At 46.2% G+C, this 57671-nt stretch carries 45 protein-coding genes, 1 tRNA gene and 1 pseudogene (1 of these 47 running past the window's edge); 19 read left to right on the top strand and 28 right to left on the bottom strand.

Annotation, left to right across the window (positions count from 1 at the left end; all coding sequences use genetic code 11):
- The 6 genes from ctaD to nirB form a co-directional block, all read right to left on the bottom strand.
- A protein-coding gene (gene ctaD, locus FC652_RS17295) for a cytochrome c oxidase subunit I (RefSeq protein ID WP_176299551.1) crosses the window boundary here: on the bottom strand, positions 1–1619 show its 5' portion. The gene continues 13 nt to the left of window position 1, outside the view; 1619 of the gene's 1632 nt are visible here — the first part of the coding sequence; it begins with the start codon at positions 1617–1619; its stop codon lies beyond the left edge, outside the window.
- On the bottom strand, positions 1616–2734 hold the full coding sequence (gene coxB, locus FC652_RS17290; protein WP_176299560.1) for a cytochrome c oxidase subunit II: 1119 nt from the start codon (positions 2732–2734) through the stop codon (positions 1616–1618). Before coxB ends, ctaD begins: the two co-directional genes overlap by 4 nt.
- Before the next feature lie 494 nt (positions 2735–3228).
- Positions 3229–3990: a uroporphyrinogen-III C-methyltransferase gene (gene cobA / locus FC652_RS17285; RefSeq protein ID WP_176299550.1), complete on the bottom strand. Its 762-nt coding sequence runs from the start codon at positions 3988–3990 to the stop codon at positions 3229–3231.
- A 176-nt stretch (positions 3991–4166) separates the two neighbouring features.
- Positions 4167–5024 (bottom strand): formate/nitrite transporter family protein, encoded by an 858-nt coding sequence (locus FC652_RS17280; protein ID WP_176299549.1) that lies wholly within the window; start codon positions 5022–5024, stop codon positions 4167–4169.
- A 152-nt stretch (positions 5025–5176) separates the two neighbouring features.
- Positions 5177–5500 (bottom strand): nitrite reductase small subunit NirD, encoded by a 324-nt coding sequence (nirD, locus tag FC652_RS17275; RefSeq protein WP_011081328.1) that lies wholly within the window; start codon positions 5498–5500, stop codon positions 5177–5179.
- Between the two features lie 14 nt (positions 5501–5514).
- Entirely contained in the window at positions 5515–8076 is a 2562-nt protein-coding gene (nirB, locus tag FC652_RS17270) for a nitrite reductase large subunit NirB (RefSeq protein ID WP_176299548.1), read from the bottom strand.
- Between the two features lie 508 nt (positions 8077–8584).
- On the opposite strand from nirB, the gene FC652_RS17265 reads away from it, so the two are divergent.
- The 3 genes from FC652_RS17265 (at position 8585) to FC652_RS17255 (ending at position 12280) form a co-directional block, all read left to right on the top strand.
- Positions 8585–10129: a PAS domain-containing methyl-accepting chemotaxis protein gene (locus FC652_RS17265; protein ID WP_176299547.1), complete on the top strand. Its 1545-nt coding sequence runs from the start codon at positions 8585–8587 to the stop codon at positions 10127–10129.
- 176 nt (positions 10130–10305) lie between these two features.
- The gene (locus FC652_RS17260; RefSeq protein WP_176299546.1) at positions 10306–11289 is read left to right on the top strand and encodes a GGDEF domain-containing protein; all 984 of its coding nucleotides are present in this window, start codon (positions 10306–10308) and stop codon (positions 11287–11289) included.
- Positions 11216–12280, top strand: coding sequence for an EAL domain-containing protein (locus tag FC652_RS17255; RefSeq protein ID WP_176299545.1), 1065 nt, complete (start codon positions 11216–11218; stop codon positions 12278–12280). The genes FC652_RS17260 and FC652_RS17255 overlap by 74 nt, the downstream gene beginning before the upstream one ends.
- 128 nt (positions 12281–12408) lie before the next feature.
- On the opposite strand, the gene FC652_RS17250 is transcribed toward FC652_RS17255, so the two are convergent.
- The 4 genes from FC652_RS17250 to FC652_RS17235 all read right to left on the bottom strand — a co-directional run bounded on the left by FC652_RS17250 (position 12409) and on the right by FC652_RS17235 (position 16473).
- A tRNA-Gly gene (locus tag FC652_RS17250) sits at positions 12409–12483 on the bottom strand.
- Positions 12484–12705: 222 nt separating this feature from the next.
- The gene (locus FC652_RS17245) at positions 12706–12897 is read right to left on the bottom strand and encodes a hypothetical protein (RefSeq protein ID WP_176299544.1); all 192 of its coding nucleotides are present in this window, start codon (positions 12895–12897) and stop codon (positions 12706–12708) included.
- Positions 12898–13172: 275 nt separating this feature from the next.
- Positions 13173–14195, bottom strand: a complete 1023-nt coding sequence (locus FC652_RS17240) for a TerC/Alx family metal homeostasis membrane protein (protein WP_176299543.1) — start codon at positions 14193–14195, stop codon at positions 13173–13175.
- Positions 14196–14724: 529 nt separating this feature from the next.
- Positions 14725–16473: a bifunctional UDP-sugar hydrolase/5'-nucleotidase gene (locus tag FC652_RS17235; protein ID WP_176299542.1), complete on the bottom strand. Its 1749-nt coding sequence runs from the start codon at positions 16471–16473 to the stop codon at positions 14725–14727.
- Positions 16474–16711: 238 nt separating this feature from the next.
- Between FC652_RS17235 and FC652_RS17230 the strand changes: the two genes are divergently transcribed.
- The gene (locus FC652_RS17230) at positions 16712–18343 is read left to right on the top strand and encodes an ATP-dependent endonuclease (RefSeq protein WP_176299541.1); all 1632 of its coding nucleotides are present in this window, start codon (positions 16712–16714) and stop codon (positions 18341–18343) included.
- Between the two features lie 135 nt (positions 18344–18478).
- On the opposite strand, the gene FC652_RS17225 is transcribed toward FC652_RS17230, so the two are convergent.
- Together FC652_RS17225 and FC652_RS17220 are read right to left on the bottom strand one after the other, a co-directional pair.
- A complete protein-coding gene (locus FC652_RS17225; RefSeq protein WP_176299540.1) occupies positions 18479–18952 on the bottom strand; it encodes a DUF1097 domain-containing protein in 474 nt (157 codons plus the stop codon).
- 223 nt (positions 18953–19175) lie between these two features.
- Positions 19176–20081 carry a LysR substrate-binding domain-containing protein gene (locus tag FC652_RS17220; protein WP_176299539.1) on the bottom strand — a complete coding sequence of 302 codons (906 nt, stop codon included), beginning with the start codon at positions 20079–20081 and terminating at the stop codon, positions 19176–19178.
- Between the two features lie 247 nt (positions 20082–20328).
- On the opposite strand from FC652_RS17220, the gene focA reads away from it, so the two are divergent.
- Positions 20329–21780, top strand: coding sequence for a formate transporter FocA (gene focA, locus FC652_RS17215; RefSeq protein WP_176299538.1), 1452 nt, complete (start codon positions 20329–20331; stop codon positions 21778–21780).
- A 92-nt stretch (positions 21781–21872) separates the two neighbouring features.
- Here the strand turns inward: focA and FC652_RS17210 are convergent, their stop codons facing one another.
- Both FC652_RS17210 and FC652_RS17205 read right to left on the bottom strand, forming a co-directional pair.
- Complete coding sequence (locus FC652_RS17210) at positions 21873–22442, bottom strand: YceI family protein (protein ID WP_072615596.1); 570 nt, start codon at positions 22440–22442, stop codon at positions 21873–21875.
- Positions 22439–22978, bottom strand: coding sequence for a cytochrome b (locus tag FC652_RS17205; protein WP_176299537.1), 540 nt, complete (start codon positions 22976–22978; stop codon positions 22439–22441). The genes FC652_RS17210 and FC652_RS17205 overlap by 4 nt, the downstream gene beginning before the upstream one ends.
- 353 nt (positions 22979–23331) lie before the next feature.
- On the opposite strand from FC652_RS17205, the gene FC652_RS17200 reads away from it, so the two are divergent.
- Together FC652_RS17200 and FC652_RS17195 are read left to right on the top strand one after the other, a co-directional pair.
- The gene (locus FC652_RS17200) at positions 23332–23964 is read left to right on the top strand and encodes a hypothetical protein (protein WP_176299536.1); all 633 of its coding nucleotides are present in this window, start codon (positions 23332–23334) and stop codon (positions 23962–23964) included.
- 287 nt (positions 23965–24251) lie between these two features.
- Positions 24252–25055 (top strand): EAL domain-containing protein, encoded by an 804-nt coding sequence (locus FC652_RS17195; protein WP_176299535.1) that lies wholly within the window; start codon positions 24252–24254, stop codon positions 25053–25055.
- Positions 25056–25063: 8 nt separating this feature from the next.
- Here the strand turns inward: FC652_RS17195 and FC652_RS17190 are convergent, their stop codons facing one another.
- A complete protein-coding gene (locus tag FC652_RS17190; protein ID WP_176299534.1) occupies positions 25064–26320 on the bottom strand; it encodes a DEAD/DEAH box helicase in 1257 nt (418 codons plus the stop codon).
- A gap of 55 nt (positions 26321–26375) precedes the next feature.
- Positions 26376–26969 (bottom strand): ACP phosphodiesterase, encoded by a 594-nt coding sequence (locus FC652_RS17185; protein WP_176299533.1) that lies wholly within the window; start codon positions 26967–26969, stop codon positions 26376–26378.
- A 353-nt stretch (positions 26970–27322) separates the two neighbouring features.
- Here FC652_RS17185 and FC652_RS17180 point away from each other — a divergent pair, with 353 nt between their 5' ends.
- Entirely contained in the window at positions 27323–28756 is a 1434-nt protein-coding gene (locus FC652_RS17180) for a methyl-accepting chemotaxis protein (protein WP_176299532.1), read from the top strand.
- A gap of 272 nt (positions 28757–29028) precedes the next feature.
- A complete protein-coding gene (locus tag FC652_RS17175) occupies positions 29029–29244 on the top strand; it encodes a hypothetical protein (RefSeq protein ID WP_176299531.1) in 216 nt (71 codons plus the stop codon).
- On the opposite strand, the gene FC652_RS17170 is transcribed toward FC652_RS17175, so the two are convergent.
- The 3 genes from FC652_RS17170 to FC652_RS17160 all read right to left on the bottom strand — a co-directional run bounded on the left by FC652_RS17170 (position 29241) and on the right by FC652_RS17160 (position 32396).
- Complete coding sequence (locus FC652_RS17170) at positions 29241–29909, bottom strand: HAD-IA family hydrolase (protein ID WP_176299530.1); 669 nt, start codon at positions 29907–29909, stop codon at positions 29241–29243. The genes FC652_RS17175 and FC652_RS17170 overlap by 4 nt on opposite strands.
- Before the next feature lie 144 nt (positions 29910–30053).
- Positions 30054–31829 carry an HD domain-containing phosphohydrolase gene (locus tag FC652_RS17165; protein WP_176299559.1) on the bottom strand — a complete coding sequence of 592 codons (1776 nt, stop codon included), beginning with the start codon at positions 31827–31829 and terminating at the stop codon, positions 30054–30056.
- Between the two features lie 60 nt (positions 31830–31889).
- Positions 31890–32396: a hypothetical protein gene (locus FC652_RS17160; RefSeq protein WP_176299529.1), complete on the bottom strand. Its 507-nt coding sequence runs from the start codon at positions 32394–32396 to the stop codon at positions 31890–31892.
- A 302-nt stretch (positions 32397–32698) separates the two neighbouring features.
- On the opposite strand from FC652_RS17160, the gene FC652_RS17155 reads away from it, so the two are divergent.
- The 4 genes from FC652_RS17155 to glgC all read left to right on the top strand — a co-directional run bounded on the left by FC652_RS17155 (position 32699) and on the right by glgC (position 38048).
- On the top strand, positions 32699–33184 hold the full coding sequence (locus tag FC652_RS17155) for a CreA family protein (RefSeq protein ID WP_176299528.1): 486 nt from the start codon (positions 32699–32701) through the stop codon (positions 33182–33184).
- 124 nt (positions 33185–33308) lie between these two features.
- Entirely contained in the window at positions 33309–34613 is a 1305-nt protein-coding gene (locus FC652_RS17150; RefSeq protein ID WP_176299527.1) for an inosine/guanosine kinase, read from the top strand.
- A gap of 180 nt (positions 34614–34793) precedes the next feature.
- Positions 34794–36542, top strand: coding sequence for a formate--tetrahydrofolate ligase (locus tag FC652_RS17145; protein ID WP_176299526.1), 1749 nt, complete (start codon positions 34794–34796; stop codon positions 36540–36542).
- 291 nt (positions 36543–36833) lie between these two features.
- Complete coding sequence (gene glgC, locus FC652_RS17140; RefSeq protein WP_176299525.1) at positions 36834–38048, top strand: glucose-1-phosphate adenylyltransferase; 1215 nt, start codon at positions 36834–36836, stop codon at positions 38046–38048.
- 53 nt (positions 38049–38101) lie between these two features.
- Here the strand turns inward: glgC and FC652_RS17135 are convergent, their stop codons facing one another.
- A complete protein-coding gene (locus tag FC652_RS17135) occupies positions 38102–38461 on the bottom strand; it encodes an NADH:ubiquinone oxidoreductase (protein WP_176299524.1) in 360 nt (119 codons plus the stop codon).
- Positions 38462–39036: 575 nt separating this feature from the next.
- Between FC652_RS17135 and FC652_RS17130 the strand changes: the two genes are divergently transcribed.
- Positions 39037–40269, top strand: a complete 1233-nt coding sequence (locus FC652_RS17130; RefSeq protein WP_038969327.1) for an OFA family MFS transporter — start codon at positions 39037–39039, stop codon at positions 40267–40269.
- 67 nt (positions 40270–40336) lie between these two features.
- Positions 40337–41974, top strand: a complete 1638-nt coding sequence (locus tag FC652_RS17125) for a VRR-NUC domain-containing protein (RefSeq protein ID WP_176299523.1) — start codon at positions 40337–40339, stop codon at positions 41972–41974.
- Between the two features lie 77 nt (positions 41975–42051).
- Here FC652_RS17125 and FC652_RS17120 read toward each other — a convergent pair whose 3' ends face one another.
- From FC652_RS17120 to FC652_RS17110, 3 genes are read right to left on the bottom strand one after another with little or no spacing between them, the layout of a single operon-like run.
- A complete protein-coding gene (locus FC652_RS17120; RefSeq protein WP_176299522.1) occupies positions 42052–45114 on the bottom strand; it encodes an efflux RND transporter permease subunit in 3063 nt (1020 codons plus the stop codon).
- Positions 45111–46181 carry an efflux RND transporter periplasmic adaptor subunit gene (locus tag FC652_RS17115; RefSeq protein ID WP_176299521.1) on the bottom strand — a complete coding sequence of 357 codons (1071 nt, stop codon included), beginning with the start codon at positions 46179–46181 and terminating at the stop codon, positions 45111–45113. The genes FC652_RS17120 and FC652_RS17115 overlap by 4 nt, the downstream gene beginning before the upstream one ends.
- Positions 46181–47254, bottom strand: a complete 1074-nt coding sequence (locus FC652_RS17110; protein WP_308699261.1) for an efflux RND transporter periplasmic adaptor subunit — start codon at positions 47252–47254, stop codon at positions 46181–46183. Before FC652_RS17110 ends, FC652_RS17115 begins: the two co-directional genes overlap by 1 nt.
- A gap of 161 nt (positions 47255–47415) precedes the next feature.
- On the opposite strand from FC652_RS17110, the gene FC652_RS17105 reads away from it, so the two are divergent.
- Entirely contained in the window at positions 47416–48141 is a 726-nt protein-coding gene (locus tag FC652_RS17105; protein WP_176299520.1) for a TetR/AcrR family transcriptional regulator, read from the top strand.
- On the opposite strand, the gene FC652_RS17100 is transcribed toward FC652_RS17105, so the two are convergent.
- The 3 genes from FC652_RS17100 to FC652_RS17090 all read right to left on the bottom strand — a co-directional run bounded on the left by FC652_RS17100 (position 48131) and on the right by FC652_RS17090 (position 51365).
- Positions 48131–49231 (bottom strand): trypsin-like serine protease, encoded by a 1101-nt coding sequence (locus tag FC652_RS17100; RefSeq protein WP_176299519.1) that lies wholly within the window; start codon positions 49229–49231, stop codon positions 48131–48133. The genes FC652_RS17105 and FC652_RS17100 overlap by 11 nt on opposite strands.
- Positions 49232–49317: 86 nt before the next feature.
- On the bottom strand, positions 49318–50451 hold the full coding sequence (gene gcvT / locus FC652_RS17095; RefSeq protein ID WP_130191599.1) for a glycine cleavage system aminomethyltransferase GcvT: 1134 nt from the start codon (positions 50449–50451) through the stop codon (positions 49318–49320).
- A 290-nt stretch (positions 50452–50741) separates the two neighbouring features.
- Positions 50742–51365, bottom strand: coding sequence for a helix-turn-helix domain-containing protein (locus FC652_RS17090; protein ID WP_011081169.1), 624 nt, complete (start codon positions 51363–51365; stop codon positions 50742–50744).
- 383 nt (positions 51366–51748) lie between these two features.
- On the opposite strand from FC652_RS17090, the gene FC652_RS17085 reads away from it, so the two are divergent.
- From FC652_RS17085 to gcvP, 3 genes are all read left to right on the top strand, one after another.
- Positions 51749–53044, top strand: a complete 1296-nt coding sequence (locus tag FC652_RS17085) for a serine hydroxymethyltransferase (RefSeq protein ID WP_043877501.1) — start codon at positions 51749–51751, stop codon at positions 53042–53044.
- A 42-nt stretch (positions 53045–53086) separates the two neighbouring features.
- Positions 53087–53467, top strand: a complete 381-nt coding sequence (gcvH, locus tag FC652_RS17080; RefSeq protein ID WP_011081167.1) for a glycine cleavage system protein GcvH — start codon at positions 53087–53089, stop codon at positions 53465–53467.
- A gap of 104 nt (positions 53468–53571) precedes the next feature.
- Positions 53572–56436: an aminomethyl-transferring glycine dehydrogenase gene (gene gcvP, locus FC652_RS17075; protein WP_176299518.1), complete on the top strand. Its 2865-nt coding sequence runs from the start codon at positions 53572–53574 to the stop codon at positions 56434–56436.
- Between the two features lie 325 nt (positions 56437–56761).
- Here gcvP and FC652_RS17070 read toward each other — a convergent pair whose 3' ends face one another.
- Together FC652_RS17070 and FC652_RS17065 are read right to left on the bottom strand one after the other, a co-directional pair.
- Entirely contained in the window at positions 56762–57421 is a 660-nt protein-coding gene (locus FC652_RS17070) for a hypothetical protein (RefSeq protein ID WP_040111191.1), read from the bottom strand.
- 106 nt (positions 57422–57527) lie between these two features.
- Positions 57528–57671: pseudogene (locus FC652_RS17065) on the bottom strand (ISAs1 family transposase); the annotation flags it as partial.

The following is a 57671-nucleotide window of genomic DNA, read 5'->3' as shown; positions in this document are numbered from 1 at the left end:
GGTGGTGTCGAGAAGGTGTGATGTGGGGCTGGGCTAGGTACTGTCCACTCCAACCCTTCCGCTCTTTCCCACGGTTTGGCTGCGGCTTTGTCGCCTCCTTTGACGCATTTAATCACCAGCCAGAGGAAGATAAGCTGCGATAAGCCAAAGGCAAATCCGCCAATCGAGACAATCTGATTCACATCAGCAAACTGAATCGCGTAGTCTGGAATACGTCGTGGCATCCCCGCCAAGCCAAGGAAATGCATTGGGAAGAAAAGGATATTGACCGAAATCACCGAGCACCAAAAATGCCACAAACTAAGCCGCTGGTCGTACATATGCCCCGTCCACTTGGGCAGCCAATAATAGGCCGCCGCCATGATGGAGAACACCGCACCAGAAACCAGCACATAGTGGAAATGGGCCACTACAAAATAGGTATCGTGATATTGAAAATCCGCAGGAACAATCGCCAACATCAGGCCGGAGAAACCACCAATGGTGAACAACACAATAAAGGCGATCGCAAACAACATCGGCGTTTCAAACGTCAACGAGCCACGCCACATAGTCGCAACCCAGTTAAACACTTTAACCCCAGTCGGAACCGCAATCAGCATGGTGCAATACATAAAGAACAGCTCGGCAAATACCGGCATGCCAGTGGTGAACATATGGTGTGCCCACACCACAAACGAGAGCAGTGCAATACTGCAAGTGGCGTAAACCATTGAGTGATAGCCAAAAAGCTTTTTGCCACTAAAAGCAGGGATGATGGCGGAGACAATACCGAAGGACGGCAAAATCATGATGTAAACTTCAGGGTGGCCGAAAAACCAAAAGATGTGTTGGAACATCACAGGGTCACCACCACCTGCCGCGTCAAAGAAACTGGTGCCGAAATACTTATCTGTCAGCACCATGGTCACAGCCCCTGCCAACACGGGCATCACAGCAATCAACAAGAACGCCGTAATCAACCAAGTCCAAACGAACATCGGTAGCTTAAACCAGGTCATACCCGGTGCACGCATATTAACGATGGTCACTATCACATTGATCGCGCCCATGATGGAACTGATCCCCATAATGTGCACAGAGAACACAAACAGTGCCGTGCTATCGGGGCCATACTTGGTCGAAAGCGGCGCATAGAAAGTCCAACCAAAATCAGGGCCGCCGCCGGGCAAAAACAGCGAACCGATGAGGATTAAAAAGGCAAAAGGCAAAATCCAAAAGCTCAAGTTATTCATTCTTGGCAACGCCATATCCGGCGCACCAATCATCATCGGGATCATCCAGTTGGCGAGGCCAGTGAAGGCTGGCATGACCGCACCAAACACCATCACCAAACCGTGAACTGTGGTCATTTGATTAAAGAATTGCGGATCCACCAATTGCAAACCCGGTTGAAAGAGTTCCGCGCGAATAACCATCGCCATCGCACCACCGGTTAAAAACATGATGAAGCTAAACCAAAGGTAGAGCGTGCCAATGTCTTTGTGATTGGTGGAGTAGATCCAACGGCCTATGCCAGAAGGTTGATGATGTTCATGAGCGTCGCTTTCCACCGCCACCGCACTAGACAGTTCACTTTCTGCCGACGCAGATTTGACCGGTTTTTCAAATTGACTCATTGTCCCTCCCCGCGACTCTGCGCTTTATGGGCGTTGATGTCAGCCGCTTGCACCGCATCACCTGTGTCATTACCAAAGGCATTGCGTTGATACGTGACCACCGAAGCAATCTCTTGCTCGGAAAGCTGATTGGCAAAAGCTTGCATTGCGGTTCCTGCTTTACCATTAAGAACAATGTCGATGTGCTTGTCGCGATCCCCAGTGGCAATCGCACTGCCTTTAATGGCGGGAAAGGCTCCAGGGATCCCCATGCCATTGGCTTGATGGCAAACCGCGCATCGCGCGCTGTAAATCGCTTCACCTTGAGCCATCAACTCATCCAGCGACAGTGTTTGCGTTAGTGCCGATGCTGCCGCTTGCTTCGCTTCGGCTAACTCGGTTTTCTTATTGGCAAGCCATTGTTCAAAATCGTTCTCCTCCATGGCATGCACCACCACGGGCATAAAACCATGCGCTCGACCACACAACTCAGCACACTGGCCACGGTATACCCCGGGCTGGTCGATGCGTGTCCATGCTTCATTGATGAAACCGGGAATGGTATCTTTCTTCACCGCAAAATCGGGCACCCACCACGAGTGAATGACATCATCAGAAGTGAGAAGAAAACGGATCTTACGATTGATGGGGACAACCAGAGGATTATCCACTTCCAACAAATAATTGGCCCCTTTGACTTCAAGACCATCGATCTGCTTTTGCGAGGTCGCCAGTAAACTGAAGAACTCAACATCTTCCCCGAAATAGCTGTAGTGCCATTTCCACTGAGAACCGGTAATTTTAACCGTCAGATCAGATTGAGATGTGTCCTCCATCGCCACCAACGTTTTGGTGGCTGGAATCGCCATCGCGACGAGGATCAAAATCGGAATCACCGTCCATATCACCTCCACTTTGGTGCTTTCATGAAAATGCGCAGCGACGGCCCCTTTCGATTTTCGGTGTTTAAAAATGGCATAGAACATGGCCCCAAACACAATCAGTGCTATGGCACAGCAGATATAAAAAATCAGCATGTGCAACTCATACACCTGCTGACTGATCTGTGTGACCCCTTGGGTCATATTGAAGTCTGTTTGCGATGCAATGGCTGGCGCACCGAAGCCGACTAGCATCAGGTCAAACAGCCCCATCAGTGTGAGAAATCGTTTCTTCAAAAGCTATCTCCTCTGACTCACCGCGCCAACGTTGAGATTGATAAAGTCGAATCTAAACGACACATGCTTTTGTTATATTTATGTTAAAAAGCTAGACTCGGTTATGACTTTGTTCAAGAAAATATCTGAAAACAACGAACAATATTGTCAGCAGCATGACGCTAAACAGAGCGGTGTGTCGTCATTAAAACCTTGCTAGCAGGGGTTGAAGCGGTGCTGAGGATCCGCATTAGTGAGGCTGTTTGGCTTAATATACAGGCACAGCTGTCGCTCTTTGAGGAGTCTCACCGAGTAACAGATGACAACGAAGCGCCTTCGTTTACCCGAAGACAATTGGTAGGGGTAGATTCTTAGTCAAAGGTAGAAGCATCCCAAACAGATGACTAGCCAAAAGCCATCTGTAGGTTGGGATTTCAACTGGCCACAGCGATGACCACTTATGGCCCAAAGAGCTAATTAAACCACTTGAGTTTGTCATGCAGCGAGGTCACGCTGCCGACCACGATCAAAGCGGGACTGATTGCTTGAGTGGCCAATTCAGGGAGTTGTGTCAAACTGCCCGTCAATACGCGCTGCTCGCGACGGGTGCCATTTTCAATAATCGCGCACGACGTTGACGCATCCAACCCGTTTTCAAGCAATTTCTCCGCGATATAGCGGCACTGCTTTAACCCCATATAAAACACCAAAGTGTTGTTAGCCTGCGCCAATGATGGCCACTCTATCTCTTTGCCATCTTTTTGAATGTGCCCAGTAATAAACTGCACGCTTTGCGCGTGATCTCTGTGGGTAAGTGGAATACCTGCATAGGCCGTTGCCCCCGCCGCCGCGGTGATGCCCGGCACCACTTCGAAACGCACATCATGTTCCGCTAACTCTTCAAGCTCTTCTCCACCACGGCCGAAGATGAACGAGTCGCCCCCTTTCAAGCGAACCACACGTTTTCCTTCCAATGCTTTTCTCACCAGAATTTGGTTGATCTCTTCTTGCGGAACACAATGAAAATCAAGCTTCTTACCCACGTAGATCATTTCCGCCTTTTCGTTGGCTAACGCGAGAATTTCCGGTGAAACCAAACGGTCGTATACCACCACTTCCGCTTGTTGAATCACTCGGTAGCCCTTGACCGTGAGCAAATCCGGATCGCCAGGGCCCGCACCGACAAGAGAAACAAAACCTTGATTTTGCAATGAGGATAAAGAAGTTAGCGTCATGGTTGAGCCTATTGAATAAATTTGATGATAAAGAGTACCACTCTGCGCCTCTCTGTGAGGGAAATGTTTACTTTTTATCAGCAAAACGAGTGAATGGTGGTTGCTGTGTTGGCGATTTTCTCAGTGTTGAATCAGTTGAATCGTCGCCCTGAGGGAACACCTCAGGGCGATCTGGTTTATTTGATGCTCAGCGCAGGCTCTGCCTTGATTTCAGATTGCTTTTCAGTCACATCAATTGCTGGTGCCGTTTTCGCGTGAGTCAGATACAGAGGAATACAGGTGAACAGCAAGCCGCCTACGATGTTACCAAGAATGGTTGGGATCAGGTTGAAGTTCAACCAAGTCGCGATACCAAAATCCGCACCCAGCATCATACCTAGCGGGAATAGGAACATGTTCACCACCGCGTGTTCGAAAACCAACGCAAAGAAGATAAAGATAGGTAGCCACATTGCCGCAATTTTACCTGCAACGGTACGCGCAGACAGGTTACCAATCACGCCTAGACACACCATCAAGTTACACAGAATACCGCGCACGAAACAGGTGATCCAACCGTCAGCACCTAGGTTTTCAAAACCAACAGTACGAGCAGTCGCTGCCTTGATAAAGGTTTGACCGACAGCATTTGGTTCAACACTGAAGTTCATGGTTAGCGAAAGCGCAATCAAAAACGCCACAAGCAGTGAACCAATCAAGTTACCCAGACCAACAAGGCCCCAACAACGTAAGATACGGCCCCAAGTAATGCCAGGACGATTTTCAAATTTCGCTAACGGTGCCAAACCAAAAACACCTGTCACCAAGTCGTAACCCATTAGGCTGAGGATACAAAAACCCACAGGGAACACTAACGCACCCACAATGCCAATGCCTGTTTGCGTAATGGTGGTAATCGCCACCACAACCGCCAACGACAGAATGATACCTGCCATCATACCGCGCAGTAACAAATCACGCGTCGAGGTTTTTACTTTCGCTTCACCAACATCAATCATGGTTTGTACGAACTCTGCAGGTCTTAAGTCAGACATAATGCGTCCCTTTATAAAAGTTAAAATTAAAAGTGAAAGATTGAATAGAGAAAGGCTTCCTGTTCATTTTCGTCTTTTCCCTACAAAAATCCGTTAAGGGAACAAGAAACCTTTGTGCTATTGAATCTCTTACCAGCTTAGCTAACGCTTAGTTAAGCAGAGATTTCGACAATGCCGTTATTGACGCGCGCTTGGTATGCTTTGATGTTAAAACGTTCATCTTCCATACACGCACCCGTTGCCAAGTTAAAGCGCTGCTTTTTCAGTGGACTCGCAACCCAAAGCTCGCCTTTGTGCTCGGCGATCAAACCGCGAGATAACACGTTTGAGCGCGCAAATGGGTCCATGTTACTGATAGCAAATACCTGCTCTTCTTCACTTGGTCTAAACAGCGCAATTTGCTGCCCATTGACCAAGGCACAAACACCCGTACCTGGAATAATGTCGTTAATGTCGCATACTTGTTCGAAAGCCATGTTTGCTTCTCCTATTATTCCGTTACCGCTACGTGCAAGATGTCACCTTTCAACTCCGGGTGTTTCTCTGCAAACGTTGCTGGGCGATGTTGTTGACGCTCTGAAACAAACACAACGTTTTCATCACGCTTGTCTGAGTTAATAAAGTGCGCAAAGCGTGTTAGCTGAGCTTCATCGTTAATGGTTTCATTCCATTCACAGCGATACGCTTCCACCAATTTCGCGATGTCCGCTTCCAACTGTTCATTGATGCCTAATTTGTCTTCAACAATCACTTGGCGTAGGTAGTCCACCCCCCCTTCCATGTTGCCTAGCCACACAGAGGTGCGCTGCAGTGGCGCAGAAGTGCGGATGTAGAACATCATGAAACGGTCGATGTATTTGATCAGCGTTTCTTGGTCTAAGTCGCTAGCCAGCAAATCAGCGTGGCGAGGCTTCATACCGCCATTACCACACACGTACATGTTCCAGCCTGCGTCTGTGGCGATAATGCCGAGGTCTTTACCCTGCGCTTCAGCACATTCACGCGTACAGCCTGACACACCAAATTTCATCTTGTGCGGAGTGCGGATGCCTTTGTAGCGGTTCTCGATAAACACGCCAAGACCTACCGAATCCTGAACACCGTAACGACACCAGGTTGAACCCACACAGGTCTTCGCCATGCGCAGTGCTTTGGCATACGCTTGGCCAGTCTCATAGCCAGCGGCAATCAGTTTTTTCCAGATGGCTGGAAGATCGTCTTTTTGTGCACCAAACAGACCAATACGCTGAGCACCCGTTACTTTGGTGTAGAGGTTGTACTCAGCCGCGACTTCCGCCAACACTTTCAGTGCTTGCGGTGTCACTTCACCACCTGCCATACGTGGGATCACAGAATAAGTGCCGTCTTTTTGCATGTTGCCGAGGAAGTTGTCGTTGGTGTCGTGCAACTTCACTAACTGAGGCTTCAGGATGTGCTCACCCCAGCATGACGCCAAAATTGAACCCACCGCTGGCTTACACACTTCACAGCCATAGCCTTTGCCGTGTTTTGCCAACAGTTCGTCGAAGGTTTTGATCTCTTCGATACGAATAAGGTGGAACAGCTCTTGGCGAGAGTACGCGAAGTGCTCACAGATATCGCTTTTCACTTCCACACCCGCTTTTGCAAGCTCAGCGTTTAGTACCGAAGTAACCAGTGGAATACAACCACCACAGCCAGTGCCTGCACCGGTAACCGCTTTGATATCGCCGATGGTGTGATGACCGTCAGCCACCGCTTGTGCGATTTTGCCTTTAGTCACATCGAAACACGAACAGATCACCGCAGAATCTGGCAGTGAATCTGCGCCGAGTTTTGGCTTCTCAGCACCAGCGTGCGCCGGCAGGATCAAGGTATCTGGATGCTGTGGCAGCTCAATTTCATTCAACATCAGTTGCAGTAAGTCACCGTAATCCGACGTGTCACCTACCATTACTGCGCCGAGTAATTTCTTGTTGTCTGCTGAAACGATCAAACGCTTGTAGACTTCAAGCTCTTCGTTTTGATAAACGTAGCTCTTACAACCAGGAGTGCGACCATTAGCGTCGCCAATCGAGCCTACTTTGACACCCAGCAGTTTGAGCTTGGCAGACATATCCGCCCCTTCAAACTTACTGTCAACGTTGCCGAGTAGGTGATCCACGGCAACGGTGGCCATTTTGTAACCCGGCGCAACCAGCCCATAGAACATCTTATTCCATGACGCACATTCACCAATGGCGTAGATATTGCTGTCTGTGGTTTGACAGTGGTCGTTAATTTCAATACCGCCACGAGGTGCGATACCAAGGCCCATTTGGCGAGCCAGTTTGTCTTGAGGACGGATACCCGCAGAGAACACGATGAAGTCAGTCTCAAGCTCAGTGCCATCGGCAAAGCGCATCACATTGCGTGCTTGTTTGCCTTCTGCTGCGATTTCCAAGGTGTTTTTGCTGGTATGAACTTTCACGCCCATACGTTCGATTTTTTGACGAAGTTGGTCACCACCCGCTTGATCCAGCTGTTCAGCCATCAGTTTAGGGGCAAACTCGACCACGTGTGTTTCCATACCAAGGGCTTTTAGTGCACCCGCCGCTTCCAAACCAAGCAAACCACCGCCAATCACTACACCGCTTTTACTCTTCTTCGCGCAGAGCTCGATAGCTTTAAGATCTTCTATGGTGCGGTAAACAAAACAATCTTTGCTCTCATTACCTTTGATTGGTGGAACAAATGGGTAAGAACCTGTCGCAAGAATCAGCTTATCGTATTGAATTTCACGGCCCGAACTCGAATACACCGTTTGTTTTTCACGGTTGATATTGATCGCGCGTTCACCTAGCAGCACTTTGATCGCGTGCTTTTCATAAAAGCCCGTTTTAACCAGTGAAAGTTCATCTGCGGTGTGATGTGAAAAGTATGAAGAAAGGTGAACACGATCGTACGCGACGCGTGGTTCTTCACAAAATACGGTGATGTCGTACTGAGAAACATCCGTTTTATCAACCAGATCTTCGATATAACGGTGGCCGACCATCCCGTTACCGACAATCACTAGCTTCAACTTGCTCATAATACTTCCTAAGGGTTAGGTTCTTATCTGAGCGCATTGTTAATTATGAAAGAAAATGAAAATATGATGTAAATCAATTACGAAATTAAACTACCCTAAAGGGGTAGACACTTTAGGGTTAGATGGATAAACCCTTAAAAATGTGGGGTTGGACACTTTCCATACCAACATGAACAGCGACATTTGGAAAAGAAGATCGTTCTAAAGCAAAATTGTTGTAATATTTTTTCACACTTTATCCCATCTTAACGACCGTCAATGATCGAAAACGAACAATTGATACGATCGATGTCACGATACCAATGTAACAATTTGTTTTAAGTGTTTTATTTTCCACACCAAGTTGAAGCGAATCACCTTTTAATAACCAGTTTATTAATATCCCTAAAGCTTTGATTCAGGTCATAAATGTGATGATTATTCAAGCTGTATCATAGCCACCGGTGTACTCAAAAGCACCTTTCCGCGACTTGCTCTATCACACATTCTAAGAGAAATAATATTCAAAATGACCACCCAATCTACGCTCAACAAAGACTATTCAGAACGTGCCAATCTAATCTCAACCACTAACCCAGACAGCATCATTACTTACGCGAACAACGAGTTTTGTGATATTGCCGGGTTCTCACAGCAGGAGTTAGTTGGCAATCCTCATAACATGGTTCGTCACCCTGATATGCCAAAGCAAGCTTTTGCTCAGCTGTGGCAATACTTACGCTCAGGAAAAAGCTGGATGGGGTTAGTAAAAAACCGATGCAGCGATGGGAAACATTACTGGGTGTCGGCGTTCGTTACACCGATCAAAAGTGCTGATGGAGACATCATTGAATTTCAATCCGTCCGTTCTAGACCAAGCGCAGAACAAGTAGCACGAGCACAGGCGCTTTACGATCAGCTGCGAGCGAATAAATATCGTGCAAAACCAAGGCTCACTTTCCACCACCTTTCTACTCTTGGTTCTTTTGCAACTGCGGGCTTAATTTTGGCTGGCACATTCACCGCTTCTAGCGCCTTACTCACTCTTAGCAGTGGTTGCGCTTTGCTTTTGGGGGTTAACGCTCTCTACCAAGCGAAACGATTTGGCAATCTTCGAACCCTAGCTCATGATGCCTACCATAATCCCCTCATGGAGAAGCCTTATACCAATCATTTTGACGATTACTCACAAATCGAGTTGGCGTTAATGATGAAAAAGGCGGAATTGCGCGCGGTGACGGCTCGTGCCACTGAAACTACCGGCGGAATTCTGATCTCAGCAGAAGAGGAATTTGCCACCATTCAGTCCATCGGTGCCAGCTTAGATCAACAATGCCACGAAACGCAGCAAGTGGCCGCCGCCGTTGAGGAGCTGACTCACTCAATCAATGAGGTGGCGAATGCGGCGTCTGCCGCGTCCATGCTAACAGAAGAAGCCAATGAGGCGTCTCAAACCGGCTTGGAGAGCATTGGAACCACCATACGAGTGGTGGATGCCATGGCCAAAGAGCTGGCACACTCTAAAGCCGTGATTGAGCAGTTATCGAACCATACTCAGAAAATCGACAGTATTTTAGAAGTGATCACCACCATCTCTGAACAGACCAATCTATTGGCGTTAAACGCTGCAATTGAAGCCGCGCGTGCTGGGGAGGCGGGCCGTGGCTTTGCCGTGGTGGCCGATGAAGTCCGGAATTTGGCCTCAAAAACGGGCAGCAGTGCCAATGAGATCCATGCGATGATCAGTCAGCTTCAAACAACGGCCAAACAAGCGGTGGAAGCAATGAACACGGGGGTGGGTTTGTCTCAGGATTGTAAGAAACAAGCCGATGCAACAGGCGATGTTCTTTCCGTTATTCGCAATAAGCTGGATGCGGTAACAGACAGCAGCCATCAAATCGCCACTGCGGTAGAGCAACAAGCCAGTGTAACGCAAGAGATCAATCGCAACATCGTCAACATTAAGCAGCTCGCCGATGAGACATCTCAGTCGTCTCAAAGCTCTGTGCAACGTACCAGCCACTTAGTGGACAGTATTGAAGACTTACAGCGACTAATGAAGCAGTTTGTTTAACGCCAGAAATTATCTATCGACCAACATATTCTCCCAATAATCAACGGAAGTATTTTTCATATTGAGTTTTCTCAGCGCCTTACCACAGGCGCTGATTGTTTCTCTCGATACTTTTCTATTCGCAGGTTTCCTTTCCTATACTTGAGAAAAGCGGCTCCTGAAGGAAATCATATCGTATGAATGAAAAAGTACTGGAATCCATTATCGAAATCACCGAGCAAAAAAATTCTCTTGCCCTCAGTTACAGCATTTTGGTGACTTTATCAGAGCTTTTACCGATTTCTTCCGCCCTCTTGCTGCATCACAAAGGCCCTTCAACCCTTTTGGTCGCACGGTTGGACATCACGCTTGACTCTAAAGGCACAAAGAAATATCAGTGGGTATATAACGAAGCCTATCCCAACAAGGAATATCAGTACGCTCAAACCGAGATCGTTTTTAGCCAGCAACAGGATGGTCAGTACCAATGCCGTTGCCCTATTCCCATTGAAGAAAACTTCTCAGCAGAACTCTGTTTGATTTTACGTGAACCCGCTGAACCTTATCGTTTGCTGATTAGTGGCTTTGCGCGAATTTATCGTAATTACACCGCCATTTTGCATGAAAGTGAACGCGATAAACTCACTGGCTTACTCAATCGCCGCACGTTAGAAGATAGACTTCACCAAACCTTATCTTTACATCCATCGGCAAAAGAGGAAGAGAGCAAACTGTGGATTGCGATGCTCGATATTGACCATTTTAAATCAATCAACGATCGCTTTGGGCACATGATTGGTGATGAAGTCCTACTGATGTTTGCTCAACAAATGCAGCACTATTTCGGGCCCTCTTCTCTGTTGTTTCGCTTTGGTGGTGAAGAGTTTGTGATTGTTTTCTCGACCGGAGATGAACAACACGTTTACGAGCAATTAGAGGCCTTTAGGGTTGCAATTCAAAACCGTCATTTCCCTCAAGTGGGCGCTCTCACTTTTAGTGCAGGTTTTTGCTCACTCAGCCTAGGAGATTATTTCCCCACCATGCTCGACAACGCAGATAAAGCACTCTACTTCGCCAAAGAACATGGCCGCAATCAAGTGCATTGCTATGAGCATTTATGTCGAGAAGGAAGAATTGCCTCGCCTCTGCGTCCATTCATCGATGATGTTGAACTGTTTTAATCTCGATGTCATTCTACTTTCAATGCACCAAATCCAGCTCTTAAATGGCGAAACGCTAAGTTGTGGATATACTTTTAAAGTAGCCCAAAGAGGATTCAAGGAGCTCAGTTTGGTTCATATTTTAACGTCACAAGCGGATTTTGAATCACACCTGCAGACTTGCGAAAATGGTGTTACTTGCGCTTACTATGGAAACTTATTCCTCTGCACGGCCTACCACCCACTTTTCGACAAAAGATTCAACATAATGGGCTTAGAAGCTCTGTTGAGAGTACGAACCATTGACGGAGAATGGGTTAACCCTGGCGATTTGTTTGCAAAGAGAGCCTTTGGCACTGATGAGTACTATCACCAAATTAATCTTGATCGCCTCGCACGCGTTTTACATTTTCGGAATTTTTCTTTACTCCATCTCTCTATCAATTTGTTCGTCAACCTACTACCCGCGACGGCGTTATCGAACTTAAAGTCACATGGACAAGCCTTGGTTTTGAATAGATTAAAAGAACTTGGCATCAAGAGAGAACAAATCGTCAATGAGATACTTGAGCACGAGGTAGACAGCACCCAAGAAATCATCGAATTGCGAAAGGCCATTATTGAATGTCGCCAAAATGGATTGCGTGTGGCCGTTGATGACTATGGAGCTGATGGTTCGGATGATTTTAGAGTTCAGAGCTTGCAGCCCGATATCATCAAGATAGACAGAAACATACTTTTGCAATATTTAAGCGGCCAACAAAATAGCTTGTTGCGGGGCATTGAACTGGCAAAACAGTTGAAATGCATGGTCGTCATTGAGGGTATAGAAACAAGAGAACAGCTATTGGCGATGCAGGCATTGGACACGCATTTCTATCAAGGTTTCTATTTGGCCAAACCTAAATTGTTAGATAAGAGTACAGACATCGATAACTTCTACTCGCAACTCCAATCACACCCTAATGTTCGACTGGCAACGACTCTTCTGACAAAACTCAACACTCGGTAAGACAGACCGATGAGAGCTCTTTTTACTAACGTTCAAACAACCCAATACAATATCGCTTGATGGAGACACTGAGCAATGAAATAGAGATAGTGTTAGGGTTTAGTTTTAGAAAATAATGAGGGAAGAATTGGAGCGGGCAGCGGGAATCGAACCCGCATCATCAGCTTGGAAGGCTGAGGTAATAGCCATTATACGATGCCCGCGCATCGTGAAGACGAAGCTACTATGCCACAACTTAAGTAAAAGAAAAGCCCCAACAAGTTCAATTGGTTACTTTACCAACAACATCCCGTTCAAACGTCTTATTTCTGTGCAACTTATCAAATAACAGAGAGATGTAGGCTTACTCTAGTGCCACAACGTACCTCAGCTAGAGATGAAAAAAAAACCGACGAGAACGTCGGCTTTTAAATAACTGATTAGACTTAACGGTACATACCGATGTCTTTTTGTAGATGGACTGGCAGTTCATCCGCGTAGTAGTTGCTCTGAGTTGAGCTGTCTACAAAAAGAATATCCAATAGGTGAGCAATCAATCCTTTGAAGTTAACCGAATAGGTTTTTTTATCCATAGAGGTTGGTAAAGCGATTGTATTCATTTGCATTGCTTGAGCCATGATTGCCTCTCTTAAATTTTTTCAACGTACTTCGTTTCGATAGTTGAATATTAGTGCTTTTTTTTGTGCTCAAAAAATGACGTTTTTTCCATATTCGGATTACATTTTCTAATGACACAAGGCCATAACAAATTAAAATAGTAAACAATACGCAATGATGAATAATTATGCACAATCAACCCATTCTGTCTGCATACTCATCATTTCAAAGCACTCAGTCAAGACCTTTGCTCACAATTCGTTTACATTATTTATTTTCATTGGCGGTAGTGGCTTTATAAATCCGCATTATTTGTATTAGATATTTTCAGGCTTTTCTCATTCATTTCGATGTCCTTTTTGTTGGCAATAACAGAGGCAACAACGGCCGTTGTCATCACAACAAGTAAGAATGAGAGCGACCAGATGGTCGGAATTTCATACGCCGTGCCCACCAGCAGCATCTTGACCCCAATAAACATCATAATCACAGCCAAAGCTGGCTTTAAATAGATGAACTTATCGATCATTGCTTGCAGTACAAAATAGAGTGAACGTAAGCCCAACAGCGCAAATACATTGGCAGCTAACACCAAAAACGGCTCACGAGTGACCGCAAAAATTGCGGGAATGGAGTCTAGCGCAAACATCACATCCATAACGGCTATCACTCCGATTACAATCAACATCGGGGTTGCCCACCACTGACCGTTTTCCCGGGCGAATAGCGCGTTGCCGTGGTAATCGTTTGTGACGTTGAAAAAGCGTCTGATCAGCTTTTCTGGCATTGGACTTAGTTCGTCTTCTTCCTCTTTATCTCGTGCAAGCTGAATCCCTGTCCAGATGAGGAAAGCAGCAAACAAGTAAAGAATCCAATGGTATTGAGCCAGCAACTGTGCGCCGACCGCAATCATTATCGCACGCAACACTAACGCGCCAATCACCCCCCAGAGCAAAGCGCGAGGTCTAAGTGATTCGGGGACTTTGTATTGGGCAAAGATGATGGCAAACACGAACAAGTTATCAACACTCAGCGATTTTTCGAGCAAATAACCAGTAATGAACGCCGTCGTTGCTTCTTGGTGGGTGTACAAACTGTCTGGCGCGTAGAAATCCCAGAAATGGAAGATGGTGGCCGCAAACAGAAACGCGAGCAAAAACCAGAATAGGCTCCAGCCCACCGCTTTTTTCATTGAAATGGCACCACCACGCGTTTGCCAAATATCGAGGCAAACCATCGCAATGGTGAGCAGCGCAAAACTGCCATACATGAGATCAGTATTGGACATTAAAGATGACGAGGTGTCGAATAGGGACATAATTTCCTCCAATGCGGAAGAAAACCCAATCGTCCGAGCCCTTCCGCATACATGACAAATCGGCACAGAATCGTTCCTAATTCTGTACTGTGTATGAATGCGTTGGTCTCGTTGAAGTGAACTGGAATGCTTTCTCTGTTTCTGTTGATGACAAAGAAACAAAGAGAGGATAACTCACCTTTATTTGCCGGAAAGGCTTTGGCCTAACGAGATGACGACAAATAAACTTACGCTAACTACTCCCCAAACGTTCGATATTGTAATCCCATATAACTTTCAAGGCTAATGCCAAGCACAAGTTTGGGTAATTTTGACATTATCCTGACAAAAGAAAGGAGCGCAAAAGCGCTCCTTGATTCTTTCTTAGGCGGCTCACACACCATTTAGCGGCACGAGATAAACAAGTGTTGACCAAATTGCGATCCACCCAACCACCACCGCTGTATCCATCCAATCTTTCCACATAAGCGCTCCCCCGCTGTTAAGCCAAAGAAGCTGAGCAAACTTTATACCAAGTTTGCTTTTATCATCAGCAACCCAGTGCAACTGTGCGATTAGGGTTCAGTACATAGGGGATCTCAGACAGATATTCGATAAAGCAGTCGGCCATAGAGAGATTACTCACCCAACCTTCACCTTTCATCTGGCGGATGGCTTCATAGCCTTCTTTGCCTTTCATCGTATACGCAGATGAAGCGCCACGATACCAGCGTTCTTCTTCTATGGGATGCCACTCATCTGCCAACTGTATTTCAAGTTGCTCAATGCGTTCCCCTTTTGGCTTTTCCGCACAATAATGAAATCGTAGCCCATAGGTATACGGATAGCTTCCAGAACCAGTCCCTTCCACGCCATTATTGGTCGCGTTGTTGATCGCCCCTTCCAACGCAGCGGCAATGGTTTTCCCTTGAACGTCATAACATCCGATCGGCACGGCAAAAGGCAGTAACTTGCCAGCGACATCGGCCACGGAGACATTACCTGGGTTCAGCGAATTTCGAACGCCACCAGCGTTATGAATAGCAAACTGAACCTGACGTTGACGTTTGTTTAACGCGTGAACAAATGACGCCGCGACCATTGGCGCCAGTTCACTGGGACCGACTTCATCGGGAATACGAACGTGGCGAAGTGCGCGATCGGTATGCGCGATAATCGTCTTTTGCAGTTCGCGCACTCTCGGAATGTACTTATTTTGCATGATGTGTTGAATGCCTGGGTCTTTCTTGCATACCACCACATTCACTTGGCTATCAATGAAGTCTGCAGCCTGCAGATACCAATCTTCATCACTTTGTTGATTTAAGCCTGGGTCTAAAAACATACGACGCCCAATAAGCAGCTCATTACGGCCACTAAAGTGTGTAACTAACCCGTCTGCTGCAAACCTAATCTCACAGTGGCCCATGGTCAGAGCATGGAAGCCCGCTTGGACGATGTAAGTATCCCTCACACGCAGGCCATAATCATCGTCTTTCCCAAGACCAACCGCGCTAAAGTCCCCCTGTAATCGGTGGCTGTGCCCGCCGATAATTAGCGCAATGCCGGAAACTTCGTTAGCCAATTCAATATCACCGTCATAACCTAAATGGCTAAGCAAAATAATCTTATTAATGCCTTCTTGGTTTAATCGCGCCACCGTTGCTTTTGCTGTTTCGATGGCGTTTTCAAATGGCGTATCCAGATCTGGGTTGGCAATATCCGCCATTTTGTCTAAAGACAAACCAAAAATGGCAACAGGTTCTCCGTCGATGAGTTTAACAATGTACTGTGCAGTACTCGTTTGAACATCGAAACTGCGGATATTTTTGCATCCTTTTATCGTTAACGACTTATTTGGGTTCTCATTGCTGAGGTTCCAGTTTCCTGCCAATAGAGGAAACTGAATACGGCGGACAAACTGGGCAACAGGTTCATTGCCCATATCGAGCTCATGATTTCCCAAAGCCATAGCATCAATGCCCATGGTATTAAGCAGATCGGCGTTTGCCTTGCCTTTGAACAGCGAAAAATAAAGCGTACCTTGGAAACAGTCGCCAGCATGCAAGAATAGAAACCCTTTTTTCTGTCTTTCAGCCTCTTGTTGAATTTGCTGAGCGCGTGTTGCGATGCGCGCAAATCCACCCGCACTCACGTAAGGTTCAATCTGGTTCCCTGATAAGGAAATTCTTAGTTGTAATGACGTTGGCTCAAAGTAGGAATGAGTGTCATTGATGTGCGCCAGTTTCAAAGTGACTGGCTTATTTGTTTTTATCATCGTCATCTTCTCTCTCTTCATCCCTTTATACTTAGAGCAGAATGATGACAGAATCGTGAATTTTATGAAACCATTCTGCAAATAAACACCACTTACTGACGATAAAATCACATCTATTTCGCTCTATTTGTTCAACAAACCATCAACACAATGAAAACTGTGACACCATAACAAACAGCCAGTTCGAATTTGTCATATGCTTTGTAGAAGCGCCTTTCACTTTACATTCAAATAATTAGGGTGCACATGGAGGAGAGTTATGCTTTTAGAACGAATTGAAATCTCCGGTTTTCGAGGAATAAGACGGTTATCGCTTTCTTTTGATGAACTCACCACCTTAATTGGTGAAAACACGTGGGGAAAATCCTCGCTTTTAGATGCCTTGTCTGTTGCTCTTCCTCCGGGCGCTGAGCTTTATCAATTTTTGATGTCAGATTTTCATGTCGATTACTCCATTTCGCACCCACAGACTCAACACCTACAAATCATTTTGTGTTTCCGCTCGAGCGACAAGCATGAAATCAAAGCAGGGCGTTATCGACGCCTTAAGCCGATTTGGTGTAAAGACGAAAATGGTGATCATCGAATCTTCTATCGCATTAGTGCGACACGAGACGGTTACGACATCACCACGCATTATGCATTTCTGAACGATGATGGCTCCACCAAATCTCTCCATCATTCAGAGAAAATTGCTCAAGAGCTCATGTCTTTGCATCCCGTGATTCGCCTGCGAGATTCACGTCGCTTCCCCGAAATTATTAATGGCGTGAACGGCAAAAATGCCCGTATTGAAAAGCGTATTGATAATACCTGTCGTCGCTTGTTAGCGATTCCGGGTCATGTAAATAAAGGCGAGATGCGCAGCAGTTTAAACTCCATGCATTCGTTGGTAGATCACTACTTTTCTTTCAAAAGTCCTAACCGAAATGACCCACGTAAGCCGCGCGATGGTCTGTTTTATAACGCGACGTCTGCAGACAAAAATCTTAGCCAGTTCATTAAAGAAACCAACAACAAGCAAACACGTCTGCTGCTAATGGGGTTACTCAATGCCTATTTACAAGCCAAAGGGCCTGCCGACCTCAGACGTTGCGCACGCCCTATCTTGATCATCGAAGATCCCGAAGGCCGCCTTCATCCAACACACTTGGCCCGCGCATGGAGCTTGTTGCAAATGTTACCCATGCAAAAAATCCTCACCACCAACAGTGGCGCATTGCTGGGTTCTGTTCCACTCTACTCCATTCGCCGGCTTATCCGACAGTCCGATAAAACGGTTGCCAAAAGTATCCAACCACAACGTTTCAGCGTGGATGAACTACGTCGAATCGGCTTCCATATTCGTTTCCATCGTTCTGGAGCACTTTTCGCTCGTTGCTGGCTGTTGGTTGAGGGTGAAACAGAAGTTTGGCTCTTCAACGAACTGGCCAATCAATGTGGATACAACTTGGCTGCAGAAGGTGTGCAAATTATCGAATTTGCTCAATCCGGTTTACGTTCACTGATCAAAGTGGCGAAAGCGATGGGAATTGATTGGCACGTAGTGACGGATGGCGATGCTGCGGGTAAGAAATACGCAGCAACGGTAAAAAGTATGCTCGGGCACGATCAAGAACGTCACCGGCTCACCGAGTTGCCCGATCATGACATCGAACACTTTCTATACAATCATGGCTTCGATAAATTCTTTAAGGATCTCATCAAAATTCCTTATGAACATCCTATTCCTGCCAAAAAGGTAGTGAACAAGGTACTTAAGAAACACGCTAAACCCGATCTCGCTCTCTCAATCGTCTCACATTGTGAAGAACACGGCATTGAGTGCATTCCTGTGTTACTTCGTTGGACGTTAAAACGTATTGTCACCATGGCCAATGGCAATACCTAGGAGCCATTGACAAAACAACAAATAGAAAAAAGCGCATCAAAAGATGCGCTTGTACCAAATATCATAAATATTGATGTTGTATACAAAGCGGGATTCAGACTCTGTATACCGGATACAAAAAGATCGGGGATTACTTTATGCTTGACGTGCAAGCTGAGCAGCGGCTGATTTCTGATGCAACCAAAGGCCCGTTGTTTTCATGAGATACCCAAACACTCCACCTAACAGGAGAGATGGCACAACAAGCTGCCAATTACCGTCCGCGGCAAAAGTGGCGCAGGAACCAATAAAAGTACCAGGGATATATGCCAACCAAGTTTGTTTCGCTTGAATACACATGACAAATGCGACGATTGCAGTAATCACGTAACCTAGAATGTCTAGACCCGCATACGTCGAACCGTGAATGATCACCATGGCCCAAAAAACACCAGACATATTTGTCAGCAAACTCTCAGCTAACCCTTTCAACCCCGAGTTGGGTGAAGCGAAATAGCTTGTACAGCCAAGAAATCCCGCCCACGAAAGTAGGCCTAGTGAGATGGCAATCCATCCCCATATTCCTGACAAAATACCTGTTGTTAAAGAAATAGCGACCAATGTACTCATAGTGCGACTCATACTCATTTGGAGCGGCGAATGCCAACTCGCATATCAATCAAGCAATGAATACTAAGAGAAAAACCACCAAACAAACGTGCACAAGATCACACCGAAAAATTTCATTTTCATTTGTTTACACAAAAAGTATGAGGTAAACGATAAATCAACAGATTTCGAAAATAACCCTGCGCACGTTGTTCTCTCATCTGCGCGAGTGAAGTTGAGATGGTTATAACACCGATGGTTTTCCTTTCATCATTCGTAGGCCTTCTCGCTTGATACATTCGACCAATGGATTTTCTGACATATCCGCGCGCCATATAAAAGAGAGTGTTCTTTCCATATGTAAATCAGGCACATTCAATGCAACCAAACGACCGGCTTCGATATGTCGCTCTACATCTAAATAAGGCAAACAAGTCAGGTAAGAACCGTTTTCGACCAAGCTTCTTAACACCGGAACATGCTCATACTCACGCCACACATCAAGATCTTCGACGAGATGATGAATCGAACTATCAAAAATTTTGCGCGTACCCGAACCATGTTCACGTAATACCCACCTCGCCTGCTCAAGCTGCGCCAAACTAACGGTATCTCGACGAGCGAAAGGATGGTTTGCAGAAGCAACCACCGTAAGGTGATCACGGCACCACACCTCTTGATGTAGACGGTTATCATCACATCGACCTTCGATAATCCCAAGGTCATACCGGTAATCCAGCACCCCTTCAATGACGCCACTGGTACTTTTGACGCCAAGTGATATCCGCATCTCTGGAAAGTCATTATCAATGATACTGATAAGCTCTGGTACGAGATGCTCTGCTGGAGTTTGGCTTGCCCCTAAGCGGATCTCACCACTCAGTAAATGTTGCTCATAGAAGCCCATCTCAATTTGCTGTGCATCTTGAAGCAGGCGCTTTGCTTTTGGCCTCAACCACATCCCCCAGTGGGTTAAAGCCATCTGTTTCCCTTGGCGCTCAAACAACGGCCTACCAAGCATTTTCTCCAGTTGAGCTAGTGACATGCTTGTGGCTGATTGAGTTAACGCCAATTTGTCAGCCGCTTGGCTAACACTCCCTGTATCAGCGACCGCATCAAAAACGGCCAACTGTTTTAACGAATAACGCAAGATTTCACCCTCTACTTACGGCAGCAATAGATCAAATTGATCAGCAATGGGTTTCATTTTACGCCTCTGTTTTTGCATATCAAATAATTTGATGAGGATTCTAAAAATTATCAATTTTACCTGTAGTTGCTCCGCCCCTTAATCTGTTGGTGCGGTTTGGGAACACCGCAATCACTAACAACGTCAGCGCTAATGCGAATAACCATAAATTAAGGAGTATCAATGAATTCAGATAAAAGGAGTCAACATGTCAGTGGCTGCCTCTGAAAACACTCAGTACTTTTCTCCTAAGGAGATGATGGCCGAAGCCGAAAAGTTTGCACTGAGTAAGGCAAACAAAACCAGCGCGATGACATTAGGTCTTGCGATTATGGCCGGGGCATTTATTGGGCTTGCTTTCTTGTTCTACATCACGGTGACAACCGGTAGCGCAAATGCAGGTTGGGGATTGAGCCGATTTGCAGGCGGTTTAGCCTTCAGTATGGGATTAATCCTCATCGTCATCTGTGGAGGAGAACTGTTTACCAGTTCTGTGCTTTCCAGCATTTCTTGGGCAAACAAACAGATCAGCTTTACCAAAATGCTGTCGATTTGGGGAAAAGTCTACATCGGTAACTTTATCGGTGCCATGTTCTTGCTTTTGTTGGTCACTGGTGCGGGTTTGTACCAGATGGACGGTGGGCAATGGGGATTGAATGCACTCAACATTGCCCAACACAAATTACACCATACGGCGATTCAAGCATTTTCGTTGGGTGTTCTTTGTAACTTACTGGTTTGTTTGGCAATTTGGCTAACTTTCAGTTCTGCCAATGCGATGACTAAAGCCGTAATGACCATGTTGCCTGTCGCCATGTTTGTTAGCAGCGGGTTTGAGCACTGTGTGGCCAACATGTTTATGGTGCCACTCGGGATCGTGATTGCCAACTTTGCACCAGACACGTTTTGGGTACAAGTCGGTGCCAATGCAAGCCAATATGCAGATCTCAATGTCGGTCACTTTATTACTGCCAACCTTATACCCGTGACCCTGGGCAATATCGTCGGCGGCGCTGTGTTAGTCGGCTTAGCGAACTGGTGTATCTACCGTCGCCCAGAATTAAAAGCAGCAAAAATCAGCACAATTACACAAACAACGCAAATTACGTCAGTTAAGGAATTTACTATGAAAAACGCAGCAGTTGTAAAAGAAATCATGAATCCAAAACCAATCGTTCTTGGTGTGGAAATGCCAATTGCCACAGCACTGGATACTCTTCTAGATAACCACATTGTCAGTGCACCCGTTGTGGATATTGAAGGTCGCTTGGTCGGTTTTCTTTCAGCGCACGATGTGATGGTTGATCTTTGGTGTCAAGATTACCTACCAAGCTCAGGTCAAAAAGTCGTGGATTTGATGAGCCGTGATGTGGTAGCGATTGATGTCAATGATCGTTTGGTCGATGTGGTTGAGTTCCTTTGCATCGACAAAGAGCAGTTATACCCAACCTCTAGTATGGGCATCGCTACACGTATGACGTCACTGTCACTTGAAGAACGTGCGAAAAGCATGAAAGTGAACAAGCCTCATGTTCTGCCTGTTCTAGAAAATGGCAAGTTTGCCGGTGTTGTGTCGCGTCAAGAAGTGCTGAACGCGTTGCGTCCAATTTATGGTGAGCGTTTGAATCTCGTAGAAACGCGTCAGTTAGAAACGGCGTAACGAAAACAGTAAACAACATGGCTTAAATAAGCAGAAAGCCTCCATTGGAGGCTTTCTTATTGTGCACAGCAACGTAATCTCATGCGAAGAAATTACTTCTTAATGCCTTCTACGTGCAATTCCATATCAACGTAGCTTGAAGTACCCATCACTGGAATGTTGAAATCAGCAAGCTCAAGACGAGTCATACCAACAAAGCCTACACGTTGGCCACCCCATGGGTCTTGACCTGCACCAACAAACTCAGCAGCAATAGTAATAGGCTTTGTTACGCCGTGCAGCGTCAAATCACCCATCACATCCAGTTTACCATCGCCCTTGTCCATCACTTTGGTGCTAGTAAACGTGGCGGTATTGAATTTGCCTGCATCAATAAAATCGCCGCTACGAATGTGCTTATCACGCTCTGCATGGTTAGAATCTAAGCTACGGGTATCAACGACTACGTTTACTTTAGACGCAGCAATGTTGCTTTGATCGTAAGAAAAATCACCAGAGAAGGTATTGAAACGACCTTTAATAAAGCTATAACCAAGATGGCTCACTTTAAAGTTAATAGACGCGTGTGCCCCTTTGGTATCAATAACGTAATCGGCAGCGTTTGCAGCAAACGGCACTGCCATCATCAACGCTAAACCTGTCGCAATAACTGACTTTCTCATGTTCGAGCTCCTATCATTTTTCTTAATGTATTGTCCTTGTCGACAAAGTGATGTTTTAAAGCGGCAAGTGCATGGAGTGCAGCAAGGCCGATTAATGCCCAAGCAACATAAAAGTGAATCGCTCCCGCTATATCAGACTGATTAGCAAACAACTCACCGGCTGCTGGAACAGTAAACCAATTAAGTACTTCTATTCCGCGTCCATCAGACGTCGAAATTAAATAACCCGAGATAAACAGCACCATCAGTAATAAATAGATTGTATGGTGCGCTGCTTTTGCGGCTGCTACTTCGGTTTTTGTGCCTTCGATGTTTGGTGACGGCTTCACCAATTTCCAAACCAAACGAAATAGAGTCAGAGCAAGTAGCAAGACACCGACAGACTTATGCCAGTTTGGCGCAATACGATACCACTCGCTGTAATAAGACAAATCAACCATCCACAAACCGACGGCAAACATACCAACAATGACCGCAGCCGATACCCAATGAATCAGCCGAGCAATGGCGTTGTAGTGCGTCACATGATTTTCCATCGTGTTATCCAACCTTATAGAGAATGAGAATAGGTAGCAGTACGCAATATAACCTTTCCCCTACAATGTGAGTGAGATTATTTACCAAGTTTTACAAACGGGCTACCTGTGGCGGTGGAACAACTTGTTCGAAAAAACTGAAGGAACTTTTAATACGCGCGCTAGCCCTGTCTTCTTAGGTCGCAGTTTGTTCAAACCTAGCTCAAGTTGTCCAAATCACCTAGTGGAGCAAACCATCAAAACTGAAAATATGATGTTTTGATCAAGAACTTGTAAGCGAATATTAGTTGGCCTTTTTTAAACATGCTAACCTCAATCGGCTTAGTATGTTTTGCATTTCATAAGGACACCTCTTGCTACTCGACCTTGTCATAAAAAGTGTTAACAATTTTCAGGATGATTGCCTAAAACTGTGTGAAAAACACTATCCCGCGGTTCACAACCAAGGGATGAGTGAGCACCACCTCGCGCTCGCTTTTGCCCGACGAATGCAGAATACCTTCAAACAATTTCAACATGAGAGCGTGATTGAACCTTTGGAGACATTAGAAGCAAGCGAACTGCCCCATCAGTATAGGGTGACCTCGGATGTTGGGACTGTTTGGGTGTTATCTCATCATATGGTAAGCCCTGGCAAAACGTGTCGTGATAACTTACTCACCGATGTCACCGAATGGCAAAGTGAATATGGCTTTGCCATCCAACCCAATGACTTGCTGTTTTTGATTGGCGATCATTGGATAAGTCGCAGCAAAACCAGCCGTGAGCTACTTCATTGGTGGATGGGTGAGTTACCTGACCAAATCAACGCGTACAGTGAACAGGGAATCTCTCTGTATACATGTGATACCCAACTCACCCAGGCGCTTGAAAGCCGCTTCAACATTTCCCCTTGTTACTTGAAATATGGCCATCCACTGAGACGTACCAGCACGAAACAGATGGTTCGTAAGTACATTCAGTTTTATGCCGTACTCCAATGGTAAAGCTGGACCTTACATCCGCTATTCACCTAACAAAAAAGCTAACTTCTCTACAAAGTTTGAGCTGCTTCGACAATTCACAATATTATAATTATCTTTACTTGCTCACTAATCTCTACGTGGGTTAGATAGTGACTCTGGTAATAGATTTTTTATGGTTCTATGAACCAAAGTCGGTGACTGTGCACTGATTAGAAAGTTGAGCAAATAAGACTTAACCCCGCACAGTACACATTTTTTCGCATGGGCTTGAGCATAGAGTCGCTCTGGTCATAATTTCGAGCCGTAAGATGAACACGTTAACTGCAGAGAAGCTGAACGAGTATATTTATTCTGAACGAGGCGAACAGTTTATCGCCCAATACAAAAGCATGACTCTTCGCAGTGTTTTTCAACCTATCTATAAAAAGGATTTTTCTTTAGTGGGCTTGGAAGCACTGGTGAGAATCCAATGCGCTGATGGGACTTTTGTCCGTCCAGATCATTTTTTTCACTCTGAGGAAATATCACCCATCGATCAACTTAACGTAGAACGTTTAAGTCGCATTATGCACATTCGCAATTTTGCTCGTTCTAGTTATCGCAACAAGAAGCTTTTTCTAAATGTGCTGCCCCATGCCGTTGAACGACTGGCCTTAGAGGAACTCAGTTACCACTTCCTGTTAAAAACGATCCGTGAAGCCAATCTTTCTCCAGAGCAGATTGTGATGGAACTTATCGAAGTTAAAGTGAACTGTGAACAAGAATTGAGAACCGCAACTCATTCTTTGAGACGAAATGGATTTTGGTGGGCAATTGATGATTTTGGTATTGCCGCGTCCACACAAGAACGAACACGTAACGTACTACCCAATATCATCAAGTTAGACCGTTCATTGCTTCAGCAGTATGAGCAGGGCGACACACAGCCCTTGATCTCAGCATTGGCGTTTGCGCGAGAGATGCAATCATTGACCGTGATCGAAGGCATTGAGACCGAACAACAACTCGCACAGATGAAGTTGCTCAATCTCGACATGTACCAAGGTTATTTTTTATCGATGCCTCACTCATTAGAGCAAGAACACACCTTTGCTTCGGTCTCTATTGCCTAAACGCGAGTTCAGCGCTTCTTGCCACGACCTTGGTGAATTTTCAGCTTTTGCTTTAGTTTGCGCTTTTCTGCAGAACGACTAGTGCGTTTTGCAGGATTATCGTCCAAACGAGTTTCATTTTCACTCGGTTCGAATCCTGCGAGCCATTCTTGCGGCAATCGTTTATCCAGCAAGTTTTCGATTGCTTTTAGCAAGTACTCCTCGTCACGAGACATAAACGATACCGCTAAGCCAGATTGACCAGCACGCCCTGTTCGGCCAATACGGTGTACATAGTCTTCTGCTTTGTACGGCATGTCGTAGTTCACCACTTGCTCTAACTGGGCAATATCAAGGCCACGAGCAGCAACGTCCGTTGCGATCAACGCGCGCACCTTGCCCGATTTAAAATCATCCAATGCTTTTTGCCGAGCGCCTTGAGATTTATCACCATTGATCGAAGCCGCTTTGATGCCGTCTAGCTTGAGCTCGCTCACCAGCGCATCACTGCCCTGCTTGGTTTTGGTAAACACCAATACTTGCTGCCAATTACGAGAACCAATCAAATAGGCCAAAAGTTCACTTTTGCGCTTTTTATCAACCGGATAGACCATTTGCTCAACATTGTCTGCCGTGCTATTGGCTGGTGCCACTTGCACTTCAATCGGCTCGTTCATTAAGCGATACGCCAGTGCTTTGATGCGCGTATCAAACGTGGCAGAGAATAGCAGAGTTTGACGCTGCTCAGGCATTCGTTTCATCAAACGCTGAATATCAGGTAGGAATCCCATATCCAACATGCGATCGGCTTCATCCAACACCAGCATTTGTAAATGGTTCAGTGATGTCTTCTTAGTAAACAGATGATCCAATAAACGGCCGGGGGTTGCGATAAGAATATCCACCCCTTTTGCCAGCTGTTCTTGTTGAACGCGAATGCTGGTTCCACCGTATACGGTAACGATATCAAGGCCACTTTCCTGAGCATATTGCTGCATGTTATCAAACACTTGCTGAGCGAGTTCACGCGTTGGTGTCAAAACCAGTGCGCGTGGCAATTTGCGTTCTGCTTCTAGGCGAGGCAACTGCATTAATAACTGGATGATAGGCAAACCATATGCTGCGGTTTTTCCAGTACCGGTTTGAGCTGCGGCAAGTAAATCTTTGCCATCGAGTACATGTGGAATCGCTTGCTGCTGGATAGGTGTTGGTGTCGTAAAACCCAGCGCCGACACGTGCTCACTTAATGATTTGTCTAATCCAAGTTGCGTAAAGTGGTTTGTCATCATTGCCCCCAAAAAATGAGCGCGGATTGTAGCAGAGCCAGATAAATATCTCTATCTACAAGCCAAACTCTTTCTGTTGGTTGCAGCTAAATTGCAATGTGTCGGCATAAAGCGTTTCGAAGGCGCTAGAAAAATGCTCATATTCGTCTTGCAATGTGGCGTGACATTCAGACAGTGGCGACAATCTGGGTCGACGCTGTGACATTCTGTGCAGCGCAAACTCGATATTGTCCATCTCACGATATGACTGCAACCACTTGCCTTGCCACATGCGTTGATTCAACAGTAAAAAAGAGGGAGGCAGATCTTTGGTGTCGTGTTTTGCCACTTCTCGTTGCGCGTGATGCACAAATGAATCTAAAGAGATATCGCTGTATCGATGCCAATGCATCGCAAGGCAATGATCCCAAAACATGTCTAAAGCGATTAACGCAAAACGTCGCTGCTGTTCTGGGAAACGTTTTTTGCACGCTTGCACGATACCGTGTGTATCAACAAACTTATCGACGGCGCGATGCAAACGAATCCCTTGCACGATTTCCAGTGAATATTGTTTGCTTGGGTCACCCTTGGCGAAGTCGCCCAGTAAGTTACCTAACATGTCACTGTTGGCAACATCCGCTAAATGTAGGTGGGCAAGGTAGTTCATGATTGTGTGTCAGGGGTGAATCAACAGACATCGCTGTCTGCGTCATTCTCTTCATTTGGGTATTGCGACAAATCGATTCCAATTTCCATCGCGTCCAGCCACTCCAGTGTCTCATCATTTTTCAGTTCAAATTCTGACATGACCACTCCTTAGTATGTGTGGGGAAATAGTGTGTAACAGGTTGCATCACACAAACCTTCTTTATACATCCTGTTATATGTGGTTATACAGCAGCGATCACAATATTAAAATGTTACATATCATTAATTGCATACAACCTTGAGCTTCCTCTCATAAAATCTTTCGGTATCACTATAACTTTAGCGACGAATTGATCTCAATATGGAGCAGATATGAGAGAAGTTGAATTTAGGACCATCGACCGCTTGTTTATCAAAATGTCGATCAATGACAAAATCTGGGTCATCGTCACCCTGTTTATCCTCGCCCTATCCTGTGTTTCAGGTGCCCGTTATGTTAACCAACTCGAGCAGATAGAGGTGCAGGCTAAAATCGCCGCGCAAAATCGCTTACAAGGGATCGTCAGCCATCCTAACAGTGACGCCATTTTGGCCATCAGTGGCGTATCTAAAGCCGCAAGTGCAACTGAAGCAAAGTACAAAGATGGCATGACTACCGTGTCATTAAAAGGAGCCGATGGCCAGTTTTATCAGCTCACTGCGAACACGAAACAATCTGATGAGAAAGCAAGATCCTCTGCCCTCACTACCTTTTTGCTTAGCTATTTGTGGCTCGCTCCTTTTGGTTTGTTTTGTTATTGGGTCGCAACTTTCCTTGGTGGCGCACTGTGGGTCCTCTACACCACAACACAGAAGATTGGTGAAGGCGATTTAACTTCTCGTCTCGGCTTCCATCCTGGTCGTGATGAATTTGGTACCATAGGCTGTGCGCTAGACAAAGCCATGGACACTCTGACCGATCTAGTAAAAAGTGTAAAAGAGAATGCAAACACGATGGGCGAAACCAGTGCTTCGTTTGAAAAAGAGATGAAGCTCAGCGAAACGCAAATCCAAAATCAGTATTCCTCATTAGACTCCGTGGCGACCGCTATGGAGCAAATGACTGCTTCAGCAAAAGAAGTCTCTTCGATTTCTCAGCAAGCGACGCATCAAACAGAGCGCGATACCCATCATATTGAAGGCAGTCATAAACGTGTTGTATCCGCGATTGCAGAGATTGATAAGCTTTCTAGCTACATTGAGCGAGCATCGACATCAGTATCCACGTTGAATGACAACACGACACAAATCAATGATGTGATCACCACCATCAATGCCATCTCTGAACAAACAAACCTGCTGGCACTTAACGCAGCGATTGAAGCGGCGAGAGCGGGTGAACAAGGGCGTGGTTTCGCCGTAGTTGCCGACGAAGTTCGAACCTTGGCAAGCCGCACTCAGGCGGCCACCGTTGAAATTCAAGCCATGATAGAGAAGCTACAAACAGAGAGTCAAAACATCGCTTCGATTACCGCTCAAACGGTCAGTCAAGCGAAAACCAGCAGTGATTTGATTGCAGAAATCGGCACAGACGTCAAATCGATTGCCGACTCAGCGAAAGTACTGATGGACATGAGTATTCAAATTTCCACCTCTGCTGAAGAGCAAAGTGCGGTCGCTAACGACATTGCCTCAGAGCTCAGCGATATTCGCAGCCAATCAAATACGATACGCAACGTCGCACAGCAGTCGTCATCGGGAGTAGCGAATCTCACCAAGGCCACCTTCTCACTGTCACAAATCCTTAAACAATATCGAACTCAATAAGCGAAGTCTCGACATCAACATAAAAGCTCCCAAAGGAGCTTTTATGTTGTGTTAAGTTTGATCACAACTCTATCCAGCGACGAGCAATCGAAATAGGCGGGTATGCGATCGTCACCTTTTCGGTCTACAGAGCAATCTGATATGAAAACAGGTTAGTTCTCACCTAATACTGAGATGTTACTCTCAATAACTTGTTTATCGGAGTGAAAGAATGCACCAAAAGTAAACATTTCGCTATTCTAACTGAGTCTACTTTGCTGCTGGTGATAAACATGAATATTTATAAAAAAATTGAACTGAACGAAGACACTCGATGCCCACTTTGCCAACATGATGAATATTTTATTTCATCCGATGGTGAAAAGTTCACTTGCGCTTCATGCGGCTTCCATACTAAGAGCCTTAGCGCAATTCGTTGTTTACAGATGGCACCGATCTATAAAAGCCGTCCGGTTTATGTCCATTCCGCAACCAATGCCTATCACTAAAATGTGCGTTTGCGCAAAATATCAACCAACTCTTCAAGGTGCCCGATTTGAGTCACTCGGGCATCTGAGCACTGCGTTATCTCGTATCCGTTGAAAAGCTGAAAGGTTTCAATATCGGCATTAAGCCCTGCTTCGACTCCTTTTGGGGTGTCATCAATATAAACACACTCATCAGATGAGAATCCCATGTGGAAAGCGCAGTACATAAGGAGATCGGGATCAGGTTTCCAGCTGTTGGCATCAAAGGCCGAATAAATTCGTCCCTTAAATCGTTCTAATAAGCCTGTCAGTTCCAGCGACATTTCAATTTTGTCTCTCGGACCATTAGAGACCACACAATACTCAATGCCATTCTCTTCCAAATAATTGAGCAGCAGTTCTACTCCAGGCATCACCTCCAACTGCTCACTAAACAGCCGACGGACTTCATCACGATAGGCGGGTTCTAACAAATCCAGCGAAATATTGAGCTTCGCCAACACCATCGCATCCGTCAATACATCAGCTAGCTTGCCGCCTTTGAATTGAGCTAGACACTGTTCTAGTGAAATATGAGCACCAAATTGTTCAAACACATTCACTAAGGCATGACAACAGAGCGTCTCGCTATTTACCAAGGTTCCATCACAGTCGAAAATCACACACTTTACAGTTTTGGTAATCATGGCTAACCCCGGATTCAAACGAAAAATAAAAGAATTGCGAACCAAGCAACTATAAGAAGCAAAGTTGTCAGAAAACCGGAGTTCATCGGCAAAAATGGCAATTTAACTTAACCAATGATCATAATTGCGCAGGAAGTAGCGCTTTTATATAGCCTGACGAAGTGATTCGTTGACGTCTGGATAGCAAAGACGAATCGCAACAAAATCTTCAATGTTCTTTAAAAGCAAATCCGTCAACTGAGGATCAAACTGTTTCCCTTTTTGTTGCTCAAAGAAAGCGACCACACGCAACAGCTCCCAAGGCGCTTTATAGCAGCGTTCACTTAGTAAAGCGTCAAATACATCAGCAATGGCGGTGATGCGTGAGAAAATATGAATCTGCTCACCTCGTATGCCGTTGGGGTAACCATTACCATCCCAGTGTTCATGGTGTTCGTAGGCAACAATAGCGGCCAGTTTCATCACTTTCGCCTTATTGTTGTTGAGTAAACGATGTCCCGCGTCACAGTGGGTTTGCATAATCGCTCTTTCATCTTGAGTTAGCCTTCCTGGTTTATCGAGGATGGCTTCTGGAACAGCGATTTTACCCACATCATGCATAGGGCTAACGATTTCAAGCATTTCAAGTTCTCGATGGCTTAGACCACATAGACGCCCAATCGCTACGGAAAGCTGTGCTACTCGTTTTACGTGATTTCCAGTTTCACCAGATCGTGTTTCAATGGCCTCTCCCAACACGTGTATCATCTCTTTTTGTACGGATAGCGTACGTTTTTGTAGCATGACAATTTTCCGATTTTTGAGGTTCAGTAACTTCTTCTGCTGAATTGTCATGAACTGCATGGCGATAACCAGTGACAATGAAACAATGATCACACCAGAAATCAAGAGAACATGAAGATGACGGCTGATATACGAGACAGGTTGGTTAACTATGACAGCGTTTTTGGGTAGTTGCCTCACTTCAATGCCATATTTTTCTAAAGCATCGTACTGAAATATCGGCGTTTGAGCAGCATTCATCGATTGAGAATTCGTTACATCAAACCCCATTTTTTTTGCTAGGAGAAGCATGCCATTTAAACCAAATTTTTCGGAGCGGTTAACGTAGCCTCCCACGATACCGGTTTGCCCCAAATAGAGTTCCCAAAGGACAAAAACAGGAGCCTGACTGTGACTACCCACCGTATTGGCGATCTTTTTGTATGAGTGGAAGATTCCTTGCTCCAATTCTGTGTTGTAGTGTGTCAGCAATACGCCATCATCTCGCTCAACCGTAGTAAGAAACTCCGCTGCCTGGTCGAGTGTTTTGTCAGAAATGTCCACCAACTCGATATCGGGATACTTTTCCATCGCTTTTCGCACATCTAGACGAATGAAATCCGAGGTAATGCTTTTGTCCGCCAGATAGTAGAGTTTTTTAATGTTAGGGCGCAGCTGGTGAATCACATCAAGGTTTTCGTCAAGGAGATCACGTTCGTAAGTGACACTGATGTTGTCGAAGGGCAGACGATGTTGCAAGTCCAAGTCATTAATAGCAACCGCAACAATCGGGTATTTCACTAACTCTGCAGGGAAGTAAGATTGAACAAACCGAAAGGCATTGTCATCAGTAACTAGAATTCCATCCCAATGATAATTCTTATATTTTTCGCTCAGATAAGCGGCCGTTTTTTGCAAGTATTCAGGTGAAGAAATTCGCTTTGTGTCGAGGTATTCCACGGATAAGCGAACGTCACCATCAAGGTTATCAATCGCTTTCTCGACACCTCTTTGCATATCTTGAGTCCATTGATAGGACGCATCGTAAGAGTGCAATATGAGAACTTGCCGTGTTTGCCACTGTGTCTCAGCCAAGGCGGAATTGAACCCTACCCCAATCAGCGATACCCAAAAAAGCACAAAAGTTCTCATATGAATCCCACACTCCAAATCGTGGGGATATGATAGTGGTTCAATAATAGAAAATTACGACATTGATCAAATTTCGATTAAAATTTTCTCAACATTTTGCATTTCTGACGTCAACTTACCAATTAGTGCGGATAAATAAACTTCTAGACCTGGAAGTTCGAAGTGTTGATTAAAGACGACATCGGAAAGCAGTAACTGCTCATCGCGATGGGTGACGATAGCAGCCCCAACAGGCTCGCCTGCAACAAAGCTAACGTACAGATCGTGCTCAGCAGAAAGGATAATTTGTGTTAGAAACTCGATCAACAAAGCTTGATCCGCTTCACAATGCCAGCGCTTACTTTGCAGAATGGCGAACATGATGGTTAGGCGATGGAAGTCAACCAGATAATGCTCCATCGTTACTTCCTCGGTTGCCAACGCTTTCACATCAAGCTCAATGGTGGATCTCTTCTCTACGGAGTCGCGGTAGAGTTTTAATCCAGCAAGGCTTTCCTTGGTGGGAAACTCACAATCTACCTGACTGTATAGCCACTGATTTTTCTTACTCACCATCGGCAATTGATTTGACATGTTTAATTCCAGATATCACAAATTTTGGGCGTACAGATCGTCGACTTAGGGGGTGCAGCGCACCCTGCAAGCAGGCCTAACGAAATCAGCAGCACAACGAATGTCTTTTTCATACTGTTAACCTCTTTTTTCTCATTTTCCTGCAAGGCTCATACCATACCATGTGGTTACGTTTGGTTCTAATCAATTTGCTAATCAGAAACTTGCGTGACGTGAGAATAACCAATCTAGCTAGAGACATTCAACATAGAAAGCTGGTAAGGTAACTTCCATCGTTCGCGAGGGTTATCAAGGATAAGGTCATGAAAACAAAAATTCTTACAGCGGTTTTGTCGACCACTGCGCTGCTGTCTGGCTGTGGTGGCAACGAAGTAGGCGACGTAGGTTTAGGCTGGTTTACTTTAAAAGACATCAAAATCACCTCTTTACAAGATGAAGTGGTCACCGGGGTCACTTGCCATATTGCGTCTATCGAAGCCAATTTGAGCCTGTCCGACCCAAGTGACAGCTCTATTTCTTGCCGCCAAACTGGCAGTATTACGCCAGAGATGATCGCTAAGATCGATAAAAGCTCATCGGGAGAAGTGGTTTTCAAACAATCAAAAAGTATCTTCTTTAAAACGATGAAGGTGCGTCGTATTTACGATCAAAAAAACCAAACGCTTCTCTATCTCTCCTACACCACCAAAGAGACAGAAGGCAGTTTCAAACACAGTCTGTCGTCTGTTCCTTTGTGGGGCACAGAAGCCTATCAGCAGGGTGAGACGAATCTCGCGACAACACAGTAGTTTCCTTTTGAACTTCGCTTGGCCGAGCAAAACTTACTCGGCCAGCTTTTGAAGCAACAAAATAGCCTTGTTTCAAAAAATCTGTGATATCATGCGCCTCCTTTTTCCTCAAGCAATCACTAGTATGAAGTTTCCTGGTCAGCGAAAATCTAAACATTACTTCCCTACCAACACTCGAGATCCACTTGTTTCTGAGCTCAAAGTAGCACCAAAACTTTACCGTCCAACCATTGTTGGCGTAGGCCAGACCATTGTCGATATCGAAGCTCGTGTGGACGATGAATTCTTAGCAAAATATGATTTAAGCAAAGGACACTCGCTAGTTCTTGAAGAAAGCAAAGCGGACGCATTATATGAAGAACTCGTAGAACGCGGTTTGATCACTCACCAATACCCAGGTGATACGATTGGTAATACGCTTCACAATTACTCGGTACTTGCCGACAGCAAATCCGTGTTGCTGGGTGTGATGTCGAAAAACATCCAAGTTGGTTCATACGCCTACCGTTATTTATGCCGCACATCTTCGCGTATGAATCTCAACCACCTGCAAACCGTTGATGGGCCAATTGGTCGCTGTTACACACTGATTTCAGAAGATGGTGAGCGTACCTTCGCCATCAACGAAGGTCACATGAATAAACTGGCACCAGAGAGCATTCCGGAGGAAGTCTTCGAGAAAGCCGCCGCTCTGGTTGTTTCATCGTACTTAATGCGTGGAAAGCCAGAAGATCCGATGCCTCAAGCGGTGCAACGCGCCATTGAATATGCCAAAAAGCATCAAGTCCCTGTTGTGTTGACCTTAGGCACAAAGTACGTCATTGAAGGGAATCCTGAGTGGTGGCAAGAGTACATTCGTGAAAACATCACGGTTGTGGCAATGAATGAAGAGGAAGGTCAAGCACTGACAGGTGAATCAGATCCTCTCAAAGCCGCTGATAAAGCATTGGATTGGGTTGATTTAGTACTGTGTACTGCCGGCCCTGATGGCCTTTACATGGCAGGCTATACAGACGAAGATGCAAAACGCGAAACCACTCACGATCTTTATCAAGGCGAGATTGAAGGGTTTAACTTGTATGAGTTTAGCCGTGCGATGCGTCGTAGCGATTGCAAAGACCCAATTCGAGTGTATTCACACATCGGCCCTTACCTTGGTGGCCCTGCAGAAATTAAAAATACCAATGGCGCTGGCGATGGTGCGCTTTCAGCCCTACTGCATGATATGGCCTCAAACGCATTCCATATTAAAAATGTACCTAACTCAGAAAAGCACCAGCATATTTGCCTTACTTATTCGTCCTTGTCGCAAATTTGTAAATATGCAAACCGAGTGAGCTATGAAGTCTTGACCCAGCACTCCCCTCGCCTATCTCGTGCATTACCTGAGCGCGAAGACAGCTTGGAAGAAGCTTACTGGGATAGATAATTCCGTACTAAATACTATTAAGGCTGCAAATTTGCAGCCTTTTCTTTTTGATCTAAACCAATATTTATCAAATTAGACTACGTTGTAGCACAGCTCGGACTATATAATACTTTACTCAGTTAAGCATTTGAGTATCATGCCAGCGCAAACGTTTGCGTGATTGTTTAATAAGGGTTTTGCATGCTTTCCGATATCGATATTTGCCGTACAACACCACTTCAAGCCATAGCAGAAATAGCGACAAAAGCGGGGCTTCGTGCTGAAGAGTTCGAAACCCACGGTTTATATAAAGCAAAAGTATCAGCGAAGTGCGTACAACGTCTAAGAGACAAAGCAGATGGCAAGCTGGTTTTAGTCACCGCGATCACCCCAACCCCATTAGGGGAAGGAAAAACCGTTACCACGATAGGACTTGCTCAAGGACTGCATGCACTGAATCAGTCAGTCATGGCTTGTATTCGTCAACCATCAATGGGTCCTGTATTCGGTGTGAAAGGGGGTGCTGCTGGTGGTGGCTACTCGCAAGTTGCACCGATGGACGAACTCAATTTGCACCTTACCGGGGACATTCATGCGGTCACCGCAGCTCATAACTTGGCTGCTGCGGCCATTGACGCTCGTATTTATCATGAGCAACGCGCAGGTTACGAAGCCTTTGAAGCTCGCACTGGCCTAAAAGCACTCAAAATAGATCCTAGTCGCGTAGTTTGGAAACGCGTGATGGACCATAACGACCGAGCTCTGCGTAAAGTTATGGTGGGTTTGAATGAGGCAGGCAAGACCATCAATGGCTTTGAGCGTGAAGAAGGTTTCGATATTTCAGCGGCCTCCGAACTGATGGCGATTTTAGCGCTTTCGAAAAATCTGCAGGATATGCGCTTACGCATTGGCCAAGTCGTGCTGGCTTACAATGTTCAAGGTGAGCCTGTCACCGCAGAGCAGTTGCAGGTCGCTGGGGCGATGACGGTAACGTTAAAAGACGCAATTAAACCCACGTTAATGCAAACACTTGAAGGTGTCCCAACCCTTATCCATGCTGGTCCGTTTGCTAACATCGCGCATGGAAACTCCTCAATTATCGCCGATGAAATCGCGCTAAAACTATCCAGTTACGTTGTCACCGAAGCGGGTTTCGGATCTGACATGGGGCTAGAGAAAGCGTGTAACATAAAATCCTCCACATCGGGCAAGTCTCCAGATTGTGTGGTGCTTGTTGCAACACTAAGAGGGTTAAAAGCCAATTCTGGCCTTTATGACCTCAAACCAGGCATGCCTCTGCCCGACGCTCTGTTTTCTGTTGACTCTCCAGCCCTGGTTGCCGGTTTTAGTAATTTGCAGTGGCACATTGAAAACGCAAAAAAATATGGCTTGCCTGTCGTGGTAGCCATTAACCGTTTCCCACAGGACTCGAATGAAGAATTGATGCAACTCGAATCGATGATTCATCAGTTTGACACCACCGTGCGTGTCGCCATTAGCGAAGGCTTCGCCAAAGGCGGAAAAGGGATGGAAGCAGTTGCCAGAGAAGTGATCGAAGCGTGCGCTGAGCCTGTGAACTTTATGCCGCTGTATCAACCCGAGCAAACTCTACGCGAAAAAATTAACGCGGTTTGTAAAAAGGGCTATGGTTGTGGCGAAGTTGAGTTCACTACCGAAGCAGAACAGCAACTGGACCTTTATCAGCAATTAGGGTTTGGGCATTTGGCAGTTTGTATGGCCAAAACACCATTGTCTATCTCATCCGACTCTTCACTCAAAGGGGCACCAAAAGGATTCTCTATCACAGTACGAGAAGTGCGTTTATGCGCCGGCGCAGGGTTTGTCTATGCCCTGACAGGAAGTGTGATGACCATGCCTGGCTTACCGGATAAGCCGGCGTTCATGGCCTTAGATATCGATAAAGACGGCAATATCATCGGTCTAAGCTAACCACTTTCCGGATTAAGCAGCCCATCAATCCTTCACAAATGATGGGCTACTATTTACAGTGTAAAAATCTCAAAGTTTTATTATTTTTAACCTGCATTCCACTTCTCGCTTAATGTAAACTCCAACCACCTTTTATGCACTTTACTGGTGCAAAACCCATACCTAATTGCGTATTTTTTGTGCACACCAATCAATTCTCCAATGAAATGTGCTGAATTTCTCAAGATTTAACTCTTGGCTTAATTCTTGTACTAATCTCAATGAGATTGCACATTGTCAGGGAGAACATAAATGCAGGACATCTTAACGGTGATACTCGCCGGAGGCATGGGATCACGGCTCAGCCCATTGACCGATGATCGCGCGAAGCCAGCAGTTCCATTTGGCGGTAAATATAGAATCATTGATTTTACGTTAACGAACTGTCTTCACTCAGGCTTACGAAAAATACTCGTTTTAACGCAATACAAGTCCCACTCCCTACAAAAACATCTTCGTGATGGTTGGTCGATATTTAATCCGGAACTGGGGGAATACATCACCTCTGTACCGCCTCAGATGCGCAAAGGTGGAAAATGGTATGAAGGTACTGCCGATGCTATTTTTCACAACCTTTGGCTACTTGAACGGAGTGAAGCGAAATATGTGGTTGTTCTTTCTGGTGACCATATTTATCGCATGGATTACGCTCCTATGCTTGAAGAGCACATAGCAAACAATGCAACCTTGACCGTGGCATGTATGGATGTCAACTGCAAGGAAGCGAAAGCATTCGGCGTGATGGGTATTGAGGAAAACAATCGCGTCCACTCGTTTATCGAGAAACCGGAGAACCCGCCACACATACCCAATAACCCTGAGCGCAGCCTCGTCTCGATGGGTATTTATATCTTTAGTATGGATGTATTGAAAAATGCCTTGGTAAAAGATGCAGACGACAACGACTCTTCGCATGATTTTGGCAAAGACATCATTCCGAAACTCATTGATGGTGGCTCGGTATACGCCTACAAGTTTTGTGGCAGCAAAGGCCGTGTCGATAGAGATTGCTATTGGCGTGACGTAGGTACTATTGATTCATTTTATCAGGCCAACATGGATCTTTTGGAACCAGTCCCCCCAATGAATTTATATCAAAAAGATTGGGGTATCCGCACCTACGAACCACAATATCCCCCGGCACGAACGGTTTCATCGGGAGCGGGAAATGAAGGGATCTTCATTAACTCTATGATTGCTAACGGGGTTATCAATTCTGGAGGTTCTGTGCAACATTCCATTATTTCTTCCAATGTCAGAATCAACGACAGTGCTACGATCGTTGATAGCATCATTTTTGATGATGTTGAAATTGGCGAAGGGTGTCAGCTAGTGAACTGCATTATCGACAAGCATGTGAAAGTACCTCCGTACACCCAGATTGGTTTGAATCGATTAGAGGACGCACAACGCTTCAAAATCTCTGATAATGGTGTTGTGGTTGTTCCAGAAAGTTACCAGTTCTGAAAATGTAAAATGCCAGCGAAAATCGCTGGCATTTTTGTATAAATTATTCAGCCTTACGCAGCTACGTGTCGTTGCCCTGGCGCTTTGGTTTTTTTCTGGCGGTAACTGAACCAAAGGTATGTCACCACAATTGAGAAGAACAAATACGAAAGCGAGAAGATGAATGGCGAACCGATCAAATCTTGCGACAATCCCCAAAATACGCCGATAACCGTCACTGCTAACTTAGACAGCATGCCGCAAAGCAACAGGAAAACCGCCAGTTGAGGGAAACGCGAGCTGCGGAATGCGAACCAGTAACAGCTGCCTACCGCCAGAGATGAAATATAGAGACCAAACAAGAAAGAGTGGATGTGGTCAGCAGAGGCATAACCCGCCGTAACAGATATCAGTAGAATCAGGAAAATCTTCATATACACCTCGCTATAAAAGCCTAAAAAGCATCCTTTCAATATTGCAATCTCAGTTTCCGCTATATTTTGCCAAACTAGTTTCAGAGATCAAGAGGTCAAAACTGTACAAAATGTGTACAAATATTAATTGAACAGACTGATTTTACATATGGTTAACACAATGAATTTTAAGAATCCTTTGTCTACGGCATTTCGAGAGTAAAGTGTAAATTTAGAAAAGCATTGTTACATTCACTTAACATTGGAAAATATTTTGTCTTTTTTTTAGCAATGTGAACTCAGTACCATATCGGTTCTCTTCTGCATATCTAAGCCCCGTCAGATAAGCGCCCAACAAGCAAAGATCACAGAATTTTCACAAATAAGCGTTAATTCGGAAAACTCTGTAACAACACTTTTTTAACGTATCAAAATATTTTCAAATCTGACCTTAAAAAGAGATTCCAATCACAAAAGGATTGGTTATAATCCGCGCTCATTGCGTTATCTGTTGAAAAACGCAAACTAATTTTGAGTTTAATCACCTTTTTATTCGCCCCCTTTTGGTACGACCAGAAGCAACACTGAGAACAAAAATGAGCAAGATTGATAAAGCAATGCGCATCCTGCTTGCAGGATTCTGTATCAACCTTTGTCTTGGCATCCTGTATGCTTGGAGTGTATTCAACAAAGCACTAGTGACTGAGTCAGGCTGGAGCGCTGCAGAAGCGTCTGCCCCTTACGCAACCGCAACGATCACGTTCTCTATTTGTCTTCTTGTTGCAGGAATTCTTCAAGACCGTATGGGTCCACGTATGATCCTTATCCTAGGGACTGTTCTTACAGGTCTAGGTATGATTGCATCTGGTTTTGTTGACTCTCCACTGATGCTCAACATCACGTTTGGTGTGATCACTGGTGCGGGTATCGGTTTTGGTTATGCTTGTCTATCTCCATCGGCGATGAAGTGGTTCCACGCATCGAAGAAAGGCATGGTTAACGGCATCATCGCAGCAGGTTTTGGTCTTGCAGCCATCTACCTAGCGCCACTGACTTCTGCATTGATTACCAACATGGGCATTCAGACCAGCTTTATGATTCTTGGTGTTGGTGTTCTTGCTATCGCGGTACCTCTAGCGGCAACCATCAATAACCCGCCAGCAGATTACACCCCAGCAGAGCCGAAAGTAAAAGAAGGCCAAGCACCTAAGGCGGTGAAGAAATCTGAAGACCTAACGTGGAAAGCAATGCTAAAAACGCCACAGTTTTATTCTCTTTGGATCATGTACGCGTTTGCAGCGTCAGTTGGCCTGATGATCATCGGTAACATCACCACCATCGCAAGCGTTCAAGCAAACCTACCTAACGCGGTTTACTTAGCGTCCATCCTTGCCATATTTAACTCTGGCGGCCGTGTCGCTGCGGGTATGCTTGCAGATAAGATCGGTGGCGTTCGTACGCTTCTTCTAGCGTGTGTTCTGCAAGGTATCAACATGGCATTGTTCGCTACCTTCAAATCGGAATTCACGCTGATCATTGGTACGGCTATCGCAGCAGTTGGTTACGGCACTCTTCTTGCGGTATTCCCTACCCTAACCGCAGAATTCTACGGTCTGAAAAACTACGGCACTAACTATGGCGTGCTTTACACAGCATGGGGTATTGGTGGCGCGATTGGTGCAGCAGTGGTTGGTTTCTCTATGACCAACGGCACAGGCTACACCTTGGCTTACACAATTTCAGCGGTGATGATGGGCGTTTGTATTGTGCTTGCACTGGTAACGAAACCACTTTCAGAAGCGAAAGTCGCAGAGCTGAAAAAGGCGTAATTACGCGTTGATTTGAACATGAAAAGGCTTAACCTACGGGTTAAGCCTTTTTTATGGTCGGTCGTTTATGGAAAACAACGCAGAACTCGCCCCGGATTACTATCTCGAGAACTTTTTGAAGCTTACGCGCCACGCACTGCAGTGGTATCAGGACTTGCTGACAACAGACGAACAGCAATGGCTTTTGGCGTTCACTGAGCTTGATAAGCGTGCGCAATGCCTGTTGGTGCGTTTGTACAGTCGCAAAGGCTGTTGGTTTCGCAGTGATAAACTGCATTACGCTGAAATTCCCCAAATTGATCACGCCCTAGACATACTCAGCCAAGGCGAGTTTGTCGAACTCTCTCCTGTACTTTCTCATCAAGAGCTTGCTCTCTACTTACTGACAAAGCCAGAGCTGCTTTCGCTCTACCCTCATCTCACCAAAACGCAAAAGAAAGAGGTACTGGTCAGTTGTCTAAGTGACGACACCTTCACTCAGTTTGAGGAGCTGTCATTCACCGTCATCAAGCTTAACTCCGCTCACATGATCGACCTGCTACTGACGTTGTTTTTCGCAAACACCCATCAAGATCTGAGCCAATTCGTTTTGGATGATCTTGGTCTGCATCAATTCGAGTCTTACCAGTTAAGTAAAGAGCGGCGATTCTTCGATAGTCGAGAACAGATTGACCGCTTAATCGACCTTAGCGGACTTTCGAAGCGTTACTGGCTTTGTGATAGAAAACAAAAGGAGAATCTGGAACAACTGCTGGCAGCACTGCCTGGCCCTGTGGCACATCCCTATGTCGACCGTAAACGCGGACACCTGCTTAATGACCTTGCCCGAGATTTTGAACGCCTTGGCGAGTTCACCACGGCGCTCAAACTGTTTGAACAAACCACGCTGACGCCGAGCCGAGAACGCCGTGCGCGCATCTACGATAAGCTTGGCCAAGATGATCGATTCTCTGAAATCATCAACCAAATGCTCACGCTTCCAATCGATGTTTCAGAACTCGAAGTGGCACAAAAACTCGATCAACGGCTCAAAAGAAAGCTAGGAGTGAAAACAACCAGAACGGCTAAACCAAAATGTCGGGAGCATTATGTTGAGCTGGACTTATCACAACAGCGGGTTGAACTCGCCACGAAATCCTACTTTGAATCGTTAGGCTGGTACGTCTACTACACCGAGAATGCGCTACTTAATGGCCTACTCGGCTTGACACTATGGGACGCAATTTTTGCCCCCATCGAAGGTGCCTTTATCAACGCTTACCAACAACGCCCATTGGATCTCTATCATCACGATTTTGTTAAACAGCGAGCGGACTTGGTGTCTGATGCTATCGACAAAATAAAGCGTGGGCAGACCGAAATCCTTATCACCACCTACCGGGCAAAACAAGGCATCAGTAATCCCTTTGTACATTGGCCCAGTTTGGATGAAACATTAATCCAGCTTGCTCTTAGCCATATACCTAGCGAGACTCTGGCCTCTCTATTTACGGTTCAGTTGAGCGACCTAAAGCTTTATCGAAATGGTATGCCCGACTTGATTGCGTTTAAAGATGGAAAGTTTGAATGGATTGAGGTTAAAGGCCCTGGAGATAAACTCCAAGACAACCAGTGGCGCTGGATAAATCAGTTTCATCGACTCAACGTTCCGTTCTCGGTTTGCTATGTCAATGCATCAAACTCAGGTGTCCAGTCTCCGAGCTAATTCGATTCGCCGAAACAGCAACAACAAGGGGCAGAAGACTGCCCCTTGTCATCGATAAAATATGTCACTTGAAAGGCTTATAGCGGCCTTGCCGGCTTAATGCCAAACAAAATAGCAAACATAACGGGCACGACGACTAAGGTTAGTACCGTCGCGAAACCCAAGCCTGCCATGATGGTAATGGCCATAGAGCCAAAGAACGCATCAAACACCAACGGAATCATGCCAAGTATGGTAGTCAATGCCGCCATGCTGACAGGGCGAACACGGCTCACCGCGCTATCGATGATGGCAAGATACGGATCTTTCCCTGAATCGAGTTCCAGATTGATCTGATCCAGCAACACAATGCCATTTTTCAGAATCATACCGCTAAGGCTCAACAGGCCAAGAAAAGCGGTGAAACTGAACGGCATGTTGGTGACCAACAATCCAAGTGCCACACCAATGATAGAAAGCGGCACCGTGAACCAAATCACCAGCGGCTTTTTGAACGAATTGAAAAGCAACATGGTGATAATGAACATCGATAAGTAACCCATCGGCAAGGAACCAAACAACGCGTCCTGTGCATCTTTCGATGATTCGTATTCCCCACCCCATGTGATTTCATAGCCATTTGGAATAGGCAGCGCCATCACTTTAGGTTGCACGCGGGCAAATAAACTTGCTGCCGTGTCCTCGCTTAGCACGTCGTGGTCAGCCAACACGGTCAACGTGCGTTTACGGTCGCGGCGTTGTATTAACGGCTCTTCCCAATCTAAAGTCACACCATCGATGATTTGATCAACCGGAATGTAGCTTTGCAACGATGGGCTCCAGATGCTGACGTTTTGTAGCGATTCAAAGTCCACTCGTTCTGTTTCTGGCAATCGCACCATAATCGGCAAAATATGTGTGCCATCTCTGAGTAGACCCAATGTGCTGCCACCAAAGCTCATCTGCAAGGTGCTCGACAAATCTTCTTTTGAGATACCTAAACGGCGCGCTTTCGATTCGTTGAAAATTGGCACGATTTGCTTCGTTCGCTCACGCCAATCGTGGCGTATATTACGAGCACCCGGATCGGTATGGAGAATGTCTTCCACTTGAACCGCCAACGCTCTAAGCACTTGTGGATCTGGGCCAGTAATGCGCGCTTCAATCTTAGATGCCGGCGATGGGCCAAACTCCATCAGCTTTAATTGGAAGGTTGGCTTATCAAAAGTTTTGGCTAAGCGGCTATCCAGTTCGTTAAGCAGCACAAACATGGTGTCGCGATCCGTTGTTCGCACTTGAAATTGCGCATACGCTTCGTAGTTCTTGGCCGGCTCATAGGTTAATGCAAATCGCTGCAAGCCCTGACCAATCGATGCTGATACAAAGTCGATGTTTGCTTGTTGGCGAATGTAACTTTCCACTTCACTGGCTTGCTTCATGGTTTCACGAATGTCCGTCCCTTCTGGCATCCACATATCCACGTAAAACATCGGCGTGTTCGATGGCGGGAAGAACTGCTGCTTAACATGACCAAACGCCACTACCGCGCCAACGAGCAAGGCCACCATGCCTGCGACCGTCAGCCAACGAAAACGTAACGCCCACTTTAGCGACGCACCAAATGCGACAAACAACCAACCTTTGTATGGGTCTTCTTCATCGGCAGCGAGCGTCTTGTCTTGCTCTTTCAAGAGCAGATCCGCCAGAAACGGGGTCAGCGTGATGGCGGTGATCCAGCTTAAGAACAGCGAGAAACATAAAACCCAGAACAGCGACCCCATGAACTCGCCGGTTGCGTCCTGTGATAAGCCAATCGGCGCAAACGCAGTGATGGCAATCACGGTCGCCCCCAACAATGGCCACTGAGTTTGTTTCACAATGTCGGTCGCGGCTTGGATTTTTGTGCGCCCTTTCTTTAGGCCCACCAAGATCCCTTCCACCACCACAATGGCGTTATCCACCAGCATACCTAGGGCGATAATCAACGCCCCTAGCGAGATTCGGTGCAGTTCAATGTCGTAATGATTCATCAAGATAAAGGTGCCGAATACCGTCAGCAGCAACACCAAGCCGATGATCACCCCACTACGAAGCCCCATAGTGAACAGCAAAACTATAATCACGATTGCCACCGCTTCCGCTAGGCTAATCACAAAGGCTTTCACTGAATCATCCACTTCTTGTGCCTGATTGTAGAAGTAGCTCATGTCGATGCCTGCTGGTTTGATGCTTTCTAGGCTGGCCAGTTCCGTTTCAATACGCTGGCCCACTTCCACCACATTCACGCCTGAAGCAAATGAAACGCCGATATTGATCGCTTTCTTGCCGTTAAACAACAGCACATTGTCGGGCTTTTCTTGAATGCCACGAGTAATGGTCGCCACATCTTTTAAGCGAATAAGATTCCCGGTATCGCGGCCATGAATGATCAGATTTTCAAGCGCGTCGACGGTGTTCAACGTGCCGCTTGGGCGAATCATCAAACTCTCGCCATTAACCATCACTTCACCGGCAGAAACCACGTTGTTCTGCTTATTGAGTAAACCGGAAATGACGTTCATATCAAGGTTGAGCGCGGCAAGACGATCGAGGGAGATTTCAACAAAGAGTTGCTCTTGTTGATCGCCTGCGATGTCCACTTTGCCCACACCATCAATCAGTTCAAGCTCACGAGTCAGTTGGTCTGCGTAGCGTTTCAGTTCCACATAATCGTAATCGTCGCCCGTGAGCATCAGCATCACGCCGTATACGTCACCAAAATCATCAATAATTTGCAGAGATTGAACACCTTGCGGTAACGAGGGTTGCAGATCATTGATTTTACGGCGCATCTCATCCCAGATTTGTGGTAGCTCGTCTGGGCCGTAATCCATCTTCATGCTCACCATGATTTGCGACAAACCATTCGATGAGGTGGACGTGATCTTATCGATGTAAGGCAGCTTGCGGATCTCTTTCTCGAGTGGATAAGTCAGCTCTTCTTCAACCTCTTTCGACGTCGCGCCCGGGTACGTAGCAATGACCATCGCATCTTTAATGGTGAACGCAGGGTCTTCCAAACGCCCCAATTCTAAGAATGACGTGACCCCGCCAATGGCGAGAATAACGATAAACAGCCAGCTGATGACTTTGTTCTTGATAGAATATTCCGCAATGCTCATTCTTGTTCCTTCTCTACCACATCCACGTGTTTGCCTTCGCGCAACTTGCGTAAATTCGAATTCACCAACACATCACCTTGTGCCACTCCCGATGAGACAATCGCCCCATCGCCGTGGATTTGTTCAATGACCACGGGCACTTTAGTGACCGCGTCACCATTTAATTTCCAAACAAAGAACTCCCCTTCCTGACTTCCCGCTTGCAGTGCTGTCATCGGAATGGTGTAGCCATCAATGGCTGTAATGCCCGCTGCCGCCATATCAACCAGCACGCTGACACTGGTACCAGGCAGGATCTCACTTTGCTGCAACGGCTGTGGCATCGATAAGTACATTTGGTAAGTTTGGGTTTGCGCATTCGGTTCACTGGTGTGTTCCAAATAATTGAGTGCGAACGTTTTCTGCACGCCAGAAAACGTCGCTTGGGGCTGGTAATCCATACTTTGTGTGTTCGGGTTGACCAAAGCTAACACGTTGTCGGACAACTCAATTCGCACGTACACCTTGTCGTTTTGATACAAACTGACGATCGGTTCACCAATCGCGACGCGCTCAAAACGTTCTTTGTACACGTCCGAGATCTTACCGGTGAACGGGGCAAACAATCGGGTGTAGTTGAGTTGGTTTGTTGCGTTGTAAAAATTGGCTTCAGCCAACTCTTTGCTCGCCGTGAGCGCATCTAACTCCGCGTTAGAAATCATCCGTTTGGCGTAGAGCTCGTTACCACGTTTCAGCTGACGAATCGCCAAGTTGTATTGCGCTTGTGCATCGTTCACTGCTTGTTTTTCTTTGCTGTCATCAAGCTTAGCGATCATCTGACCTTGCTTGACGAGATCGCCCGCGTTGACCAAAACATGCTGAATTTCTCCTGCGCGGCGAAAGGCGATCGGTGTTTGCTCTGCGGGCACAACTTGGCCCTTAAAGGTGCGATACTGGCTCTTCACAGGCGCATCAACAGAAACGGTTGAAACGTACAATGGCGGCTCATTAAACGACTGTGGCTGGGAATCACACCCTGTCAGCACGGCCAGCGCTATTGCTGAAAGTAGTAATAAAGGACGTTTCATTAAATACCCTCCTCGCGTACCCACGCTTTGACGACTTGGCCTTCCACCAAACGCTCGACACCCGCAATGACCACGTAGTCATTGCTGTCGAGGCCAGATTCCACGCCACCATGATCATTTAAAGAGAGCGTCACTTTGTTGACTTGCTGCGTCTCACTGTCCATCACCCACACCTCTCCTTGCGAGGCTTGTTTTGTCACCCACGCGGTGTTTGGCAGCATCACCGCGTTGGAGAGGTTTTGCTTAGCAATGTGGACTTGCCCCGTCATCCCCGTTAACAAATTGCGATCTTCCGGTCTATCGATGGTGACGATCACTTGGTAGCTATTGGTGTCTGGGTTTGGTCGAGTTGAGATCTCTTTAAACTGACCAGAAATGCGCTTATTGGGTTCGCTGTCCATCGTCACCCACATCTCAGCATGTTTGAGCGCCGCCAGAGAAAGCGATTCAACATAGGTCACAGGCAATGCAAACGACACATCCAACACACTGTTGTCGATAAGATTGAGGATCTCTTGTTTTTCCGCCACCATTTGATGAGGTTTGACATAGGTGTAAGAAACCACGCCATCAAAAGGCGCGTGAATTTTGGTGTAACTGAGATCGGTTTTGGCTTGCTCCCAATTGGCTAGCGCCGCTTTGTATTGGGTTTCTTGCTGATCATAGCTATCGGCGCTGACGAGTTTTTTCTCATACAGTTGCTTAGCTCGTTGCCATTCCGTCTTCGCCAGTGAGTATTGCGCCTGAGCGGCGTTAAGTGCCAATTGCAAATCTTTCGGGTCAAGCGTCACCAAAACATCACCTTGGCTCACCTCTTCCCCCATCTTGACCAATAATTGCTTAATTTCACCGCCCACTTGGAAAGAGAGCTGAGCGCGATACGTTGCGTCGATTCGCGCTAAAAAGGCATCCGATTCAGCAACGCTCAGATCGTCCACCGCCAGTAACTTAACGGGTTTGATCAGAGGATCGGCAGGCTCCGATATGGCTTTGTCACAGCCCGTCAGCAGTGTTGATAGACCAAGCATCACCACAACAGCGACAGACGTGCGTGTTATCTGGGGTTTGCGCACTGAGATTCTCCATTTCTTTATTTTGCTATACAGGTGTGCAGTATATGAAGAATCAAAAAATGATCAATATATTTTCCACATGGACAATATAAGAATTGGTCAAATTGTCTCGTTTCTGGTAAAAATAGGCGCGTTGATGGATATCTGAGAAAACTCGAACGATGACTGAAAGAAAGCAAGGTCGAAGAAGTGCCGAAGCGGCCGAGCAAACTAAGTGCATGATCCTTAAAGTAGCAGCCGATATGTTCTGCGAGTTGGGTTACGAGCGCATCTCTCTGCGAAACATCAGTGAAAAGGCAGGCGTGTCGCACAGTTTGATTCGCCACCACTTCGGTAGCAAAGAGAAGATTTGGCAAGCCGTCAGTGATGGTATGGACGAGTTTTTGCAACTCTACATGGCAGAGCTCATCAACCAAATGCCAAAAGAGATGCCATCAAACCGAAAAATTTATCTGTTTATGGTTCGTATGCTCGCGTTCGCTTTGGTCAATCCTCACCCGATTCAAATGATTGCCGATGCGATCCGCCAAGCGGATGACGCCCTACTGCAATACTTCCTCAGATCAAAAGACGAGTTCGCTGAAATCTTTACCAAGCTATTTGCCGACTACAATGTGGAATACCCAGAAACACCCATCGATCAATGGGAATCCAAATGGCAGATGCTGATCTTTGCTCATGGAGCCATCACACTGGCCCCGATGATGAAAGAGACGTGGCCCGACGATGCGGAAAACCGTGACCAAATACTGCTCAATCATTGGGAGCTGTTTAATACCATCATGGCGAACCAATTTGGTGTGGAAAAAGCACAAATGATTCACCCTGCGAAGTTGAACGATATCGTCATCGATATGTTCTGCCCAATTGAAGATCTCACTCCTTAGGGCGTTTCAGCGAAAAAATAGACACCCAAACTCGAGGCAAACAGGCATGCAGTAGGTAGTACATCAACAGCCATAGCCCTACTGCCCCGCCCCCCGAAGAATTGCCAAAACTTATTGGGACCTCTTCATTGCTAGCAGATGAACCGGTGTCATCGACACTGCCACTATCGCCATTAATGTAGTCTAAGCGCATCTGCTCCGTCACCGCGACTTTCGCGCTTTCATTGCCTGCCAAAACACTGTCTATCCACGCCGCATAGTCGGAAATTTCAGTGAACACTGAAGTCACCGCCCAGTTAGGGTCGCCACACACTGACGGACCAAAACTCGTCAAACCCACTTGGATCATTTCACCATTATTAAGCCAATAGACTGGGCCACCAGAATCCCCGTTACAGGTACTATTTTTAAGCTGGCTCTGTTGACTGAACTTGCCATCGAAACAAATTTGTTTGTTGGTCAGATAAACCCCATCCGAAAAGATATTGGCACATTGAGTATTACTGATATAGGTCAACTGTGTTTCTTGTAGCTGAGATTCGTTGTCGTACCCAGTACTCGTATTGCCGTGACCAACAGCAAAAAACGTTTCGGATGGACTTCGATACACCTCGCTCTGTGGTCTTTTTACCACATCATTGACCGAATCAATGTTCATTGGGTTTTCGAGTTTTAGAATAGCGATATCATTTGGAAAGAGCGTATAAGGACTGTTTGAGAAATTATCGGGATAAAAGATTTTCGCCACGCGGTGACGTTGAATATTGCCAAATGGGTAGTCGTTTTCATCTTGAAGCTGTGGCACCACCACCAGAAAGAGCGCCATAGAACCCAAATCTTCCACACAGTGCGCGGCGGTCAGCACATGCGAAGTGTCTAAAATGGTTGCTCCACAACTTGCCCAAGGGAAGTAGACACCGTCGTATTCGAGTGAATCAAAAAAAAGACTGGCAAAAGAAGAATACCGGTTAACATCAATCACCGTTCCGTTGACGATACGGCTTTCGACTTCGTTAGCGGCAAAAGAAAAGCCTGAGAAAAGCAGCGCCACACACAAGGTGATTTTGGCATGAGAATGAATAGAAAACATAACACCGCGCCCCTATGTTAGAAGCGCGGTGCCAATTATTCGCAAAAATAAACGTCGTATTTGCGGTAACTTAGCTCAACGCCTCATTAACCACGGTAGTAGCGTTGTGGTACAAACGGCATTTTCTCTACCGTCATTGGTAGCAGTTTGCCACGAACTTCAGCAAACACTTCAGTGCCGATTTCCGTTAGGTCTGAACGTAGATAAGCCATGGAAACTGGCTTGCCCGCATTTGGACCTGCGGTACCACTGGTTACTACACCCACTTTATTACCTTCTCCATCAAACAGCTCTGCACCTTCACGGACTGGTGCTTTGGTTTGACCAACCAGACCAACACGCTTGCGAGATACATCCTTGGTTTCAATCTGCTTAAGGATGATGTCTGCCCCTGGGAAGCCACCTTCACGCTCACCACCTGCGCGGCGAATTTTCTGAATGCCCCACAATAGGCTGGCTTCTACTGGCGTGGTGGTTTCATCAAGATCATGACCGTACAAACACAAACCACACTCTAGACGTAACGAATCACGTGCACCAAGACCGATCCATTCGACTTCTTCTTCCGCGGTCAATGCACGAGCAAGCGCTTCTGCTTTGTCTGCTGGTACAGAAATTTCGTAGCCGTCTTCTCCAGTATAGCCGCTGCGAGAGATGATGCATTCTACGCCAAGCAATTCAAGCTTTTGCACGTCCATAAACAGCATCTCAGCCACTGCAGGTTGGAAGCGGCTCAACACCTCAACCGCTTTGGGACCTTGAATAGCAAGCAGTGCGCGATCATCAATGATTTCAAGTTCAACGTCTGATGGAATATGTGCTTGCAGATGGTTGATGTCTTGCTCTTTACATGCAGCATTGACGACAACAAACAGATGATCACCCAGGTTAGCCACCATGAGGTCATCCATAATGCCGCCCTGCTCGTTGGTGAAAAACGCGTAACGCTGTTTGCCTTCACCCAAATCAACGATATCCACTGGAACCAGTGACTCAAGAAACGCCGCTGCGCCCGCACCGTGCAGTCTTAGCTGCCCCATGTGAGACACATCAAACAGGCCTGCCGCTTCACGCGTGTGCAAGTGTTCTTTCTTCACACCTAACGGGTATTGAACTGGCATGTCGTAACCAGCGAATGGCACCATTTTCGCACCCACTTCAATGTGCAATGCGTGAAGTGGTGTTTTAAGTAGTACTTGGTCTGAGTGTTCTTGAGTCATTTTCGTCTCCATTAGCTAGACCCATCACAGCGATCTATCAGCAATTAATTGTCCAGATTTCCACTCAAAGGAAACTGTGTTTCCAATAATAAACATGTGTTGTGCTAATTTGCACGTTCAACCTACTGGGTCCTGTTCAAAATGTGACTTTTAACAATTTAATCACATTAAGCAGCCACAAAAAAAGCGCCGCATTGAGGGAATTATCATCAGAGCGGCGCTATTCTAATCTTGTTTCAAACAAAAGCAAACGTTTGCTTTCACTATAGGAAATTTACATCTTTTTAAAACTATTTTGCTGTCACCCACAAAATATGCGCATCTTCCTCGCTAACGGAGACCAACATATGCCCCATGTTCGCATCGTAATAGACGCTGTCTCCTTCGCTCAGCACCACAGGCTCATAGAACTCAGAATAGAATTGCACCGCACCAGATAAGATCAGCAAGAACTCTTCGCCATCGTGACGAACCCAATCGCCATACTCTTCAAACGTGCGCGCATGCACCACACTTTTGAACGGCATCATCTTTTTATTCGACAGCTGAGTGGCCAACAGTTCGTGCTCGTAAGTTTGTGTTGGGTGCGGTTTCCCTTGCCCCGCCAACGTAATATCACGACGGCCAGTCGCAACCTTTTTCCTTGGTGGTTCAAAGAGTTGTGGCATATCAATTTTCAAACCGTGCGCGAGTTTCTGCATTGCTTGAAAGGTAGGAGAAATCTGTTCGTTCTCGATTTTGCTCAGTGTTGAACGCGCCAAACCGGTTCGTTGGCTGGCTTCTTCAAGCGTAATACCGAGGCGTGAGCGCACTTCTTTAATGCGTTGGCCAAGCTTCAATGGCTCGATATTTTGCTCTTGCGATTCTTTCGCTAATGTCAGGGACGGGTACTCGTCATACAATTCTTCCGACATAAATCCCTCATGTTTCTTATACGCTTCCTGTTTACAAAACATTGTGCATGAAGCGTAAAGTGGAGAAAAGTCCACCAAGTTAAATAAAGCGTGCTCCTGTTAACAAAATCCGAATCTCTGTTTCCTATAGGAAATTTTTGTTGATTGTTCACTGAACAACGGGTATGTTACCGACTTGTTAGATGAAGAGATGCTTTTTCCGCTTGAAATAGACAATGGATTTGATGCTATTCAGCGGCCTTTTGAACCCATTTGGGACGGAATTCACTCTGTTTGGTGTGTGAAAACAAATCACAAAAACAGCGCCAAACGGTTGTTATAAAGGACGGTCGGATCGTAAAGCAAAGACGCCGATTCGACGGATGATTGAAAGGTTATCTACCATGAATAGTCATTACCAAAATCACAGCTTGGAAAACTTTTTCTCGACTAACTTGTCTGCAACGGATGATGCCGTTTTTGCTGGTATTCAAGCCGAATTTACTCGTCAAAATGAACAAATCGAATTGATCGCTTCTGAGAACATCGTGTCTAAAGCGGTCATGCAAGCGCAAGGTACCTGCCTCACCAATAAATACGCAGAAGGTTACCCCGGCCGTCGTTACTACGGTGGTTGTGAACACGTTGATACCGTGGAAGCCATCGCTATCGAACGCGCGAAAAAACTTTTTAATTGCGAATACGCAAACGTTCAACCGCACTCTGGCGCTCAAGCCAACGGCGCGGTGAAACTGGCGCTATTGCAACCTGGCGACACCATTATGGGCATGTCGCTCGATGCAGGCGGCCACTTAACTCACGGTGCGCGCCCTGCACTTTCGGGCAAATGGTTTAACGCCGTTCAATACGGTGTTGATAAAGAGACGCTCGAAATCAACTACGATGATGTTCGCGCACTGGCGGTAGAACACAAACCCAAAATGATTATTGCGGGTGGCAGCGCGATTCCTCGTGTGATTGATTTTGCCAAGTTCCGTGAAATCGCTGACGAAGTTGGCGCGATTTTAATGGTTGATATGGCGCACATCGCTGGTTTGATCGCCACAGGCGCACACCCTAGCCCACTGCCTCATGCACACGTGGTGACCACCACCACACACAAAACGCTACGCGGACCACGCGGCGGCATGATCCTCACCAATCACGAAGAAATCATTAAGAAAATCAACTCTGCGGTATTCCCTGGCCTACAAGGCGGCCCGCTGATGCACGTGATTGCAGCGAAAGCAGTAGCGTTTGGCGAAGCACTCGGCCCTGAGTTCAAAACTTATATCGATTCGGTGATCAATAACGCAAAAGTTCTTGCTGAAGTGTTGCAAACTCGCGGTTGTGACATTGTGACTGGCGGAACGGACACGCACCTAATGCTGGTTGATCTTCGTCCTAAGGGATTGAAAGGTAACAAAGCAGAAGAAGCACTAGAGCGTGCGGGGATCACATGTAACAAAAATGGCATCCCATTCGACACAGAAAAACCTATGATTACATCGGGTGTTCGTTTGGGCACGCCAGCGGGTACAAGCCGAGGCTTTGGCGCAGAAGAATTCAAATTAATAGGTCACTGGATTGGTGACGTTCTCGACGGGTTAGTTGAAAACCCAGAGGGCAACGCAGAAGTAGAACAACGCGTGCGTAAAGAAGTAAAAGCACTCTGTTCACGCTTCCCACTTTACCAGTAACCACAAATTTAAATCTTAATACGATATTTTGGAGATTATGCAATGGACAAAACACTGAAGTTTACAGAAAGCCACGAGTGGGTTCGCGACAACGGTGACGGCACTGTAACTATCGGTATCTCTGAGCACGCTCAAGAAATGCTGGGTGATGTGGTATTCGTCGAGCTACCTGAGCTTGAAGCGGAAATCGAAGCGGGTGAAAGCTTTTCACTGGTTGAATCCGTAAAAGCGGCGTCAGACATCTATGCACCAGTAACCGGTGAAGTCGTTGAAGTGAATGAAGAGCTTTCTGATAGCCCAGAGCTAATCAACGAGGAACCGTACGAAGGCGGTTGGATTGTTAAGGTGAAACTGTCTGATCCTTCAGAGCTTGATAATCTGAAAGATGCAGAAGAGTACCTAAACTCAATCGAAGAAGATTAATAAAGGAATTTTGATATAAAGCTGCCTCCTCCCGTGGGCAGCTTTTTTTCAAGGCTGTGTTTTTAGCGCTCGCGCTTTCTCAGCTCTCTTGAAGGTAAAGGACCATGACTGAATTACTTCAAAGCCTCAACACACAACACGAGTTCGTTGGTCGCCACAACGGACCAAACCACGCCGATCAACAAAAAATGCTTTCTACCATTAACGCAGAAAGCCTAGATGCCTTGATCGCACAAACCGTTCCAGCACAAATTCGCCTAGAAAAGCCAATGCAACTGGCAGAAGCGCAAAGCGAAGCAGACATGCTGGCATCGATCAAAAAGTTCGCTGATTTAAACCAAGTTAAGCGCACTTTCATTGGCCAAGGTTACTACAACACCTTCACGCCAAACGTTATTTTGCGTAACGTACTGGAAAACCCAGGCTGGTACACCGCTTACACGCCATACCAACCAGAAATTTCTCAAGGTCGATTAGAATCATTGTTGAACTATCAACAAATGGTGATGGACCTAACGGGCATGGACATCGCAAACGCCTCTCTACTCGATGAAGCCACCGCAGCCGCAGAAGCGATGACGCTTTGCCAGCGCGCTGGTAAGAGCAAGAGCAAAGTCTTCTTCGTAGCAGACGATGTTCACCCACAAACCATTGAAGTGATCAAAACTCGCGCGAAATACTTCGGCTTTGACGTAGTGATCGGCAATGTAGATGCACTACCACAAACAGAAGCGTTCGGTGCCCTACTTCAATACCCAAGCACAACGGGCGAAGTTCGCGATCTCACCGATGTCATCGCACAAGCACAAGCCAACAAAACACTGGTTTCAGTTGCTACCGATCTCCTCGCTTCTGCACTTGTGAAGCCAGCTGGTGAAATGGGCGCAGATGTTGTCATTGGCTCAGCACAACGCTTTGGCGTACCTATGGGTTACGGTGGCCCGCACGCAGCATTCATGGCAACGCGCGAACAGCACAAACGCACCATGCCAGGCCGTGTGATCGGTGTTTCTATCGACGCCAAAGGCAACCAAGCACTGCGCATGGCAATGCAAACACGTGAGCAGCATATCCGCCGCGAGAAAGCGACCTCGAACATCTGTACGGCGCAAGCACTGCTTGCCAACATGGCATCGTTCTTTGCCGTGTACCACGGTGAAGAAGGCATCCGTACCATCGCGCGCCGCACTCACCACATGACGGCCATTCTTGCTGCTGGCCTAACCAAATCCGGTTACGAGCTTGCGCATAACGCGTTCTTCGACACCATCACCATTAACACTGGTGACAACACTCAAGCGCTTTACGCCAAAGCACAAGCGGCAGACATCAATCTGCGTCTGCTTGACGGCCAAATCGGCATCAGCTTTGACGAAACCACCACCGTGGCCGACATCGACGCCCTGTTCGCGATTTTCGATGCGAAAGAGAGCGTAAACGCACTTTCAACCGACATCGCAGGCAACGAATTTGCCGCGATTCCAGAAGCGTGTCGTCGTACTAGCCGTTTCCTAACTCACCCTGTGTTCAACACTCACCACAGTGAAACACAGATGATGCGTTACCTAAAACAGCTAGAAAACAAAGACTTCTCGCTCACTCACGGCATGATCCCACTGGGCAGCTGTACGATGAAGCTCAACGCCGCCGCAGAGATGATCCCTGTAACTTGGCCTGAGTTTGGTGCGCTTCACCCATTCGCGCCTATCGAGCAAGCTGCGGGTTACACTGCATTGGCTGAAGATCTCAAAGCGAAGCTGTGTGAAATCACTGGCTACGATGCGTTCTCACTACAACCAAACTCAGGCGCTTCTGGCGAATACGCTGGCCTTATCGCGATTCAGCGTTACCACGAGAGCCGTGGCGAAGGTCACCGCAACGTGTGTTTGATCCCAAGCTCCGCGCACGGCACCAACCCAGCAACGGCTGCGATGGTTTCGATGAAAGTGGTGGTGGTGAAATGTGATGAAAACGGCAACATCGACCTTGTCGACCTTGCTGCGAAAATCGAAAAACACCAAGAAAACCTATCAAGCATCATGATCACGTACCCTTCAACGCACGGCGTTTACGAAGAGCAAGTGAAAGAAGTGTGCGAAATGGTTCACGCGGCTGGCGGTCAGGTTTATCTTGATGGCGCAAACATGAACGCGCAGGTTGGCCTAACGTCTCCGGGCTTTATCGGTTCAGATGTTTCGCACCTTAACCTACACAAAACCTTCTGTATCCCACACGGTGGCGGCGGTCCGGGTATGGGTCCTATCGGTGTGAAATCGCACCTAGCGCCTTTCCTGCCTGGTCACATCGAAAACGGTGTGGAAGGCAAAGAGTTCGCAGTTTCCGCAGCGGATCTCGGCAGTGCATCAATTCTGCCAATCTCTTGGGCTTACATTGCAATGATGGGCGCAGACGGCCTAACAGAAGCAACCAAAGTGGCGATTTTGAATGCGAACTACGTGATGGAGCGTCTACGCCCGCACTACCCTGTTCTTTACCGTGGCACCAATGGCCGCGTGGCGCACGAATGTATTATCGATATTCGTCCGCTGAAAGAAGAAACAGGCATCAGCGAAGAAGACATTGCAAAACGTTTGATGGACTACGGTTTCCACGCGCCAACCATGTCGTTCCCTGTAGCAGGCACACTGATGGTAGAGCCAACGGAATCGGAAGATCTGGAAGAGCTAGACCGTTTCTGTGACGCGATGATCGCCATCCGCGAAGAGATGACCAAAGTGAAGAACGGTGAATGGCCACTGGAAAACAACCCTTTGGTTAACGCGCCACACACGCAAGTAGACCTAATGGAAGAGCAATGGGATCGCCCATACCCACGTGAAATCGCGTGCTTCCCATCTGCTGCGACTAAGCGTTCTAAATACTGGCCAACCGTGAACCGTGTAGACAACGTCTACGGTGACCGTAACCTAGTCTGCTCATGCCCAGGCATTGAGAACTACGAAGAGTAATTTTGTAGTAACTGAAATAGCAAAGGCGAACCGATGGGTTCGCCTTTTTGTTTGGGTTGTTTGTTGAATGAGGTGCTAGATTGTTTTTGGACATAAACGTGTCAGTGAACTTTCTAAATTAGCACCTCACGGATAACTTCAGGTATTGCACACCTCGAATCAAGTGGCCAAATTTACTCAGCCACTACAACCAAGGCTGAAACAAAAGTTCATATTGTCGGAGATAAGTCGGTATTTGAATCGGTGACTAAAGAGTTAAGTCATACCACTTTGCGCAACAGTTACCCTTCTGTCTTATTAAACAAATATTATGATATTTTAACTATCACTTGATCAGATTTGAGTCTAGCAGGTACTTTTTCGGGTAATTCTTATCTGCTAATGCCAAAAAACACTGTAGTTCAGCAAACTTATCATATCCAACTTTTAATGAGCTAGAGTTTTTAAAGAAGATATCAAAGTGATATCTAGGATGAACATCTCCATTCTGGCGGTCAGGGTCATCATCGAATCGAAAATACCCATGATCATCAGAGAGTAGCGATGCAAACGTATCTGAATACTTCGCTGCCTCAGTCCATTCCATTCCAAAGTTTTCATGCAGCGAAAGAACAATATCATCATGGGAATAAATGTTTCCGTGAACTGTTTGAATCGCATTCCTAATGATTGAAATAAACCTACCACTTACCGCTTCTTCAAGCACATCACAGTTGAATGATATTTCATTGTTACCCAAGTGGACTTGAAATGGATTTGACATAGAAAAATATCCATCATCTTTTCTAACCAAAAATCGATGAAAATCTTTGGTGAACACAGCCACATCAAACCCATCTTCACCAGTTTCTATTTGTTTTTCTGGGTGAGAATTAATCGCTTCAACTAGAACTAGTACGTTCCATAAGTTGTCAACAGGGTCTCTGACGGATCGCAGCCGCTGCATAAAATGTGTAGGAAAATTTTTATAGTAAAATATGCTCATAACTTTTCAAAACGCTTGTATTCTGCATTGATAAGAACGTTAAAATAGTCTTCCTCATATTCAACATCGCCCATCACTTCCAGGGCGGGAGCATACTTTGGTGGATTTATAACCCCAAGAAGACTCTTGCCCTATAATCATCGTTCCAACCCGCTTTCTTCATCTTCACTTTTTGGCTCGGAGCACCACAGTCGCATTGCTTGAGCATATTCATGACAAAACGTCTAAACAACGCGATGTTTTCAACAGC

Source organism: Vibrio sp. 05-20-BW147 (assembly GCF_013369385.1).
GTDB lineage: Bacteria > Pseudomonadota > Gammaproteobacteria > Enterobacterales > Vibrionaceae > Vibrio > Vibrio floridensis.
Note: the sequence above shows the minus strand (reverse complement) of the source record. Positions and strands in the feature narration are given on the sequence as shown.

Excerpts from the sequence above, each read along its gene's own strand:
- coxB (WP_176299560.1), bottom strand. The coding sequence starts at position 2,734 with ATGCTAGTCGGCTTCGGTGCGCCAGCCATTGCATCGCAAACAGACTTC.
- cobA (WP_176299550.1), bottom strand. The coding sequence starts at position 3,990 with ATGACGCTAACTTCTTTATCCTCATTGCAAAATCAAGGTTTTGTTTCT.
- FC652_RS17280 (WP_176299549.1), bottom strand. The coding sequence starts at position 5,024 with ATGTCTGACTTAAGACCTGCAGAGTTCGTACAAACCATGATTGATGTT.
- nirD (WP_011081328.1), bottom strand. The coding sequence starts at position 5,500 with ATGGCTTTCGAACAAGTATGCGACATTAACGACATTATTCCAGGTACG.
- nirB (WP_176299548.1), bottom strand. The coding sequence starts at position 8,076 with ATGAGCAAGTTGAAGCTAGTGATTGTCGGTAACGGGATGGTCGGCCAC.
- FC652_RS17265 (WP_176299547.1), top strand. The coding sequence starts at position 8,585 with ATGACCACCCAATCTACGCTCAACAAAGACTATTCAGAACGTGCCAAT.
- FC652_RS17260 (WP_176299546.1), top strand. The coding sequence starts at position 10,306 with ATGAATGAAAAAGTACTGGAATCCATTATCGAAATCACCGAGCAAAAA.
- FC652_RS17255 (WP_176299545.1), top strand. The coding sequence starts at position 11,216 with ATGAGCATTTATGTCGAGAAGGAAGAATTGCCTCGCCTCTGCGTCCAT.
- FC652_RS17245 (WP_176299544.1), bottom strand. The coding sequence starts at position 12,897 with ATGGCTCAAGCAATGCAAATGAATACAATCGCTTTACCAACCTCTATG.
- FC652_RS17240 (WP_176299543.1), bottom strand. The coding sequence starts at position 14,195 with ATGTCCCTATTCGACACCTCGTCATCTTTAATGTCCAATACTGATCTC.
- FC652_RS17235 (WP_176299542.1), bottom strand. The coding sequence starts at position 16,473 with ATGAAGAGAGAGAAGATGACGATGATAAAAACAAATAAGCCAGTCACT.
- FC652_RS17230 (WP_176299541.1), top strand. The coding sequence starts at position 16,712 with ATGCTTTTAGAACGAATTGAAATCTCCGGTTTTCGAGGAATAAGACGG.
- FC652_RS17225 (WP_176299540.1), bottom strand. The coding sequence starts at position 18,952 with ATGAGTACATTGGTCGCTATTTCTTTAACAACAGGTATTTTGTCAGGA.
- focA (WP_176299538.1), top strand. The coding sequence starts at position 20,329 with ATGTCAGTGGCTGCCTCTGAAAACACTCAGTACTTTTCTCCTAAGGAG.
- FC652_RS17210 (WP_072615596.1), bottom strand. The coding sequence starts at position 22,442 with ATGAGAAAGTCAGTTATTGCGACAGGTTTAGCGTTGATGATGGCAGTG.
- FC652_RS17205 (WP_176299537.1), bottom strand. The coding sequence starts at position 22,978 with ATGGAAAATCATGTGACGCACTACAACGCCATTGCTCGGCTGATTCAT.
- FC652_RS17195 (WP_176299535.1), top strand. The coding sequence starts at position 24,252 with ATGAACACGTTAACTGCAGAGAAGCTGAACGAGTATATTTATTCTGAA.
- FC652_RS17190 (WP_176299534.1), bottom strand. The coding sequence starts at position 26,320 with ATGACAAACCACTTTACGCAACTTGGATTAGACAAATCATTAAGTGAG.
- FC652_RS17185 (WP_176299533.1), bottom strand. The coding sequence starts at position 26,969 with ATGAACTACCTTGCCCACCTACATTTAGCGGATGTTGCCAACAGTGAC.
- FC652_RS17180 (WP_176299532.1), top strand. The coding sequence starts at position 27,323 with ATGAGAGAAGTTGAATTTAGGACCATCGACCGCTTGTTTATCAAAATG.
- FC652_RS17175 (WP_176299531.1), top strand. The coding sequence starts at position 29,029 with ATGAATATTTATAAAAAAATTGAACTGAACGAAGACACTCGATGCCCA.
- FC652_RS17170 (WP_176299530.1), bottom strand. The coding sequence starts at position 29,909 with ATGATTACCAAAACTGTAAAGTGTGTGATTTTCGACTGTGATGGAACC.
- FC652_RS17160 (WP_176299529.1), bottom strand. The coding sequence starts at position 32,396 with ATGTCAAATCAATTGCCGATGGTGAGTAAGAAAAATCAGTGGCTATAC.
- FC652_RS17155 (WP_176299528.1), top strand. The coding sequence starts at position 32,699 with ATGAAAACAAAAATTCTTACAGCGGTTTTGTCGACCACTGCGCTGCTG.
- FC652_RS17150 (WP_176299527.1), top strand. The coding sequence starts at position 33,309 with ATGAAGTTTCCTGGTCAGCGAAAATCTAAACATTACTTCCCTACCAAC.
- FC652_RS17145 (WP_176299526.1), top strand. The coding sequence starts at position 34,794 with ATGCTTTCCGATATCGATATTTGCCGTACAACACCACTTCAAGCCATA.
- glgC (WP_176299525.1), top strand. The coding sequence starts at position 36,834 with ATGCAGGACATCTTAACGGTGATACTCGCCGGAGGCATGGGATCACGG.
- FC652_RS17135 (WP_176299524.1), bottom strand. The coding sequence starts at position 38,461 with ATGAAGATTTTCCTGATTCTACTGATATCTGTTACGGCGGGTTATGCC.
- FC652_RS17130 (WP_038969327.1), top strand. The coding sequence starts at position 39,037 with ATGAGCAAGATTGATAAAGCAATGCGCATCCTGCTTGCAGGATTCTGT.
- FC652_RS17125 (WP_176299523.1), top strand. The coding sequence starts at position 40,337 with ATGGAAAACAACGCAGAACTCGCCCCGGATTACTATCTCGAGAACTTT.
- FC652_RS17120 (WP_176299522.1), bottom strand. The coding sequence starts at position 45,114 with ATGAGCATTGCGGAATATTCTATCAAGAACAAAGTCATCAGCTGGCTG.
- FC652_RS17115 (WP_176299521.1), bottom strand. The coding sequence starts at position 46,181 with ATGAAACGTCCTTTATTACTACTTTCAGCAATAGCGCTGGCCGTGCTG.
- FC652_RS17105 (WP_176299520.1), top strand. The coding sequence starts at position 47,416 with ATGACTGAAAGAAAGCAAGGTCGAAGAAGTGCCGAAGCGGCCGAGCAA.
- FC652_RS17100 (WP_176299519.1), bottom strand. The coding sequence starts at position 49,231 with ATGTTTTCTATTCATTCTCATGCCAAAATCACCTTGTGTGTGGCGCTG.
- gcvT (WP_130191599.1), bottom strand. The coding sequence starts at position 50,451 with ATGACTCAAGAACACTCAGACCAAGTACTACTTAAAACACCACTTCAC.
- FC652_RS17090 (WP_011081169.1), bottom strand. The coding sequence starts at position 51,365 with ATGTCGGAAGAATTGTATGACGAGTACCCGTCCCTGACATTAGCGAAA.
- FC652_RS17085 (WP_043877501.1), top strand. The coding sequence starts at position 51,749 with ATGAATAGTCATTACCAAAATCACAGCTTGGAAAACTTTTTCTCGACT.
- gcvH (WP_011081167.1), top strand. The coding sequence starts at position 53,087 with ATGGACAAAACACTGAAGTTTACAGAAAGCCACGAGTGGGTTCGCGAC.
- gcvP (WP_176299518.1), top strand. The coding sequence starts at position 53,572 with ATGACTGAATTACTTCAAAGCCTCAACACACAACACGAGTTCGTTGGT.
- FC652_RS17070 (WP_040111191.1), bottom strand. The coding sequence starts at position 57,421 with ATGAGCATATTTTACTATAAAAATTTTCCTACACATTTTATGCAGCGG.